55 protein-coding genes and 1 pseudogene (1 of these 56 only partly in view) are annotated in these 55,878 nt (G+C 69.1%); 13 read left to right on the forward strand and 43 right to left on the reverse strand.

Features of this window, described 5'->3' with window-relative positions:
- Positions 1–254: 254 nt before the first annotated feature.
- From KIP79_RS23360 to KIP79_RS23395, 8 genes are all read right to left on the reverse strand, one after another.
- Positions 255–623 carry a DUF8711 family protein gene (locus KIP79_RS23360; RefSeq protein WP_214107040.1) on the reverse strand — a complete coding sequence of 123 codons (369 nt, stop codon included), beginning with the start codon at positions 621–623 and terminating at the stop codon, positions 255–257.
- Positions 624–697: 74 nt separating this feature from the next.
- Positions 698–1,006, reverse strand: coding sequence for a DUF202 domain-containing protein (locus tag KIP79_RS23365; RefSeq protein WP_214107041.1), 309 nt, complete (start codon positions 1,004–1,006; stop codon positions 698–700).
- The gene (locus KIP79_RS23370) at positions 1,003–1,338 is read right to left on the reverse strand and encodes a YidH family protein (RefSeq protein ID WP_214107042.1); all 336 of its coding nucleotides are present in this window, start codon (positions 1,336–1,338) and stop codon (positions 1,003–1,005) included. Before KIP79_RS23370 ends, KIP79_RS23365 begins: the two co-directional genes overlap by 4 nt.
- Positions 1,339–1,376: 38 nt before the next feature.
- A complete protein-coding gene (locus tag KIP79_RS23375; protein ID WP_214107043.1) occupies positions 1,377–1,760 on the reverse strand; it encodes a DUF8711 family protein in 384 nt (127 codons plus the stop codon).
- A gap of 10 nt (positions 1,761–1,770) precedes the next feature.
- Positions 1,771–2,622 carry a glycosyltransferase family 2 protein gene (locus KIP79_RS23380; protein WP_214107044.1) on the reverse strand — a complete coding sequence of 284 codons (852 nt, stop codon included), beginning with the start codon at positions 2,620–2,622 and terminating at the stop codon, positions 1,771–1,773.
- 62 nt (positions 2,623–2,684) lie between these two features.
- Positions 2,685–2,942, reverse strand: coding sequence for a ubiquitin carboxyl-terminal hydrolase 14 (locus tag KIP79_RS23385; RefSeq protein ID WP_214107045.1), 258 nt, complete (start codon positions 2,940–2,942; stop codon positions 2,685–2,687).
- Between the two features lie 120 nt (positions 2,943–3,062).
- Positions 3,063–4,652, reverse strand: a complete 1,590-nt coding sequence (locus KIP79_RS23390; protein WP_214107046.1) for a Na+/H+ antiporter — start codon at positions 4,650–4,652, stop codon at positions 3,063–3,065.
- 44 nt (positions 4,653–4,696) lie between these two features.
- A complete protein-coding gene (locus KIP79_RS23395) occupies positions 4,697–5,626 on the reverse strand; it encodes a hypothetical protein (RefSeq protein WP_214107047.1) in 930 nt (309 codons plus the stop codon).
- 253 nt (positions 5,627–5,879) lie between these two features.
- Between KIP79_RS23395 and KIP79_RS23400 the strand changes: the two genes are divergently transcribed.
- A complete protein-coding gene (locus tag KIP79_RS23400; RefSeq protein WP_372453653.1) occupies positions 5,880–7,886 on the forward strand; it encodes an ATP-dependent DNA helicase in 2,007 nt (668 codons plus the stop codon).
- 24 nt (positions 7,887–7,910) lie between these two features.
- Here the strand turns inward: KIP79_RS23400 and KIP79_RS23405 are convergent, their stop codons facing one another.
- The 11 genes from KIP79_RS23405 to KIP79_RS23455 all read right to left on the reverse strand — a co-directional run bounded on the left by KIP79_RS23405 (position 7,911) and on the right by KIP79_RS23455 (position 17,188).
- Positions 7,911–8,675 carry an SGNH/GDSL hydrolase family protein gene (locus tag KIP79_RS23405; protein ID WP_214107049.1) on the reverse strand — a complete coding sequence of 255 codons (765 nt, stop codon included), beginning with the start codon at positions 8,673–8,675 and terminating at the stop codon, positions 7,911–7,913.
- A 34-nt stretch (positions 8,676–8,709) separates the two neighbouring features.
- Positions 8,710–9,144 (reverse strand): type II 3-dehydroquinate dehydratase, encoded by a 435-nt coding sequence (gene aroQ / locus KIP79_RS23410; RefSeq protein WP_214107050.1) that lies wholly within the window; start codon positions 9,142–9,144, stop codon positions 8,710–8,712.
- A 9-nt stretch (positions 9,145–9,153) separates the two neighbouring features.
- Complete coding sequence (gene aroB / locus KIP79_RS23415) at positions 9,154–10,230, reverse strand: 3-dehydroquinate synthase (protein WP_214107051.1); 1,077 nt, start codon at positions 10,228–10,230, stop codon at positions 9,154–9,156.
- On the reverse strand, positions 10,227–10,751 hold the full coding sequence (locus tag KIP79_RS23420; RefSeq protein ID WP_214107052.1) for a shikimate kinase: 525 nt from the start codon (positions 10,749–10,751) through the stop codon (positions 10,227–10,229). The genes aroB and KIP79_RS23420 overlap by 4 nt, the downstream gene beginning before the upstream one ends.
- 10 nt (positions 10,752–10,761) lie before the next feature.
- Positions 10,762–11,940, reverse strand: coding sequence for a chorismate synthase (gene aroC, locus KIP79_RS23425; protein ID WP_214107053.1), 1,179 nt, complete (start codon positions 11,938–11,940; stop codon positions 10,762–10,764).
- Positions 11,941–12,012: 72 nt separating this feature from the next.
- A complete protein-coding gene (locus tag KIP79_RS49595) occupies positions 12,013–12,666 on the reverse strand; it encodes a prepilin peptidase (protein ID WP_214107054.1) in 654 nt (217 codons plus the stop codon).
- Positions 12,667–12,693: 27 nt separating this feature from the next.
- Entirely contained in the window at positions 12,694–13,239 is a 546-nt protein-coding gene (locus KIP79_RS23435; RefSeq protein WP_214107055.1) for an SseB family protein, read from the reverse strand.
- Positions 13,240–13,285: 46 nt separating this feature from the next.
- A complete protein-coding gene (bar, locus tag KIP79_RS23440; RefSeq protein ID WP_214107056.1) occupies positions 13,286–14,383 on the reverse strand; it encodes a barbiturase in 1,098 nt (365 codons plus the stop codon).
- A complete protein-coding gene (locus KIP79_RS23445; RefSeq protein WP_308169850.1) occupies positions 14,384–15,298 on the reverse strand; it encodes a carbamate kinase in 915 nt (304 codons plus the stop codon).
- Positions 15,299–15,374: 76 nt separating this feature from the next.
- The gene (locus KIP79_RS23450; protein ID WP_214107057.1) at positions 15,375–16,442 is read right to left on the reverse strand and encodes a C45 family autoproteolytic acyltransferase/hydrolase; all 1,068 of its coding nucleotides are present in this window, start codon (positions 16,440–16,442) and stop codon (positions 15,375–15,377) included.
- Positions 16,443–16,507: 65 nt separating this feature from the next.
- Complete coding sequence (locus tag KIP79_RS23455) at positions 16,508–17,188, reverse strand: hypothetical protein (protein ID WP_214107058.1); 681 nt, start codon at positions 17,186–17,188, stop codon at positions 16,508–16,510.
- Between the two features lie 180 nt (positions 17,189–17,368).
- Here KIP79_RS23455 and KIP79_RS23460 point away from each other — a divergent pair, with 180 nt between their 5' ends.
- Positions 17,369–18,157: an SAM-dependent methyltransferase gene (locus tag KIP79_RS23460; protein WP_214107059.1), complete on the forward strand. Its 789-nt coding sequence runs from the start codon at positions 17,369–17,371 to the stop codon at positions 18,155–18,157.
- A 14-nt stretch (positions 18,158–18,171) separates the two neighbouring features.
- Here the strand turns inward: KIP79_RS23460 and KIP79_RS23465 are convergent, their stop codons facing one another.
- Positions 18,172–19,212: a hypothetical protein gene (locus KIP79_RS23465; protein WP_214107060.1), complete on the reverse strand. Its 1,041-nt coding sequence runs from the start codon at positions 19,210–19,212 to the stop codon at positions 18,172–18,174.
- Between the two features lie 134 nt (positions 19,213–19,346).
- On the opposite strand from KIP79_RS23465, the gene KIP79_RS23470 reads away from it, so the two are divergent.
- Positions 19,347–20,093 carry a class I SAM-dependent methyltransferase gene (locus tag KIP79_RS23470; protein WP_214107061.1) on the forward strand — a complete coding sequence of 249 codons (747 nt, stop codon included), beginning with the start codon at positions 19,347–19,349 and terminating at the stop codon, positions 20,091–20,093.
- Between the two features lie 116 nt (positions 20,094–20,209).
- On the opposite strand, the gene KIP79_RS23475 is transcribed toward KIP79_RS23470, so the two are convergent.
- The gene (locus KIP79_RS23475; RefSeq protein WP_214107062.1) at positions 20,210–20,536 is read right to left on the reverse strand and encodes a nucleoside triphosphate pyrophosphohydrolase; all 327 of its coding nucleotides are present in this window, start codon (positions 20,534–20,536) and stop codon (positions 20,210–20,212) included.
- Between the two features lie 308 nt (positions 20,537–20,844).
- Here KIP79_RS23475 and KIP79_RS50145 point away from each other — a divergent pair.
- The 3 genes and pseudogenes from KIP79_RS50145 to KIP79_RS23490 all read left to right on the forward strand — a co-directional run.
- Positions 20,845–20,952: pseudogene (locus tag KIP79_RS50145) on the forward strand (zinc-binding dehydrogenase); the annotation flags it as partial.
- Between the two features lie 59 nt (positions 20,953–21,011).
- The gene (locus KIP79_RS23485; RefSeq protein WP_214107063.1) at positions 21,012–22,166 is read left to right on the forward strand and encodes a CaiB/BaiF CoA transferase family protein; all 1,155 of its coding nucleotides are present in this window, start codon (positions 21,012–21,014) and stop codon (positions 22,164–22,166) included.
- Entirely contained in the window at positions 22,163–23,647 is a 1,485-nt protein-coding gene (locus tag KIP79_RS23490) for a carboxyl transferase domain-containing protein (RefSeq protein ID WP_214107064.1), read from the forward strand. Before KIP79_RS23485 ends, KIP79_RS23490 begins: the two co-directional genes overlap by 4 nt.
- 1 nt (position 23,648) lies before the next feature.
- On the opposite strand, the gene KIP79_RS23495 is transcribed toward KIP79_RS23490, so the two are convergent.
- Genes KIP79_RS23495 through KIP79_RS23510 form a run of 4 tightly spaced genes read right to left on the reverse strand, consistent with a single transcriptional unit; the run spans position 23,649 to position 26,133 of the window.
- Positions 23,649–24,059 carry a hypothetical protein gene (locus KIP79_RS23495; RefSeq protein WP_214107065.1) on the reverse strand — a complete coding sequence of 137 codons (411 nt, stop codon included), beginning with the start codon at positions 24,057–24,059 and terminating at the stop codon, positions 23,649–23,651.
- Positions 24,056–24,514 carry a hypothetical protein gene (locus KIP79_RS23500; protein ID WP_250213706.1) on the reverse strand — a complete coding sequence of 153 codons (459 nt, stop codon included), beginning with the start codon at positions 24,512–24,514 and terminating at the stop codon, positions 24,056–24,058. The genes KIP79_RS23495 and KIP79_RS23500 overlap by 4 nt, the downstream gene beginning before the upstream one ends.
- A 10-nt stretch (positions 24,515–24,524) precedes the next feature.
- Positions 24,525–25,304, reverse strand: a complete 780-nt coding sequence (locus tag KIP79_RS23505) for a carbon-nitrogen hydrolase family protein (RefSeq protein ID WP_214107066.1) — start codon at positions 25,302–25,304, stop codon at positions 24,525–24,527.
- Positions 25,246–26,133 carry a DUF418 domain-containing protein gene (locus KIP79_RS23510; RefSeq protein WP_308169851.1) on the reverse strand — a complete coding sequence of 296 codons (888 nt, stop codon included), beginning with the start codon at positions 26,131–26,133 and terminating at the stop codon, positions 25,246–25,248. Before KIP79_RS23510 ends, KIP79_RS23505 begins: the two co-directional genes overlap by 59 nt.
- Positions 26,134–26,172: 39 nt before the next feature.
- Here KIP79_RS23510 and KIP79_RS23515 point away from each other — a divergent pair, with 39 nt between their 5' ends.
- Positions 26,173–27,312, forward strand: coding sequence for a pyridoxal phosphate-dependent aminotransferase (locus tag KIP79_RS23515; protein ID WP_214107067.1), 1,140 nt, complete (start codon positions 26,173–26,175; stop codon positions 27,310–27,312).
- Between the two features lie 173 nt (positions 27,313–27,485).
- Here KIP79_RS23515 and KIP79_RS49600 read toward each other — a convergent pair whose 3' ends face one another.
- From KIP79_RS49600 to KIP79_RS23530, 3 genes are all read right to left on the reverse strand, one after another.
- Positions 27,486–28,286 carry a methyltransferase domain-containing protein gene (locus KIP79_RS49600; protein ID WP_308169852.1) on the reverse strand — a complete coding sequence of 267 codons (801 nt, stop codon included), beginning with the start codon at positions 28,284–28,286 and terminating at the stop codon, positions 27,486–27,488.
- Positions 28,287–28,873: 587 nt separating this feature from the next.
- Positions 28,874–29,308 carry a hypothetical protein gene (locus KIP79_RS23525; protein WP_214107068.1) on the reverse strand — a complete coding sequence of 145 codons (435 nt, stop codon included), beginning with the start codon at positions 29,306–29,308 and terminating at the stop codon, positions 28,874–28,876.
- Between the two features lie 19 nt (positions 29,309–29,327).
- Positions 29,328–34,412, reverse strand: coding sequence for a LamG-like jellyroll fold domain-containing protein (locus KIP79_RS23530; protein WP_214107069.1), 5,085 nt, complete (start codon positions 34,410–34,412; stop codon positions 29,328–29,330).
- Positions 34,413–34,861: 449 nt separating this feature from the next.
- On the opposite strand from KIP79_RS23530, the gene KIP79_RS23535 reads away from it, so the two are divergent.
- Entirely contained in the window at positions 34,862–36,082 is a 1,221-nt protein-coding gene (locus tag KIP79_RS23535) for an MFS transporter (RefSeq protein ID WP_214107070.1), read from the forward strand.
- 7 nt (positions 36,083–36,089) lie between these two features.
- Here the strand turns inward: KIP79_RS23535 and KIP79_RS23540 are convergent, their stop codons facing one another.
- The 11 genes from KIP79_RS23540 to KIP79_RS23590 all read right to left on the reverse strand — a co-directional run bounded on the left by KIP79_RS23540 (position 36,090) and on the right by KIP79_RS23590 (position 48,213).
- Positions 36,090–36,488, reverse strand: coding sequence for an HAD family hydrolase (locus KIP79_RS23540; RefSeq protein WP_214107071.1), 399 nt, complete (start codon positions 36,486–36,488; stop codon positions 36,090–36,092).
- Positions 36,489–36,579: 91 nt separating this feature from the next.
- Positions 36,580–37,437 carry an SAM-dependent methyltransferase gene (locus tag KIP79_RS23545; RefSeq protein WP_214107072.1) on the reverse strand — a complete coding sequence of 286 codons (858 nt, stop codon included), beginning with the start codon at positions 37,435–37,437 and terminating at the stop codon, positions 36,580–36,582.
- Positions 37,438–37,569: 132 nt separating this feature from the next.
- Positions 37,570–39,384 (reverse strand): hydantoinase B/oxoprolinase family protein, encoded by a 1,815-nt coding sequence (locus KIP79_RS23550; RefSeq protein ID WP_214107073.1) that lies wholly within the window; start codon positions 39,382–39,384, stop codon positions 37,570–37,572.
- On the reverse strand, positions 39,371–41,422 hold the full coding sequence (locus KIP79_RS23555; RefSeq protein WP_214107074.1) for a hydantoinase/oxoprolinase family protein: 2,052 nt from the start codon (positions 41,420–41,422) through the stop codon (positions 39,371–39,373). Before KIP79_RS23555 ends, KIP79_RS23550 begins: the two co-directional genes overlap by 14 nt.
- A gap of 82 nt (positions 41,423–41,504) precedes the next feature.
- Positions 41,505–41,897, reverse strand: coding sequence for a hypothetical protein (locus KIP79_RS23560; RefSeq protein WP_214107075.1), 393 nt, complete (start codon positions 41,895–41,897; stop codon positions 41,505–41,507).
- Positions 41,898–41,968: 71 nt separating this feature from the next.
- The gene (locus KIP79_RS23565; RefSeq protein ID WP_214107076.1) at positions 41,969–42,865 is read right to left on the reverse strand and encodes a hypothetical protein; all 897 of its coding nucleotides are present in this window, start codon (positions 42,863–42,865) and stop codon (positions 41,969–41,971) included.
- A gap of 70 nt (positions 42,866–42,935) precedes the next feature.
- Positions 42,936–43,667: an SRPBCC family protein gene (locus KIP79_RS23570; protein WP_214107077.1), complete on the reverse strand. Its 732-nt coding sequence runs from the start codon at positions 43,665–43,667 to the stop codon at positions 42,936–42,938.
- Positions 43,668–43,773: 106 nt separating this feature from the next.
- Entirely contained in the window at positions 43,774–44,505 is a 732-nt protein-coding gene (locus tag KIP79_RS23575; RefSeq protein ID WP_214107078.1) for an XdhC family protein, read from the reverse strand.
- A complete protein-coding gene (locus tag KIP79_RS23580) occupies positions 44,502–46,871 on the reverse strand; it encodes an aerobic carbon-monoxide dehydrogenase large subunit (RefSeq protein WP_250213707.1) in 2,370 nt (789 codons plus the stop codon). The genes KIP79_RS23575 and KIP79_RS23580 overlap by 4 nt, the downstream gene beginning before the upstream one ends.
- Positions 46,868–47,338 (reverse strand): (2Fe-2S)-binding protein, encoded by a 471-nt coding sequence (locus tag KIP79_RS23585; protein ID WP_214107079.1) that lies wholly within the window; start codon positions 47,336–47,338, stop codon positions 46,868–46,870. The genes KIP79_RS23580 and KIP79_RS23585 overlap by 4 nt, the downstream gene beginning before the upstream one ends.
- On the reverse strand, positions 47,335–48,213 hold the full coding sequence (locus KIP79_RS23590; RefSeq protein WP_214107080.1) for an FAD binding domain-containing protein: 879 nt from the start codon (positions 48,211–48,213) through the stop codon (positions 47,335–47,337). The genes KIP79_RS23585 and KIP79_RS23590 overlap by 4 nt, the downstream gene beginning before the upstream one ends.
- A gap of 110 nt (positions 48,214–48,323) precedes the next feature.
- Between KIP79_RS23590 and KIP79_RS23595 the strand changes: the two genes are divergently transcribed.
- Positions 48,324–49,235 (forward strand): LysR family transcriptional regulator, encoded by a 912-nt coding sequence (locus tag KIP79_RS23595; RefSeq protein WP_214107081.1) that lies wholly within the window; start codon positions 48,324–48,326, stop codon positions 49,233–49,235.
- Between the two features lie 92 nt (positions 49,236–49,327).
- Positions 49,328–50,068, forward strand: coding sequence for a Crp/Fnr family transcriptional regulator (locus tag KIP79_RS23600; protein WP_308169853.1), 741 nt, complete (start codon positions 49,328–49,330; stop codon positions 50,066–50,068).
- Here the strand turns inward: KIP79_RS23600 and KIP79_RS23605 are convergent.
- Positions 50,050–50,481: a DUF1707 SHOCT-like domain-containing protein gene (locus KIP79_RS23605; protein ID WP_214107083.1), complete on the reverse strand. Its 432-nt coding sequence runs from the start codon at positions 50,479–50,481 to the stop codon at positions 50,050–50,052. The two genes, KIP79_RS23600 and KIP79_RS23605, sit on opposite strands and share 19 nt — an antisense overlap.
- Before the next feature lie 493 nt (positions 50,482–50,974).
- Here KIP79_RS23605 and KIP79_RS23610 point away from each other — a divergent pair, with 493 nt between their 5' ends.
- Entirely contained in the window at positions 50,975–51,940 is a 966-nt protein-coding gene (locus KIP79_RS23610) for a DUF4931 domain-containing protein (RefSeq protein WP_214107084.1), read from the forward strand.
- A gap of 4 nt (positions 51,941–51,944) precedes the next feature.
- The gene (locus tag KIP79_RS23615) at positions 51,945–52,889 is read left to right on the forward strand and encodes a sulfotransferase family protein (RefSeq protein WP_250213708.1); all 945 of its coding nucleotides are present in this window, start codon (positions 51,945–51,947) and stop codon (positions 52,887–52,889) included.
- 10 nt (positions 52,890–52,899) lie between these two features.
- On the opposite strand, the gene KIP79_RS23620 is transcribed toward KIP79_RS23615, so the two are convergent.
- The 3 genes from KIP79_RS23620 to KIP79_RS23630 all read right to left on the reverse strand — a co-directional run bounded on the left by KIP79_RS23620 (position 52,900) and on the right by KIP79_RS23630 (position 55,408).
- Positions 52,900–54,117, reverse strand: coding sequence for a hypothetical protein (locus tag KIP79_RS23620; RefSeq protein WP_214107086.1), 1,218 nt, complete (start codon positions 54,115–54,117; stop codon positions 52,900–52,902).
- 52 nt (positions 54,118–54,169) lie between these two features.
- A complete protein-coding gene (locus KIP79_RS23625) occupies positions 54,170–54,754 on the reverse strand; it encodes an HIT family protein (RefSeq protein ID WP_214107087.1) in 585 nt (194 codons plus the stop codon).
- 63 nt (positions 54,755–54,817) lie between these two features.
- A complete protein-coding gene (locus KIP79_RS23630) occupies positions 54,818–55,408 on the reverse strand; it encodes an NUDIX domain-containing protein (RefSeq protein ID WP_256447437.1) in 591 nt (196 codons plus the stop codon).
- Between the two features lie 315 nt (positions 55,409–55,723).
- On the opposite strand from KIP79_RS23630, the gene KIP79_RS23635 reads away from it, so the two are divergent.
- On the forward strand, positions 55,724–55,878 hold the 5' portion of the coding sequence (locus KIP79_RS23635; RefSeq protein ID WP_214107089.1) for a class I SAM-dependent methyltransferase. The gene runs 442 nt beyond the window's last position; 155 of the gene's 597 nt are visible here — the first part of the coding sequence; its start codon is at positions 55,724–55,726; the stop codon falls past the right edge of the window.

Raw genomic sequence — 55,878 nt, forward strand, 5'->3', positions numbered from 1 at the left:
GAATGGGTTCCCGGGGAACCCCCACCCACCCACCCGTATGACCCTCCGGGTCCGGGCCCGGCTCCGCCGGAACGGCCAGCCACCGTTGCGGCACACGAAATCGTTACCGTGGGGCGCTGATGGCCGCCGCGCGTACGCCGTGCCCGCGGAGCCGGTCGGTGGCCTCGGCGAACTCCCCCACCGACCTTCGGTCGGGGACCCAGGCTCCGTCGGGCGGGTGGCTTGCCCACCCGTGAAGCGTGCTTGCCGCTGAGCTACTGGCAGACCTTGGCGACCTGCTCGATGGTGTCCGTGCCGGTCTTGATGGCGGTCTGGGTGGCCTCGATGGACTTCTTGCCCTTGCCGATCTCGATCGCCTTCAGGCGGTCGGCGAAGTCCTGGACGGCCTGCTTGATGGTGGCGTCGCTGATCGCGGTGGCCTTGCTCTCGGCCTCGGTGACGGCGGCGGCGACCTCGGCCTCCAGTTCCTTGGGCTTCTCGGCCAGGGCGCTGAACTTCGAGAGGTGCCCGCCGATCATGACCGGCACCTCGGAGCACTCCTTGGGGAGCTGCGCGGGGGTGGCCTGGGCGCCGCAGCCGGAGAGCACCAGGACCGACAGCGCGAGCTTGGCGAGGGTACGCATGCGCGGCACCCTAGCGACCGGGGCGTCAACCCTCACGTTCGCGGCGCATCACCGCAGGACGGGCCCTGAAATATTCAGCGGAGCAGGAAGGCGGCCGATCCGCCCACCACGGCGAGGGTGCCCAGCCAGGCGATCAGCGCGTCCGTCCGGTGGTCCAGCGGGAGCCCCTCGGCCACCGCCTGGCGCACCCGCAGGTCCCGCAGGCCGGTCCGGGCCAGCAGCACCGCCCCGGCCAGCGCGCCCAGCCCGAGCAGCACCGCGCCGACCGGCCCGCCGCCACCGCGGAGCCCGGTGCCGCCGACACCCAGCGCGATGGTGGCCAGTATCGCCCCGGTGCGCACCCAGGCCAGCCGGGTGCGTTCCCGGGCCAGGCCGTCGCTCATCTGCTGGTCACGATCAGCACCAGCGCCAGCACGGCCACGGTGGCCACGCCGTACCCGAACAGGGGGGCCAGCCGGGGCGGCGGGAGTGGTTCGGCGCGGCGCAGGGCGAGTTGCACCCGGCGCCAGCGGGGGTAGGCGAGCAGCGCGGCGAACGCGGCGAGCACCACCAGCATGACCGCCAGCGTGGTCCGCACCCAGCCGGTGAACAACTGCTCGGGCACCGCCGCCATCGCGACCCCGCCGGCGCAGAGCGCCAGCGAGGTGCTCAGCCAGGTCAGGTAGGTCCGCTCATTGGCGAGCGTGAACCGGGGGTCAGGCTCGTTCCCTTCCATAGAAAAATAGGATATTTCACCACAATTCCCCTAGGGAATCAGGCGCATGCCTTGGTGAGGGTGTCCGCCCAGGCGAGCGAGTCGGTGGCCAGCTTCTGGAGCGCGTCCACCGCGTCGTTGGCGTCCTTGACGTTGAGGCCGGACAGCTTGTCCGCCACCCCTTCCGCGGCCTCCCTGAGCGTGGTGTCGGCCGCCTGGTCGGCCAGATTCTGGAGCTTCCGCGCCCCTTCGTTGAGCGTCTTCTCCACCTCCGCCGGGTTGTCGACCAGGCTGGTGACCTTGGAGACGGTCTCGGTGACGATGCCCACGGCCTCCACGCACTGCTGGGTCTTCTGGGCGGTGTCCTGGGCGTCGCCGACCAGCCCACATCCCGTCATCAACACCGCTACCAGGGAGATCGCAGAAAGGGGGAGAGCTCGCATGCCCGTGACTCTAATGCACGGAACGAAACAACAGGCGTACCACCTGGAGCCGGTAGGGTTCGGCCCGCCACCACCGCCACAGATGCGGCCGCGCGTCCCGGCCCCGCCCGTGCCGGACCAGCAGCTCCCCGTAGGCGCGGTCGAAGTCCAGCCCGCGCCGGAGCACCTGCGGATGGGTGGCGCTGTGGTGCCGCCACACGTCGTAGGAGCCGAGCATGATGCGGTCGGTGTCCTCGGAGAGCTGACCCTCGGCCAGCCGGTACTCGGCCGGTGAGTCCGGATTGTGCACCGCGCGGTGGCCGGCCTTCACGAACCGCCACATGAACTCCTGGTCGTCCCCCACCCGGAACCGCTCGTCGAACCCGAGCTCGCGGGCCACCGAGGCGCGGATCAACGTGAAGCTGGGCTGCATCCACGACCCCGCGCACATCGCCTCGATCGAGTCGGGGAACACGAAGTCCGGAATCATCGACATGGTGTGCCAGCGCCCGCCGGCGCCCTGCCTGCGGCCGTCGCACATCACCAGGTCGGCGCCGGGATGGGCGGCCAGCACGGCCAACTGGCTCTCCAGATAGCTGGGCTCCCACCAGTCGTCGCTGTCCAGCAGCGCGATCCAGGTCCCCGCCGCGGCGGCGAGCCCGGTGTTGCGCGCGGCGGGCGGCCCGCCGTTGGGCCGGGTCAGGTAGCGCACCCGCTCCCCGTACCGGCGGCGGATCTCCGCCTCGGTGCCGTCGGTGGACCCGTCGTCCACCACGATCACCTCACGGTCGGTCACGTACTGCCGGAGCGCCGACTCGATCGCGTTCGGCAGCACCCTTTTTCTGTTGTACGTCGTGATGACGACGGAGACCACGGGAGCCACGCGATCATTATCGAGAGAGCGCTTACTCGTGTCTATTGGCCTGCCTTCAGCTCGGGCTCTCGTTAGCCCATAACGTTATCCGCATAGCACCATCGCCACGTTTCGCCGGGCTCGAAGGAACTGATCACGGGGTGACCGGTCTCCTTGTAATGGGCGGTGGCGTGCCGCATCGGCGAGGAGTCGCAGCAGCCGATGTGCCCGCAGCTCAGGCACCGCCGCAGGTGAACCCAGCGTGTCCCCATCTCAAGGCACTCGGCGCACCCCTCGGACGTCAACGCCGGCGGATCTCCCGCCGTCTCCAGATGTTCACAGGTCCACATAATCCGATGCTACGTCGGACCGCAATCAGCCATCCCACGGCATCCTTCTTCCCTAGTCGTATGTGGGGTTTGCCCGGCCGCGGCCGGGCCGGCCCGCCGGAGGCGGGCCCAATGTCACAGCTAGTCGCGTTCGAGGATGGCCTCTTCGAAGTCGAGTTCGGCCATCACCCGGCGGAGCACCTCGTCGTCGATGCGGCGCTGGTCGCGCATGCGTACGAAGACCTCGCGCTCGGCGGCCAGCATCTCCCGGCGCAACCGCCGGTAGACGGTGGCGGGCGTCTCCTCGCCCGCGGGGCCGGTGCCGCCGCCGAGTCGCTCCCAGGCGTGCAGGGCGCTGCGCTCGGCGCGGGTGCGCAGCTGCTCCACCACCGGCTCGTGCACCTCCAGCACGCCCTCGGCCACCAGCTCGTCCAGCCGGGCCAGGCCCGCGGCGACCGCGGCCTGCTGGGCGGCGGCCTCGGACAGGTTGTCCTCGTACCGCTCCCGCTCGTTGGACACGCCCAGCTTCCTGATCAGCCACGGGAAGGACAGGCCCTGCACCACCAGGGTGCCGATCACCACCGCGAAGGTGAGGAAGAGCAGCAGGTTCCGCTCCGGCAGCCCGGCCACCGGCAGCGCGAAGGCCGCCGCCAGGGACACCACGCCGCGCATGCCCGCCCAGCTGACCACGGCCACGTGCTGCCAGGGCACCTTGGCCTCCCTGGCCCGCCACCGCCGGGACACCACCCTGGGCAGGTAGATGGTGGCCACCATCCAGATCGCCCGGGCCAGCACCGCCACCAGGAACAGCGCCACCGCATAACCCGCCACCTGCCAGGGGCTCTCCCCCTCCAGGCCGCGCACCAGGACCAGCAGTTGCAGGCCGATCAGCGCGAACACGATGGACTCCAGCACGAAGTCCATCACCTGCCAGACCGCCCGGGAGAGCAGCCGGGTACCGTAGCCGGTGCTGCTCATCAGGTGTCCCAGGTACACGCCGACGATCACCACCGAGATCACCCCTGAGGCGTGCACCACCTCGGCCGCCATATAGGCCACGTACGGCACCAGCAGCGAGAACGCGTTGGCGACCAGGGCGTCGCGGATCCTGAGCAGCGCCCGCCCCGCCAGGTAGGCGATGACCATGCCGATCACCAGGCCGACGCCGGCCGCGTACAGGAACTGCCCGGCCGTGGAGAGCAGGGTGGCGCCGGTGCCGACGATCACGCCCACCGCGACCCGGTAGGCGGTCAGCGCGGTGGCGTCGTTGAAGAGGCTCTCGCCGATCAGCACGGTCATCACCCGCCGGGGCAGCCCCAGCCGCCGGCCGACGGCCACCGCCGCCACCGCGTCCGGCGGGGCCACGATCGCGCCGAGCGCCAGCGCGGCGGGCAGCCCCAGGCTGGGAATCAGTGCGTACGCGGTGAGCCCGATGGTGACCGTGCTGAACAGCACCAAGCCGACCGCGAGCAGGAACACCGGGCGTCGCACGTCTCGCAGCCGCAGGTAGGAGCTGTCCAGCGCGGCCGAGTAGAGCAGCGGGGGCAGGAAGACCAGCAGTACGATCTCGGGGCTCAGCCGGTAGTCCGGGACACCGGGGATGACCGAGACGACCAGACCGGCCAGCACCAGCAGCAGTGGTGCGCTCCAGTCCATCTTCCGGGCCAGCCCGGCGACGGCCAGCGCGCCCACGGGCAGGAGCAGCAGTTGCAGCGCCGAGGAAGCGTCCATCAGACGGTCATCGTAACCGTCCCGTAGGCCTGCTCAGACCCCGCTCACCACTCGCGCTGGTCGTCCCGGTCCGGCGGCCGCAGGCGCTCGCCGGTGGCGTACATCTGCTCGTTCTGGAGGTAGGGCCGGGGGCCGAGGCCGAGCGGGTCGTTGGGGTCCACGGCGGCCGGCTGCGGCGGGTACTGCTGCTGCTGGTAGTGCTGCTGGCCGGGGTACTGCGGCTCGGGCTGCTGCTGGTAGCGGTAGTCCTGCTGCTGGTACTGCGGCTCGCCCTGGTAGGACGGGTACTGCTGCCCGCCCTGGTACGGCGGCTCCGGCTGGGGCTCCGGATCGAACTGGTAGGCCGGGCGGCCGGGGATCGGCGAGGGGAACTGGTAGACCGGCTCGGCCGGAACCTGCTCGTACGGCTGCGGGATCTCCCGGGGGGCCTCGCGCTCCCTGGGCACCGGGATGTGCTCGCGCGGCCCGGAGTCCACGGCCACCAGCCGGTCCCGGTTCTCCCGGCCCGGGGCGGCGGGGTTGCCGCGGGCGACTAAGACGTCGTTGGGGCCGAGCGCGGCGGCCGGGGCGACGGGCTGCGGCTGCGGGTAGGCGGGTTCCTGGTAGGGGACTTCCTGGTAGCCCTGGTCCGGGTAGCCCTGGTCCTGGGGACGGACGTACTGGCCGGTGCCGGGGTAGTCCCCGTACTCGGCCAGGTTCGGCTGGGGGAACGGGCCGGTGCCGTCCACCGGGACGTGCTGGCCCGGCTGGCCGGGGTCGACGCCGCCGCCCGCCTCCGCGTACCCGACATCCAGGGTCTCCAGGAGTCGGCCGACGTCGGTCATGGGCATCCGGAAACTGGCCGTGCACATCTCGCCGCGCCAGAGGCTGAGCACGAGGGTTCCCTCGTGCCAGGTGACCCGGAGTACCCGGTCCTGACCTCGGGCGTCAAAGAAAACCTCGCCGAACGACGGCAGCGGGACAACTTCCGACATGACAGACATGGTGCCTTTACCTGCCCTTATCCGTCCACTCGACCTCTAGAAACACTACAAAAACGCCTATCCCACCTATGACGGACCCCCCACTTTTGGGGCGGGTAGATCGTCTTTGACCTAGCAGCCCGTGGGGCCAGTGTGCCACGGCAAGGCGATCGCGGGCCCGCGAACTCCGGGATGTGGCGCCTCGGTCACAGTCCGATAACAGGGCGGGCGACGAATGTCGGTGCCGGGCGGTACGGTTCTTCCCGTGCCAGAACCCGGAACCGATCTCGACCTGCCCCCCGTGGAGGACCTGCTCGCCACCGCCGTCCGCGAGCTCGGCGGCGCCGAGCGCCCCGGCCAGGTGAGCATGGCCACAGCGGTGCACGACGCGCTGGCCAAGGGCGAGCACCTGGCCGTGCAGGCCGGCACCGGAACCGGGAAGTCGCTGGCCTACCTGGTGCCCGCCATCCGCCACGCGGCGGACACCAGGACCGCGGTGGTGGTCTCCACCGCGACCATCGCGCTCCAGCGCCAGCTGGTCGACCGCGACCTGCCCCGGCTGGCCGAGGCGCTGGACGGCGTGCTGCCGCACAAGCCGGAGTTCGCCATCCTCAAGGGCCGCCGCAACTACCTGTGCCGCCACAAGGCCACCGTGGGCATGCCGGAGGACGAGGCCGACCAGCTCTTCGACCCGCGCGAGGTGAGCGCCACCGGGCGCATGGTCCAGCGCATCCAGGAGTGGGCCGAGGAGACCGAGACCGGCGACCGCGACGAGCTGGTGCCCGGGGTCAGCGAGCAGGCCTGGCGGCAGTTCTCGGTGAGCGCCAGGGAGTGCCTGGGCGCCCAGCGCTGCCCGAGCGGCGCCGAGTGCTTCGCCGAGCTGGCCAGGGAGCGGGCGGGCCAGGTGGACGTGGTGGTCACCAACCACGCGCTGCTGGCCATCGACGCCATGGAGGAGTTCGCGCTGCTGCCCGAGCACGAGGTGGTGGTCGTGGACGAGGCCCACGAGCTGGTCGACCGGGTCACCACGGTGGTCACCGACGAGCTCTCCGACGCCGTGGTGGCCACGGCGGCGCGCCGGGCCGGGCGGGTGATCGAGCAGCACGTCGCCGACCGGCTCCAGGAGGCGGCCGAGGACCTGCAGGCCCTGCTGGCGGCGGCCCCGCCCGGGCGGGTCGACGAGCTGCCGCAGTCCCTGGGCATGACGCTGGCGCTGGTCCGGGACTCCGCCCACGCCTGCCTCACCGCGATGGGGCCGCGCAACGCCGACCGCGGCGCCGACAAGGACAACCCCGAGCAGGCCGCGCTGCGCCGGGCGGCGTTCACCTCGCTGGACGAGGTGCACGACACGGCCGTGCGCATGCTGGACGCGTTCGGCGCCGAGAGCGAGGTGGACCGGGCCGAGGTGGTCTGGCTGGAGGAGGGCCACGGCCGGGTGGCGCCCACGCTCAAGGTCGCGCCGCTCTCGGTCGGCGGCATGCTCGGCGAGAAGCTGTTCGGCGAGCGCACGGTCATCCTCACCTCGGCCACGCTGGCGCTGGGCGGCACCTTCGACGGCATGGCCGCGCAGTGGGGTCTGGACCGCGACCGGAAGAGCAAGAAGGGCAAGTGGACCGGGCTTGACGTGGGCTCGCCGTTCGACCACGCCCGCAACGGCATCCTCTACGTGGCCAGGCACCTGCCCCCGCAGGGGCGGGACGGGCTGCCGGAGGCGTACCTGGAGGAGATCTCCGAGCTGGTGGAGGCGGCCGGGGGGCGCACGCTCGGGCTGTTCTCCTCGATGCGGGCGGCCAAGGCGGCCACCGAGGCGCTCCGCGACAAGCTGGCGGTGCCGCTGCTCTGCCAGGGGGACGACTCCACCGCGCAGCTGGTGAAGAAGTTCGCGGAGGATCCCGAGACCTGCCTGTTCGGGACGCTGTCGCTCTGGCAGGGGGTGGACGTGCCAGGCCCGTCGCTGACCCTGGTGATCATCGACCGGATTCCGTTCCCCCGGCCGGACGACCCGCTCACCTCGGCCCGGCAGCGCCACGTGGCGGCCAAGGGCGGCAACGGCTTCATGGCCGTCGCGGCCACCCATGCCGCGCTGCTGCTGGCCCAGGGCGCCGGGCGGCTGCTCCGGTCGATGGCCGACCGTGGGGTGATCGCCGTGCTCGATCCCCGGCTGGCCACCGCCCGTTACAGCGGCTTCCTGCTCGGCTCGCTGCCGCCGTACTGGCGGACCACCGACCCGGCCACCGTGCGGGCGGCCCTGCGGCGGCTGACCGCCGACTGACCGGATCCCCGGAGAGCGCTCTCATCAGTCGGGGAAATCGGTCAGCTCCGGGCGTTTGGCGGTCACGTTGTCCCCGGAGGAGGTGCCCCGCAACCGGCGGCCGATCCAGGGGCCCAGGTGCTCGCGGAGCCAGCGGGTGTCCTCCTGGCGTTTCACCTGGGGGTCCACCCGCTCCCTGGGCGGCCAGGTCTTGCGCCAGTCGTCCTCGCCGGGCATGCCGAGCACGTCCAGCACCCGGGCGGCGACCAGGCGGTGCCCCTCCTCGTTCATGTGCAGCCGGTCGGCGCTCCAGGCCCGCCAGTCACGCAGGCCCTGCATCGACCACTGGTCCACCACCAGGCAGCCGCAGAGGTCGGCGATCGAACGCAGGTGCAGGAAGTAGGTGGCGAACTTGCCCCTGGCCCGGCGCATGATCGGGGTGTCCCGCGGGTCCACGCCGGTGAACAGCAGTACGTCGGCGCCGGTGCCGCGCAGCTCACGCACGGCCGCCGCGACCTTCTTGGCCATGCGGTCGGGGTCGCTGCCCGGCCGGAGCAGGTCGTTGCCGCCCGCGCAGAAGCTGATCAGGTCGGGCCGCATGGCCAGCGCCACCGGCACCTGGTCGGCCACGATCTGGTCGATCAGCTTCCCGCGCACGGCCAGGTTGGCGTACCGGAAGCCCGGCTCCCGGGCGGCCAGCTGCTCGGCCACCCGGTCCGCCCAGCCCCGGAACCGCCCGTCGGGGCCGGGATCGTTGAGCCCCTCGGTGAAGCTGTCACCCAGCGCGACGAATGACCGGTAGCGCGTCATGGCCGCCAATCCAACCCGCCTAACCTGGGAGTGCTCATTCGGCCGACTGGGCGATCGCGCGGAGCGCCAGCACGTACGACTGAAGTCCGAAGCCCGCGATGGTGCCGGTGGCCACCGCCGCCACCACCGAGGTGTGCCGGAACTCCTCGCGCGCGCTCGGGTTGGAGATGTGCACCTCCACCAGGGGCGCGGTGCGCTGCGCGATGGCGTCGCGGAGCGCGTAGGAGTAGTGGGTGAACGCGGCGGGGTTGAGCACCACCGGGATCCTGCCGTCGGCGGCCTCGTGGATCCAGCCGACCATTTCGGCCTCGTCGTCGGTCTGCCGGACCTCGACCGCCAGCCCCAGCTCCTCCCCCGTCTTCCGGCACAGGTCGGCCAGGTCCGCGAAGGTCTGCGCGCCGTAGACGTCCGGCTCGCGGCTGCCCAGCCGCGCCAGGTTGGGCCCATTGAGCACGAGCACCGCCCGCATGGTCACTCCCTAAACAGAGATCTGGAAGAAGGCCGCCTCAAGCAGCTCTTCCGGGGGGTCTTCCAGCCGGGACACCTGGGCGATGTCGTCCAGCACCACGAAACGGAGCTTGGCGCCGCGGGCCTTCTTGTCGATGCGCATGTGGTCGCGCAGGCGCGGCCAGGCGTCCCGCCGGTAGCCGGTGGGCAGGCCGACGGCGGTCAGGATGGCGCGGGTGCGGTCCACCACGGCGTCGGGGGCGCGGCCGGCCAGCCGGGAGAGCTCGGCGGCGTAGACCAGGCCGATGGCCACGGCCTCGCCGTGCCGGATGCGGTAGTCCTCGGCCCGCTCGATGGCGTGCGCCAGCGTGTGGCCGTAGTTGAGGATCTCCCGCAGGCCGCTCTCCTTCAGGTCGGCGCCGACCACGTCGGCCTTGACCTGGATCTTCCGCTCGATCAGCGCCCGGGTGTGCTCGCCCTCCGGGGTGCGGGCACCGGCCGGGTCGTCCTCGATCAGCATGAGGATGGTGGGGTCGGCGATGAAACCACCCTTGATGATCTCGGCGAGCCCGGCCACGTAGTCCTCGCGCGGCACCCCGGCCAGCGTGTTCAGCTCGCAGAGCACGCCCTTGGGCGGGTGGAAGGAGCCGACCAGGTTCTTGCCCTCGGGGGTGTTGATCCCGGTCTTGCCGCCCACCGCCGCGTCCACCATGGCCAGCAGGGTGGTGGGCACCTGGACCACCTGGACGCCGCGCAGCCAGGTGGCCGCCGCGAAGCCCGCCAGGTCGGTGGTGGCGCCGCCGCCGACGCCGACCACGGCGTCCGAGCGGGTCATCCCGTACCGCCCGAAGGCCGACCAGAGCTCGGCGGCCACCTCGGCGGTCTTGGCCCGCTCCCCGTCGGGGACGGGCAGGCCGAGCACCTCGTACCCGGCCTTCTCCAGTTCGGCGCAGACCGGGCGGGAGAGCTCAGGCAGCGGGGCGGGGTAGATCACGGCGACCGTGCGCACCCCGTCGGCGAACAGGCCGGGCAGCTCGCCGAGCACGTCGGTGCCGACCACCACCTCGTACGGCGACTCGCCGCGCACCTGGATCCGGGAGGCGCTCATCGGGGGCCGCCCAGGGCCAGGGCGATCTCCTCGGCGACCTCCTCGGGCTCCCGGTCGTCGGTCGCGACCGCGAGGGTGGCCAGGTTCTCGTAGATCGGGCGGCGCTCCTCCATCAGCCGGCGCAGCTGGCTGCGCGGGTTGAGCACCAGCAGCGGGCGGGCGGTGGCCAGCCCGACCCTGCGCACCGCCTGGTCCAGGCCGACCTGGAGGTAGACGACGGTGTGCTCGGCCAGCAGCTGCTGGGTGGCCGGGTTGAGGATGGCCCCGCCGCCGACCGAGAGCACGCCTCCGTGCCCGGCCAGCGCCTCCCGGACGGCGACGGCCTCCAGCTCGCGGAAGCGCTCCTCGCCGTCCTCCACGAAGACGTCGCTGACAGACTTGCCCGCCACCGTCTCGACGTCGGCGTCGGTGTCCCGGAACGGGAGGTCGAGCCGCTCGGCCAGGAGCTGGCCGACGGTGGACTTGCCGGAACCCGGCGGGCCGATGAGCACGGCCGTCGGGCCGCTCCGAACCGAATCCATGATCGTGCCTTTACTTGATGACCATTGAGGAGAGGTAGCCGGCCAGGTTGCGGGCCACCTCCTCGACCGAGTCGCCGCCGAACTTCTCCACCGCCGCGTCGGCCAGCACCAGGGCGACCATGGCCTCGGCCACGATGGCCGCCGCCGGGACCGCGCAGACGTCGGAGCGCTCGTGGTGGGCCTTGGCGGCCTCGCCGGTGAGCACGTCGATGGTGGCCAGCGCCCTGGGCACGGTGGAGATCGGCTTCATCGCGGCGCTGACCCGCAGCGGCTCGCCGTTGCTCATGCCGCCCTCGACGCCACCGGCCCGGTTGGTGATGCGGCGCACCCCGTCGCGGGTGTTCTCGATCTCGTCGTGCGCCCGGGAGCCCGGACGGCGGGCGGTCTCGAAGCCGTCGCCGACCCCCACGCCCTTGATCGCCTGGATGCCCATCAGGGCCCCGGCCAGCCGGGCGTCAAGCCGCCGGTCCCAGTGGGTGTAGCTGCCCAGGCCGGGCGGCAGGCCGTAGGCTACCACCTCGACCACGCCGCCGAGGGTGTCGCCGTCCTTGTGCGCCTTGTCGATCTCCGCCACCATGGCGGCGCTCCCTGCGGGGTCGAAGCAGCGCACGGGGTCGGCGTCGATGGCCGCCAGGTCGCCCGGGCCCGGCAGTTCGGTGGCGGGGCTGGCGGCCGAGCCGATGGAGAGCACGTGGCTGATGATCTCGACGCCGAGGGCCTGCTTGAGGAAGTTCTTGGCCACCTGGCCGAGGGCCACCCTGGCGGCGGTCTCCCGGGCGCTGGCCCGGTCCAGCACGGGGCGGGCGTCGTCGAAGCCGTACTTCTGCATGCCGGCCAGGTCGGCGTGGCCGGGGCGGGGGCGGGAGCGCGGGGCGTTGCGGGCCACGCCCTCCAGCAGCTCGGGGTCGACCGGGTCGGCCGCCATGACCTGTTCCCACTTGGGCCACTCGGTGTTGCCGATGCGGATGGCGACCGGGGAGCCGAGGGTGCGGCCGTGGCGCACGCCGCCGACTACGGAGAGCTCGTCCTGCTCGAACTTCATCCGGGCCCCGCGGCCGTAGCCGAGCCGGCGCCGGCGCAGGGCCTCGGCCAGTTCGGCCGTGGTCACCTCCACCCCGGCGGGCAGCCCTTCGAGGATCGCGACGAGTTCGGGGCCATGGGACTCCCCGGCGGTCAACCAGCGCAACATGACACCAAGTCTTCCACGGGTACCACAGTGCGACCGCCACACGTCCCATCAGTCAAGACAGTGGAACTTTCCCTACTTCCAGATGAGCACGGCCAGCAGGGCTCCTGTGATCATGAAAGGGCCGAACGGGAAGGCGGTCCGGCGTGTCGCCCTTTTCGTCGCCAGCAGGCCGAGGGCGTACAGGGCGCCCAGCAGTTGTCCGCCCACTCCGGCCAGCACCGCCGTGTTCACGCCGACCGCGCCCGAGAGCAGGCCGAGCAGCACGCCCAGCTTGACGTCCCCCAGCCCCACTCCGGCCGGACTGGCCAGCCAGAGCAGCAGGTAGACCCCGCCGGTCGCCAGCCCGCAGGCCAGTCCCATGGGCAACTGGCCGGTCGGCGCCAGCAGCCCGGCCACCACCAGGTACGACGGCAGGGTGACCACGTCCGGCAACCGGAAGGTCCGCCAGTCGACCAGGGTCAGCACGGCCCCGGCGGCCACCCCGTACAGCAGGGCCGGCAGCAGCGGGCTCCCCCAGAACCGCCAGCCCACCAGCCCGAAGACGACCCCGGTGACCAGCTCCGCCAGGTACGGCCTGCGCGGCACGGGCGCCGCCGTGCGGAAGGCCAGGACCGCCTCCTGCCGGGCGTCCTGGGTCTCCTCACCGAACCCCGCGGCCAGCGCCCGCGCGTAACTCCCGGCGACACCCCCGGCCAGTACGAGCCCCCCCAGCCCAATCCAGAACACCCGGTGACCGTAACCTCTGCCCGGCCCTCACGAACGGCGAAGCCGGAAGTGCGGCCATCGCCTGCGTTTGGAGTCCACCTTCAGCACGGTCACGTCGGGTCCGGACAGCTCCGCCAGCGAGGCGGGGTCGGCGATGGCGGCCAGGGCGCGCAGCATGGTGCCCTCGACGGTGAACGGGACAGGACCGGCCACGTCGATCACCACGGCGGCGGCGTTCTCGTGCAGGGCGGCCTGGCAGACCTGAGGGGTGCGCGACTGGATGGGGCGGGCGTCCGGTCGCCAGCGGGCGAGGGCCTCGCTGCCCGTGAACGCCAGCACGGCCTCCCGGCCGTCCCTGCCGACCAGCTTGGGCAGGGCCATCTCGCTCTCCTTCTCCTGACGCAGCCCGTGCGCGCCGACCTCGGACTCGGTCAGCAGGGCCACCACAGGGACCAGCAGGCGGGCGGTGCTCAGGGCGGAGAGCACCTCTGCGGCGGAAGCCGTACCGGCCTGGTAGGCGGTCAGAGCGGCGGCCACGGCCGGGTCGGGGCTGCCGTCGTCGGCGGGAAGGAGCGGATTCGGGATGCTGGGCACGTCTGGCGAGGATACCCGGGGGGGCGGTCGGCCCCCCCGGGACGGGTCAGCCGAGATCGGCGATGGCGATCACCGGGCCGCCGCCGCTGGGGCCCTGGTGGACGGCGGCGACGCTGACGAAGACCGCCGGGTCGCCGGTGACGCTGGCCGCCACGCCGCCCACGGTGGCCTTGATCTGGCGGTGCCAGTGCACGTCGGAGTCGTCCAGCATGATGTTGCGCCGCCCGCGCACCTGTCCGGTGGGGTCGGCCTCGCACTTCATGAACAGGTTGACCAGGCGGTCGCCCAGGTCGCTGGGGTGCGGGCGGTCGGGCAGGTCGATGCCGCTGTCCCGGATGGCGGCCCAGATGCCGTCGGCGTCCAGCGCGTCCCGCATCACCGAGTGCCCGGCGCGGTACCTGCCGCCGATGCCGCGCACGTTGCCGACCACCACGATCTGGGCCCGGTCCAGTTCGACCCCGCTGGAGCAGGAGGCGACCGAGGAGTAGAGCGAGAGGTCCTTGTGGATCTGCTCGGCGCTCGGCATCTCGATCTCGCCGAGGGCGACCGCGATGCCCAGCGCGGTGGTGGAGTTGGAGATGTCCATGGAGAGGCCGGTCTCCTCGGTGATCACCTCGTGGCCGCGCGACTTGGCGTCGTTGATGGTGGCCAGCGTGAGCAGCGGCGTCTTGGTCTGCACGTAGTGCACGTCGGCCGGGTCGTCGATACCGGCGATCTTCATGGCCTCGCGGACCCCGGCGGCCACCTTCTCCACCATGGCCGGGCGCCCGATGTCCTCCGGCAGGATGACCTCGCTCATCGCGATGCCCACGCTCAGCCGCGGCTCGTCGGTCGGTACGGCCTTGGCCGGGTCAATGGTGGCGAAGACGGTGGCATGCGGGCTGAGCACCCCGTCGGTCCCCCCGGACCAGACCAGCGGCACGCTCTCCGGCGAGGGATGCCCCTTGGCCGCCAGCACCTCGCGGAAGGCCCGGTCGGCCAAAATCCGGGTGTAGTCGTTCACCCCGCCGTTGCCCTCGGTCTTGCCGATCACAGCGAGCACCCGGGCGGCCTCGATCACCCCGTCGTCGATGAGCCTGGCCAGCCCCGACGCGTCGGTGACGCTCTCGATGGCGACCTTGCGCACCTCAATAGGATCCGGCATCTAACTCTCCGTTACCCTCGTCCCAATATTTCCTGACAAAGCGTCTTTTATGTGTTCAAGGGAGGTGATGACGGAGCAGCGTCCGCCGTCCTCCACGAAGCGCAGGGCCGCCTCGACCTTGGGCCCCATGCTGCCGCTGCCGAAGTGCCCAGCCGTCTGGAGCTTCCGCAACTCCGCCACGGTGACCGCCTCGATCGGGCGGGCTTGTGGCGTGCCGTACCCGATGACGGCGTTGGGCACGTCGGTGGCGATCACCAGCACTCTGGCCCCCACCGCCCGGGCCAGCACAGCCGCCGCCAGGTCCTTGTCGATGACCGCCTCCACCCCGCCGAGCCGCCCGTCCGCTCCCCTGGCCACCGGCACTCCCCCGCCGCCGGCGGCGACGATCGTGTAGCCGGCCTCCATCAGCGTCACGGCCGTGCCCGCGTCCAGGATCTCGATCGGCCGGGGCGAGGGCACCACCCGGCGCCAGCCCCGCTCGAACTTCCGCCAGGTCTGGCCGAGCCGCTCAAACTTGCGGGCCTCCTCCTCGGAGAAGTACTGCCCGATTGGTTTGACCGGATCGGCGAACGCCGGGTCGTCGACGTCCACCAGCGTGCGGGTGACCACCGTGGCGGCCGGGATGGGGTCCAGCGCGTTCATGATGAGCGTGCCCAGGGTGCCCTGGGTCTGCGCGCCACACCAGTCCAGCGGCACCGGCGGCACCACGTGCGCGGTGAGCTGGTTCTTCAGCAGGATGTTGCCCACCTGCGGCCCGTTGCCGTGGGTGAGCACCACCTGGTGTCCCTCCCTGATCAGGGCGGAGACATGCGTCATGGCCAGTTCGATGGCCCGCGTCTGGTCGGCGGGAGACGCGCTCCCATCCGGAGCGGTCATCGCGTTCCCGCCGAGCGCGATCAGTACGCGTTCACCCACAGTGCGAAACTAGCCGGGCCCCCCAGCCCTGGCATGGGCGACTCTCGCCCACCAGAGCCATTTCCGTCGGCATATTTCACCAAGTACGGCCCCCGCAGGGCCCTCCGGCCGTGGCGACCAGGTCCCGGTTGGGCAGGTCCAGCTCCACGGTGGCCAGCGTGATGTGGTCGTCGTCCTGCCCCGGCGCCTTGTGGTGGCAGACGCCTCCGGCGTGCCGGGACATCACCTCTTTGACCTTCTCCGTGCTGGGCTCGGCGGTGTGCCCGCGCAGCCCCCGCCGGAGCAGGTCGCGCCGGATCAGCGTGCCGGGATGCTGACGGGGAAAAGGGTCGTGCGGCACCACCCTGGGGTCCAGGAAGTGGTTGGTGTGCACGAGCATGCCGTCGTCCTCGGGGGTGGTCCACCCCGGGCCGCCCGGGTGAAGCTCGGCGGAGATCGCCGTCTTCCCGTCCTCGCCGTAGGAGACCAGGTTGAGCGAGGAGGAGGCCGAGACGGGGGCGTGGGCCAGCAGATACGCCGCCGAGGTGACGGTGTCGCACTCGTCCAGCACCCGGCGGGCGGCCACGTGCACCGGCAGGCCGATGCCGTCCTCCCCGTCGTCGTCGTGGTGGAGCCGGGTGAACAGCAGGCCGAGCCCGGACCCGTTGACGCCGATCTTGCCGACCACGCCGTACTCGGTGAGCGTCTTGGTGACCCGGCCGTCGGCGTGCGGGATCGTCCACACCAGCCAGCCGTCGGCCATCTCCCGCATCCAGTCCCAGGTCTGCACGGCCACCGGCGGGCTCTGTTCGTCCTCGCCGAGCAGCACCACGGCCGAGCACTCGCTCGCCGGCGGCCCGTCCAGCAGGGCGAGGATCTCGGTGCGGGCGTTGATGGCGGCGATGTCGGTGACCGGGAGGCGCGCCCCCTCCGCGATGCCGGAGATCTCCTCGGCCAGTTCCGGGGCCCACGCCTCGATGGCCTTCAGACCGCGGGTGCCGAGGTCGTCGATGTCCACGTGGAGGCCGCCGCGCTGGTGAAACACCTGACGGTAGAGGTCCACGGTGCGGGCCACCTGTACGGCGTGGGCCCGGCCGAATTCGTGGCCGCGATCGAAGGGGTCGTTGACTGAGGAGGTGTAGGCGCGGATCACGATATTCAGCATCTCATTTCGTGACACCCCGAACTCGCTCCGAAATGTGATCCTCATCACGTCGTCTGAGCAGTGGCTCAGGCGTCGACTGCGATCCAGGTGGCGTGACTGGCGGCTACCAAGCGTCCGGACGGCTCGTAGATCCCCGCTGAGCCGTACAGTTTGCGGCGTTCTGTACCTTCTGACCTGGCCACGATGGTGTAGGTAGTTCCCGGGAAGAGTGATCCGTACACCCGGGCGGTGAGGCGGCCGAGCAGCGCGACGCGGCCGGCGACCAGGTGCACCCAGCCGGTCGGGCAGTCCAGGGCGCCCCAGACGTGGGTGAGCGGGAGGGTGGCCGACCACTCGGCCAGCGCGGGGTGGGCGTACCAGAGCGCGGCCAGCTCGCCGGGGCGGTCGGTCGGGACGGGATGCACCCGCAGACCGTCGCCGGGCTCGCGGTGACCGCAGACGAAGCAGCCGGGGAAGGGGTGGCTCCGCTCGCCGGGGAAGGCGCCGCGGATCCGGCCGGGGTCGATCATCGGGGGCGGCTCCAGCACGGTGTCCACGGGGCGGGCCTCGACCAGCAGCTGGTCGCCGTCGTAGACGTGGACCGCAGAAGGGTGCTTCTCCAGGCGGACCTCGGTGTCCAGGGGGGTGGCGGCGCGCAGCGTCACCTCGACGGTGGTGCCCGGCGGGAGGTAGCTGGCCGCGTGCCCGGCGATCCAGCCGCCGTTGGCCCGTCCGTCCGGCCCGCGGAACTGGTCGGAAATCTTCATTGCTCCAGGGTGCCGGATGTCACTTAACACGTACTTCACGATGGCTTGCCGGCCCTTCGTCGCGCGATCCCGCCCGTTTACCGAAAAGCCCCGATTTTTCGGGATTGAGAGCGCTCCCACACAGCCGGACATTGGCTAGGATCTCGAAAAATATCGTCCAGAACCGGGAGCCGTCCTGACATGAATGCTCCGAAGATCGACACTTCGGTGCCGCATCCGGCTCGCGTGTACGACTACTGGCTGGGCGGGAAGGACAACTACGCCGCCGACCGCAAGGTCGCCGAGGCCGTGATCGCGTCCACCCCCGGGGTGGTGCTGGGGGCCAGGGAGAACCGGGCCTTCCTCGGCCGGGCGGTGCGGTACCTGAGCGAGCAGGGCGTCAGCCAGTTCCTGGACATCGGCACCGGCATCCCCACCGCGGGCAACACGCACGAGATCGCCCAGTCGATCAACCCGGCCGCGCGGGTGGCGTACGTGGACAACGACACCATCGTGATGGTGCACGCCCGGGCCCTGCTGAACAGCACCCCCGAGGGCAGGACCACCTACATCGAGGCCGACCTCCGCGAGCCGGAATCCATCCTCGCCCACCCGGACGTGCTGCACGTGCTGGACTTCTCCCAGCCGATCGGCGTGATCATCGTCGGCACGCTCATGCACATCCGGAACGAGGACGACCCGTGGGGCGCGGTCAAGCAGTTCACCGACGCCACCTGCCCCGGCAGCTACCTCGCCATCACCCACCTGACCGCCGACTTCGCCCCCGAGGCGATGGGCGCCCTGGCCCGCAGCTACAACACCGGCCCCCTTCAGATGACCAACCGCACCGCCGAGGAGGTCAACCGCTTCTTCGACGGCTTCGAACTCGTCGAACCGGGCCTGGTCTGGGCGTCCCGCTGGCACCCCGACAAGCCCATCCCCGCCGACGCGGTCCCTGGGGCGTACGGCGCGGTGGGCCGCAAGCTCTGACGCACCGACGGTCATCAGAACGGGTAACCGTACGGGCGTTCCCGCACGTGATCGTAAATCGCGCGCAACCACGGCCGACGAACCTCCGGCAGCCGTGCCAACGTGTGGAGGAACGTGCCCCCGCTGGCCCGGAAGGAACGATTCGGCAGCAGCGGTGGGGGGTCGTCACGATAGACCCCGTCGGGTAGCCCTCCAGAGACAGGGACAAGCTGCCGGCCGGGGTTGAAGGCCAGATATGTCCACACATCGGCGGCCAGCGGCACCGTCGTCCCCGGACCGTGCGGCCAGACCTCGCCAGTCTGCGGATGCCGCGGGACCAAAGAGATGTCCGCGACCGGGGCGGGCAGGTCCGGTCCAGCCAGTCCCAGGGTCTTTCCCAGCGCCCCCGGAGGGAGCAGGGCATCGAGCACGGGGCGGAACACGTCGGCGAGAAGACCGGCGGGTACGACAACCCGCCTACCATCCGAGGCGGCCAGCACATGGGCCGACGCCACCGCGACCGCAGCCTCCCATACCGCGCTCCACCACCCCTCCGGCTCAACCGGCGGTGTTTCCGGCAGTTCCTCCCAGCTGAGCACTCGGCGAGCGGGTCCCTCGACCGCGTCGACACGACATACGGCGCGTGGGTCCAGCCACACCACCTGCCAGTACGTGCAATCGTCGATGCGCGTGGCCACGTCGCGCCCGCACTGCGCACAGGCCAGGTTCGGACCGGTTCCGCCGTCCAGACCGAGACAATAGCCCTCACATCGCTCGGGAATCAGAACGGTTCCGCGAACGTCGCCCGGTGCGACCGCGACGGCTCCCGCCGGCCCGTGCGACAGGGCGTGGACCGGCGCGTACACACCACGGGCCTCGGCGTCCTCCGCCCTGATCTCCTCCCACGGCCGCCGCGGAGGGCCGAAATGCTCCGGATTGACGGCGTATGTGCCAGGCTCCATGAGCGCGGGAAGCAGCTCATGACCATACCTCTGATGGGTATGGACGGGAAGCGCGACCTGCGACAAAGGGGCGGTCAGCACGGCACCACAGCCCGCACACGCGAACACGGCCATGCAGCCCTCCCGTCCTCACTGTTTCGGATGATCCTGCCGCAGGTTCACTCGTGGGGCACCTGGCGGTGCGATCCATACAGCGGGCGCTCGAAACCCAGATGCATGTGGCTGGGGCGACTGGCATTGTCGGGCCTATGTCTAGGTTCGAGGACCTGGTTGCCGAGGGCGAAGCCGTACCGGTTGAGGGGTGGGACTTTTCGTGGTTTGAGGGACGTGCCAGTGAGGAGCGGCCCTCATGGGGGTATTCGAAACTGCTCGCCCAGCGGATGGCGGAGGCAAAGGCCGGGCTTGATCTGCAGACCGGGGGCGGTGAGGTGCTGGCGGGGATTCCCACGGCACCGCCGAGACTCGCGGCGACCGAATCGTGGGAGCCCAATCTGGAGATCGCCCGGCGGGCGCTGGCCAAGTTCAACGCCGAGGTGATCCAGGCCGGGGACATGGACGACCTGCCCTTCGCCAACGCCACCTTCGACCTGGTGACCAGCCGCCATCCGGTGGCGACCCGCTGGGACGAGATCCACCGGGTACTGCGCCCGGGCGGCACCTACCTGTCCCAGCAGGTGGGTCCCGCCTCGGTCCGGGAGCTGACCGACCTGCTGATGGGCCCACAACCAGTCAATCCGTCCCGCAGCCCGATGACCTTGGTCGCCGCCGCCGAAGCCGCAGGCCTCGAGATCGTCGACCTACGCCAGCAAGCCCTCCGCATGGAGTTCCACGACATAGCCGCAGTAATCCACTTCCTCCGCAAGGTCATCTGGATCGTCCCCGGCTTCACCGTCCCCACCTACCGCGCCCAACTCACCACCCTGCACACCTTCATCGAACGCCACGGCCCCTTCGTCGCCCACTCCCACCGCATCCTCATCGAGGCCCGCCACTGATGCTCTGTTCCGACAGACGCCGCCCACCCGCTCAACCTGCTGTGGCAGGCATTCGCCGACGAGATCGCCTCCGGAGCTCCGCATGCATTGTGAACTGAGCAACCGGGCGCCGGGGGTCAGGCCGGAGACGGTGGGGGCCTGTTGCCCGACCAGATGATCCGACCGGCGAATCCGCCCCGCTCCTCGGCCTTGGCCGCGCGTAGCTTCTCCAACCTTTCACGGTCGACACCCACCAGGGCGGCGAGCGCATAAACAACCTCAAGAACGTCGGCGAGTTCTTCGGGGTCGTGATCGGAAGCGAGGAACTCTCCAACCTCTTCTCGCAGCTTGTGGCGAAGCTGGGCTGCGTACTCGCCGCTGTCGGCGACACGGACGATCGGATCCATTCCCGTGGCGCGGATGATCTGCGGGATCTTGTCGCGGACCAGCTTGCTCTGGCTCATCGAAGAACTCCCGGCCGTCTGCGGACGCTACGACCGGCGGGCACCATCCGCCGATCCCGGCAGCCTAGACCCTCCTGGCTCACCAGAACCATGGAACACGCAGGTTCCGGCAATTCCGGTAGCTGTTCCGGCGTGACTCACCCCAGCATGGCGCCAACAATGACCGAAACCACACCGCATGCCAGGCAAGGTTATAGATCCAGATCTCGCACAGAACCGGCCGATCCCGAGTCCATTGCCGGGCATGTGGCTATCGACTTCAAGGCGTTCGGCATCAACCATGCTGAAATGCACAGGCGCAGGGGAGGCTCAGGGCCAAGCCGGCGCGTGTGTTCGGTTTCGATGAGGTACGCGAGGCGCACCGCGTGATGGAGGCCGATCAGGCCAAGGGCAAAATGGTCGTCGTCAACACCTGAACCGCGGGCACACGGGTAGGGCTGTTGGCCGTACGACCAGGAAGCGGGAGTGGTGAGACGTGCAGGGACCCCTGGATGACGTCGTCGTGCTGGATCTGTCGCGGGCGCTGGCCGGGCCGCATGCGGCTCAGATGCTGGGTGATCTGGGGGCGGATGTGATCAAGCTGGAGCATCCGGAGGGGGACGAGTCTCGGGGGTGGGGGCCGCCGTTCGTGGGGCCGTCGGGGGAGATCTCGACGTACTTCCTGGCGGCCAACCGGAACAAGCGCTCGATCACGGTGGACATGAAGACCGATGAGGGACGGGAGCTGGTCGAGCGGCTGGTCCGGCAGAGTGACGTGCTGATCGAGAACTTCCGCACCGGGGTGCTGGCGCGGCTGGGGTTCGGGGTGGAGCGGTTGCATGAGCTCAACCCCCGGCTGATCATTCTGTCCATCACGGGGTTCGGGCATGACGGGCCGGAGGGCGGTCGGCCCGGGTACGACCAGATCGCGCAGGGCGAGGCGGGGCTGATGTCGCTGACCGGGACCCCGGCGGAGCCGTACCGGGTGGGGGCGTCGATCGCGGATCTGCTGGCCGGGATCCACGGGGCGTACGGGGTGGTGGCCGCACTCTACGAGCGGGCCAGGACGGGGAAGGGCACCGTGGTGCGGACCTCGTTGCTGGCCTCCGTGGTGGGGGTGCACTCCTACCACGGCACGGCGTGGACGGTGGGCGGGAAAGTGCCCACCGCGAACGGGAACCATCACGCCTCGATCGCACCGTATGGGGCTTTCCACTGTGCGGACGGCATGCTCCAGATCGCCGCCGCAAACGACGCCCAATGGCGAAAAGTCGCCACGCTGCTGGGCATCGACCCGAATATCCCGAAATATGCGACCAACAGGGAGAGATTCGCGCATCGGGATGAGCTGATCCCTGAGATGGAGAAGGCGCTGGTCGCGCACGATCGGGCGTACTGGCTGGCCAGGCTGGCGGACCTGGGCGTCCCCGCGGGGGCCATCCGGAGCATCGACGAGGTGTACGCCTGGGACCAGGTCCGCTCCCAGGGACTCCTGGTCGAGGTCGACCATCCCGTCCTCGGCAGGATCGAACTCCCCGGCCCTCCGCTCCGCTTCGACGACGCCCCGGCCGCCCAGCACACCCCGCCCCCCGGCCTCGGAGAACACACCGCCGACGTGCTCCACTGGCTGGAGGAGCGGGAGGGCCGGTGACCAACCGACCGGACGCGCGAGGACTGATCGCGGACGTGCTCGACCCCGGCTCGTGGACCTCCTGGGACGAGCGTCCGGCCGACGCCGCCCCGCCGGGCTCGTCCTATGCCGAGGAACTGGCCGCCGCCCGGGCCAAGACCGGCTACGACGAGTCGGTGATCACCGGTGTGGGGCTCCTGGACGGACGCCGGGTGGCGGTGGTGGCGGGCGAGTTCTCCTTCCTGGCGGGCTCGATCGGCGTGGCCGCCGCCGAGCGCCTGGTGCGGGCGGTCGAGCGCGCCACCGCGGAAGGGCTGCCCCTGCTGGCCGCCCCCGCCAGCGGCGGCACCCGCATGCAGGAGGGCGCGCTGGCCTTCGTGCAGATGGTCAAGATCAGTGCCGCGGTGGCCGCGCACCGGGCGGCGGGGCTGCCGTATGTGGTGTATCTGCGGCATCCGACCACGGGCGGGGTGTTCGCGTCCTGGGGGTCGCTGGGGCACGTGACCGCCGCGGAACCGGGCGCGATGATCGGCTTCCTGGGTCCGCGCGTCTTCCAGTCCCTGTACGGGTATCCGTTCCCGGAAGGCGTACAGGTGGCGGAGAACCTGTTCGCGCACGGGCTGGTGGACGCCGTGGTCTCGGCCACCGAGGCCCGGGAGGTGGCCATCCGCGCCCTATCGGTGCTGTGCGCCCCCAGAAATAACCCGATATTTCCGGAACTGTCCGAGCCGGTGGAGGCGACCGCGCGCCCCGGGGCCTGGGAAGCGATCATGAGTTCCCGCCGCGACGACCGCCCCGGCGTGCGCACCCTGCTCAGACTCGCCGCCACCGACGTCACCCCGCTGCACGGCACCGGCGCCGGCGAGAACGACCCCGGCCTGCTGCTCGCGCTGGCCCGCTTCGGCGCCGCCCCCGCCATCGTGCTCGGCCAGGACCGCCGCTGCACCCGCCCGCTCGGCCCGGCCGGGCTCCGGGTGGCCCGCCGGGGCATGGCCCTGGCGGCCGAGCTGGGCCTGCCCCTGGTCACCGTGATCGACACCGGCGGCGCGGCCCTGTCCAAGGAAGCCGAGGAGGGCGGCCTGGCCGGGGAGATCGCCCGCTCGCTGGCCGACCTGGTCATGCTCGACGCGCCCACGGTCTGCCTGCTGCTGGGCGAAGGCGCGGGCGGCGCCGCGCTGGCCCTGCTCCCAGCCGACAGGGTGGTCTGCGCCCAGCACGCCTGGCTCTCCCCGCTGCCTCCCGAGGGCGCCTCCGCGATCCTCTACCGCACGGTCGACTTCGCTCCGGAGATCGCCCAGGCGCAGGGCGTACGGGCGACGGACCTGCGCAAGAACGGCATCGTCGACCGCGTCATCCCGGAACTCCCGGACGCCGCCTACGAGCACGAGGCGTTCTGCGCACGGGTCGCGAAAACCCTGGAGTACGAGATCGCGCACCTGCTGGGCAGGGACCACGGCGAGCGCCGGGCCGCCCGGCTGGCCCGCTACCGGAACCTCGGCTGAATCAGCCGTCGGTGGGGATGGGGATGCGCTCGACCCGGATCGAGTGCACCTCTTCCCGCGGGACGACCACCTCGTACGCGCCGTGGTCCACCAGCCAGTAGCCGAGCGCCTCGGCCTTGGTCCCGTTGTGCCCGGTGTAGGCGATGTGCAGGCCGCCGCTCTCGTCCTCGTCCAGGACCAGGCAGGGCTCCCCGCCGAACGCGCCCACGGTCCTGACCAGGGTCAGCCGGTCCAGGTCCTTGAGGTTGACGGCCAGCCGCCAGTACCCGCGGCCGCGTTCGAAGCCCTCCACCTGCGTCTCGCTGAAGAGCACCACGTCGTCCCCGCCGGGCCCGATCGACGCGGGGTACGTCCGCTCCCGGTACCGGGCGAGAAAACCGAGGGCGACCGGTTCGATGGTCTGCTCGCTCATGCCGCCGGCCGCCAGGACAGGCCGTCGTAGGCGGCGAACGGCCGCTCCCCGGCCTTGGTGACGTGCACGATCTCGGCGCCCGCCGGGATCGGCATGGGCATCGTGTGGAACTGCGGCACCACGTGCTCCCGTGAGGCGGTGAAGCCGTTCCCGGCGAACGGCGGTGCATCGTTCCAGTCACCGCCCATGTGCGGACCGTAAGGAACGACGTAGGTGTCGATGTCGCGGGCCACCCAGCGCATCAGGTAGAGCTCGGGCACGGCGGCCGTCAGCTCCGAGCCATCGAAGGACAGGTCCAGCGCGTCCACCAGAGCACGCGGGCTGGTCAGCCGCGCGCAGTCCTGGACACGGTAGACGTACCCGGAGATGATCGTCCGCTTGCCCTCCAGGAACGGCACGAGCAGACGCGGAGGGATCACCTTCTGCATCCGCGTGCTCTGCCCAGGCTCAGTCATGACGACAAGTTTACGATCCGGTGATACCAAGTCTGCGATGTTCCAGGGACGGAAGAGTCGCCCGCACGCGTTCGGTCCGTTCCTGGTCGATCCTTCCGGTCTGTACGCCGGGGGCGGGCCCAAGATCGGTCACGACCACTCCCATCGGGTCCACCAGCAGGCTCCGGCCCACGCCGTACCCGTCCGTTCCCGGGGCCATGCCGACCGCCACCGTCCAGATCGTGTTCTCGATCGCGCGAGCCCGGACCAGGGTCATCCAGTGCTCCTCCTTGAACGGGCCCTGGGCCCAGGCGGCGATCACCGCCAGCGTGTCGGCGCCCTGGTCCACCAGGGCTCGGGCCAGCTCGGGGAAGCGCAGGTCGTAGCAGGTGACCAGGCCCACCCGCAGGCCGGCCAGGTCCACCACGACCGGGTGGTCGCCCGGTGCCACCAGGTCGGATTCGCGGGCGCCGAAGGAGTCGAAGAGGTGGATCTTCCGGTAGGTGGCGGCGAGTTCGCCGTCCGCGTCGATCGCCACCGCCGTGTTGTAGACCCGGCCGTCCACGGGTTCGAAGGTGCCGGCGATGAGTGCGGTGCCGTACGCACGGGCGTATTCGCGGAGTGTGTCGACGAACGGGCCGTCCAAGGGTTCGGCCAGCTCGGTGATGTTCCGGCCGAACCGGGTCAGCGTGCATTCCGGGAAGACCGCGAGGTCGGCGTCGCCGGCGGCGTCCAGGGCGGCGCGGACCGTCTCAAGGTTGGTCTTGGGGTCGCGGTCGATCGGGATCTGGCAGAGCGCTACGCGTGTCACCTACCGTAGTCTGCCCGTTCGGCACCAATTCCCACCATGTCAGGCATCTCCAGATCCATTCCAGTGGGCCGTACCGGAACCGGGTCAGCCACCACCGCGCGAACACCCACTGCACGACCAGCGTGCTCGCCGCGACGAGAACGATCTCGGCGGCGGTCTCCGGGCGGGTGGCCAGAATGATCGCCGTACTGGACAGGTAGCAGGTCAGCGCCAGCCTGCCGAGCGGTTCCAGGAAACGGGGGCTGAGCAGCAGGAACCCGCTGGCGTAGGCCGCCGCCCCCGCCAGGCCCGCGCCCAGATAGTTGATGCCCGTCCAGCCGAGGACCACCGCCAGCAGCGCACTCACCGCGAAGAACGCCAGATTCGGCCGGATGGCGTCGAAGGACACCGCCGCCAGCCCGAGCAGGAACAGCCCCGCGATCAACGTCCACGGGTCGCCGGAGACCAGCGCGGCGCCGGTCACCGCCATGCCCAGCCCCAGCTGAACCGCCCTCGGCAGCGAACTCGCCGGAACCAGGACCACCGCCCCCAGCACCGCGTACGGCAGCAGCACCTCCCCCGGATTGACCCACCAGTGCGCCGCTCCGAACAGCGCCAGCACAGCCAGTCGCCGGAGCATCACCAGCCGGGACGTGTGCGCCCTCAGAAACAGCGCGAAGCTCATCCCGAACAGGAACGAGAACATCGGATAGAAGCGCCCCTGGAACAGCTGCGCCATCACCCAGTCGATCTCGGGTGGACGCGGCGAGTGCTGCCAGGTGTTGACCAGGGTGATCCCACAGATCGCGAAACCACGCAACGCGTCGAGCTCACGGATCCTGGGGGGCACCTTTCCCAGAGTAGGTTGGTGCTCGTGCTAGTGGGACGTATGAGGGAATTCGGTACGACGGTCTTCGCCGAGATGACGGCGCTGGCCGTACGGACCGGGGCGATCAACCTGGGTCAGGGCTTCCCGGACGAGGACGGCCCGGCGGCCATGCTCGACCGCGCGGTCGCCGCCATCCGGGGCGGCCTCAACCAGTACCCGCCCGGCCCCGGCGTCCCGGAACTCCGCCAGGCCGTCGCCGACCACCAGAAGCTCAGGTACGGCCTGGCCTACGACCCCGACACCGAGATCCTGGTCACCGTGGGCGCCACCGAGGCGATCACGGCCAGCGTGCTGGCGCTCTGCGAGCCGGGCGCCGAGGTGATCGTCTTCGAGCCGTACTACGACTCCTACCCGGCCGCCATCGCGATGGCGGGCGCGACCCGTCGCGCGGTGCCCCTCCGCGTGGACGCCGGACGCTTCACCTTCGACCCCGCCGAACTCGCCGCCGCCGTCACCCCGAAGACCGGCGCGATCATCGTGAACTCCCCGCACAACCCGACCGGGACCGTCTTCACGCCCCAGGAACTGGCGGCCATCGCCGCGCTCTGCCGCGAGCACGACCTGATCGCGATTACGGACGAGGTCTACGAGCACCTCACCTACGACGGCGTCCGCCACACCCCGCTGGCCACCCTGCCCGGCATGCGGGAGCGCACCGTCACCGTCTCCTCGGCGGGCAAGACCTTCTCCGCCACCGGCTGGAAGGTCGGCTGGATCTGCGCCACCCCCGAACTGATCACCGCCGTCCAGACCGTCAAACAGTTCCTCACCTTCACCTGCAGCGCCCCCTACCAACTGGCCGTCGCCCACGCCCTCCGCCACGAACTGGACTGGGTGGCCACCCTCCGGGACACCCTCCAGGGCAAGCGCGACCGGCTCATGACCGGCCTGGCCGCCGCCGGCTTCGAGGTCCTCAAGCCATCAGGCACCTACTTCGTACAAACCGACATCCGCCCCCTCGGCCACACCGACGGCCTGGAGTTCACCCGCCGCCTCCCCGAACTGGCCGGGGTCGTCGCCATCCCCACCCAGGTGTTCTACGACCACCAGGACGACGCCCGCCGCTACGTCAGATTCGCCTTCTGCAAGAAGGACGAGGTAATCGACAAAGCCGTCGCCCGCCTCCGCGCGCTCGGATAATCTCTGCCGCCTTCCAGTACCAGGGGAAAGCCCGCGATGATCAGGCTGGTCAGAGCCGGGAGCTAGTTCCGCATCGCACCACGGACGGAACCTGCCCCTCAAGTGGCTGGGCAAGGATTCAAGATCGGCCACCAAACGTAACCAGATTCAAGGCAAATGTAACCAGAAGCTGGTTACATTTGCCTGCGGCCCAAGATCTCAACGAGTTGGTCGCCCACCTGCGCTCCACCGGGGGCGAACTGCCGAGGTAGAAGGACGACGAGGCGCGTCTGGAATCCACCGGACCGAGTTGCCTGGGACGGTGTCCACGGCAGCACGATCGCGCCGCCCGGCCGGGTCTGTTCCACCCAGGCCATCGGCACCTCCTGGACCGAACAGGTCACGTGGACCAGGTCGTACGGACTGGTCTCCGGGTGGCCGTCGGCGCCATCGCCCGCGACAACCAGCGGCTCCCTGCCCGCGCGTTCGAGGGACCCACGAGCCCGCTCGACGAGTTCCTTGTCCACCTCCACACTGACCACCTGGTCGGCAGAAAGCCGCCAGGACAACATCGCGGCCATCCACCCGGTTCCCGTGCCGATCTCCAGCACCCGGTGATGGTCGGCGAGATCGGCCAGGACAAGAAAGCGCAGAGCGACCAGCGGAGCCGACAACGAGCAGGTCGCGACCCCTGCCGGGTCGGTCACGTCCGTAAGGCCACCGTCCCGCTGCGTCACAATCGTCGAGTCCGAATAGACGGCGTCCCACCAGTCAAGCGCCGCTTCACCCCGGTCAATCACCCTGACTCCACCCGCTGCGGACACGGGTACGGCGTACGCCCGAGCGGGCACGAAGAAATGGCGCGGCACCTCCCGCAGACCGGCCAGCCAGACCCGCTGCCGCCAGTCCCCCGGATCAATCACCCGGGCGGCCGTCAGCGAACCGACCAGCCGATCCACCCGATCGTGAAACCGCACCGCCGCCCACACATCCACGCGCCAGCCTCCCACTCATCGTCGGTAACGCCCGGACCACACCCCGGATTGCAGTTTGGCTCGCAGGGGTTGCACCGTCCGTCATTGTCCGGCCCACAGGCGGTAATGCCGGGCACCAGTTGGCGGATCTCACCGGCGCAATATTGGATTGATCCGCGAGAAAGTCGGCCGGCCAGTGATTCGCTGGTGCTCGTAGGGATCGTCGGAGTACCAACTGGTGGCCAGCCGTACACCTGACCGCTCATCAGCACACAGGTCTCGCCAGTTTCGCACTCATCGTCCTTCTCCGGCCCCGTTATCCGGAGTTCGGTCACCGAGATCCAGTTCTGGAAGGAGCCGTACTTCCCGAACTCGGATCCGGTTACGAGTTGACATGCGCGAAGACGAGCCCGACGAAATCTCCGGGAACAAGACGTTCACCCAGATTCATGTAGAGTCCACTGTTCTCCGTTCCCCCCCGCCGTGCTGAGCCAAGATATCTACTTCAGCTTGGTGAGGTGATCGGCCCACAGAAGCGTGTAACCGTCCTTGTGGATGAAGAAGAGTGGCCGTGACCCCTGGGGAGGGGTCACGGCCATCGGTCTCGGTCAGCCGCTCCCGAAACCGGTCACGAGCCACCGGTCCCCTACCCAGCGCACCCCGAAGCTCTCGTGGAAGCTCTCGTGGAAGTGCTCACTGGGATCGGATCCACCTCCTACCTCACACAGCTCCATGGAGACCCACATCCTCATGCACGGTCCTCCGGATGGGCAGGCACTCGGTGTGTACGGCTCCTCAACCTCGATGTCGCTCGCTGAAATCCAGCTCCGGAACGGGTTGACGGGGGCGCCGAACTCCGAATCGAAGTCGGTCTCCGGCACCATGATGGCCCGGACTGTCTCCTTGTCCTTACCGAGGACGGCCGCGATATATGTAAGCACCACCGCCTTCGGGTGAGCCGAGGCCGGCGGAATCGGCACCTCGCGCCTGACGACCTCCCCGCACCCGCATCCGGCGAGCGACAGGACCAGTGGCAGCAGCATGAGCGCGCACCGCATACGACTACCAGTTGACACGGCCGAACACCAAGCCACTGAATTCTTCGATCCCCATGAAAAAGCGCTCGCCCAGGTTCATGTAAGGCCCGGTTCCGCTCCCTTGGTCTCCGCCGTGTTGCGCAAAGTAGATCTGCGTGACGGTGACGGGAGGGTTAACCTTCAGCTTGGTGACTATACCCATGTGACTGAACTCGTTGGTCTTTCTGTTCCAGAAGTAGACTACGTCTCCCGGTCTCACCTTGGACAGGTCCGAAATCGTCCCGTTGTAGCGTCCGGAGATCGCGATCCGCTCGTTTCCGTAAAAATGCCGGAAGTTGTTGCTGGCCGCTGAGAACGTGAAGGAATCATCCTTCCACTTGTATTCCCACCATGAATCGTCTGATCTCTTGTCGAGATACGACAGCCATGGGTAGGCATGGATCTGGCGGAACCGGCCGCCACGGGCGAGAGCCTTGGACACGAAGTTGGCGCAGTCGTTGACATACTCCCAACCGTTCCTGTTCGCCGGACCGACATTCGTCACCGCCCAGGTTGCCGCCGCGCGCCGCCGGTCGGGCGGAGGTACAGCCAATGCGAACCTCGCAGACTCGTCCGGGGGGATGGACTCATCCACTGGCGGCAGCTCGTCCACCGGATTCGGCGCCACGCCGCCTGGCCACGCGTTGATCTCCGACACGGAGGTCGCGACTATGCCGTCCACCGCCGAGGCGTCATGCTCACCACTGAGCTTGAACTGCCCGGTACCACCCACGTCCGTAGTAAAGACGAAGTCCTCGGTGTCCTTCCATACGTTCTCGGTCGTGTCCTCCCCTTGGTCGTAGAGGGTGGTCCCGGCGATGGCCGAGCGCACCACGATTGTGGAGTCGCTCAGCTTCGACACCAAGGTGTCGGTGAGCTCGATGTCGCCGGTAGCCCGGTCCTCGGCACCTGCCGTGACCAGGTCATGCTGTCTGGCATACAACATGGGCTCGATTCGGGACGCGTCGTCGGCGTTCTCGATCGCCTCCCCGGTGTTCTCGGTGCGTCCATCGAGCAGGCTCTGCTTGGCCTCGACGTAATCGGCGACCGCGTTCTGGTACGCGGCCGTCCCGCCGGGTACCGCCTGCGGGCCGATGTCCGCCGACACCTTCCACGGGCCAACGCCGTAGGGGGTCCGCGTGCGCACCTGGAAGCGGTAAGCGGCGCCGTTGGTGAGCCCGCCGACGATGACGGTGGCCTCCTCCGTGGTCAGCGACCGGAGGACGGTGTTGTTCTGGTCGAGCACCTCCAGGTCGAAGTTGGTGATCTCGGTGTCGGCGCCGAGATCGTCCGGGCGGGCCCACCGGAGCAGCGCGCCGCCGTCGCCCTGCCGGACGTCGATCCGGGGGATGATCCCGGGCGGCCCGGCCGGACGGAAGGTGACAAGCAGCGACGTAGGACGCGCGGCCCCGGCCCCGCCGAGTTCAACCGATGGCACGGTCTCGCTGGACAGCACCACCAGACCGGGGTCGATAAAGGTCTCGTCTGGTATCTCGTGCCGCCAGCCGATGGCATTCGCGGTGACGTCGATCTCTGGCCAGCCCACCTGCACCTGCTGCTGTGACTGCGGCACCAGGTCCGCTACCAGCGCGGACCCTGTCGGTGTCTCCTCCAGTTCGCTCTTCTTGACGTGGGCCGCTATCACCTGGCTGTTCGGGCAGGAGCCGGCGCAGGTCGCGCCGCCGAGATCGAGCACAGCGGAGAGGATCGTGGCACCGGGCGGAAGCGTACTCATGCTCGCCTTGATCAGAGAGACCTTGCGCGCCGCGCCGGAACCACCCACCTGCACCGGGGAGGTGATGAACGGACAGGTCGTGCCGCCGCACGCGGTGGCGGCTGCCGGAGCCGAGCGGATCGTCAGTGCGGCACCGGTCAGGGTGAGTTGCTGGGTGGCCGGTGTGTTCGGTTCGGGAACCGCCGCGCCGAAGGCCAGCGGTGCGGTCTTCGGCGTGCAGATTTCCGCCAGGCAGGCGTCCATCCGCCAGTAGTAGGAGCCGTCTTCGACGATCAGGCCGTCCGGCACTCGTGCGATCAGGCGGGCGCCTCCGGAGACCTCGCCTTCGGCGAGCGGGACAGGACCGAGTGGGGTGCCGTCCGACTTGTACAGATAGAAACGGCCCTTGACGGGGCCGCCGGACGGGCGAGAGACGACGCCGGACAAGGTCGGGTTGAGCGGCTCCGCCGTGCCGGTAGCCAGGTCGGTCGGCAGGTGCGGGGCGTCAGTAGTGATCCGGTAGAAGGGTGTTTCGTTGCAGATTCTCGGTGTGACCCCGGTCAGGCAGACCTTGATCTTGAATTTGAAGCTGTCCGGGCTGCCGAGGTTGAACTCGCTTCTGATCACCTGTCCCGACAGGGCGCTGGAGATCGGCGGGAAGAGCTGCGCGGAGGTCATGGCCGCGACCTCATTGGAGGAAGGGCCGGCCTGCCCGGCGTTGTCGATGGCGACGATGCGGTAGTAGTACTGGCCCTGGGGCATGCCGCTGTTGCTGTAGGTCAGGGTGTTGACCGTGGCGATGCGGGTGGCGGGGGTGGGGGTGAAGTTCGCCGTCTTCGAGCGGTGCACCTGGTAGGTGACCGCGCCGCGGTCGTCGGTCGCCGCACCCCAGGTCAGGTCCACGGTGTCGGGTCCGGCCACCGCGGTCAACGTGCCGGGGGCCGACGGTGGATTGTCCGCCGGTGGCTGGGATCCCACCGGGGTGTTCATGTCGGACTGGATCTGCCCCTGGGTCAGCACAGCGTTGTAGATCCGTACCTCGTCGATCAGGCCCTTGAAGTACTCGCCATAGATGCTGTTGCCGCCGATGCGCAGGGGAAGCGTGCTGGTGACCAGGTTGCCGCTGGTCGTGGCCTGCGCCGCCAGGACGCCGTTGACATAGGTCTTGATGGTCGTGCCGTCATAGGTGCCCGCGATGTGACTCCAGGAGGTGGTGGACAGCGCCGCAGTCGCGCCTGCGGCGTCGGCGGTCGATCCGACCTGGACGTACGTCAGGGGGCCTACCGGGCCGGAGGGGCCGGAGCTGACGCTTGAATACAGGGCGTAATTGGTGTCGGTCGTCCCCTCCTTGGCCACGACGGAGCGCCATCCGCTGGTGCTGGACGGCTTGACCCAGGCCTCGACCGTCATCTTGTTGGTCAGCCGCAGGGAGGCGGCGTCGTTGACGGTCACCCAGTTGGAGGTGCCGTTGAACGTCAGCGCCTGGCCGTACTTGCCCGCCGCCCAAGTGGTGCCACTGGCCGTGCCCGTGTTGCCCGAGCCAGAGGCGTCGGCGATGGTCGTGCCGCTGCCCTCGTTCATGCCATACGCCGCGACCAGGCCGGGGATCGGCGTGCTGGTGGGGGACGGCGACGGGCTGGGTGTCGGGCTGGGGCTCGGTGACGGTGCCGTGGTCGGGACGGGGATCGGCGTGGTCGGGTCGGCGATCGACACCAGGTAGTCGAGTTTCTTGCCGTCGATGGAGGTGGACCAGTAGTTGATTTTGACGTCGCTGGTGCGGGAGATCGCGTCGTTGCCGACGATCGAGTCGATTGACTCACCGGTGACGGTCGGGATCTCCGGGGGCAGCAGGTACGTCACGCTGAGCATGGCGGGGCTCTTGCCGGACTCCACCGAGTCGAACGACCAGTACTGGGTGACCCGTGGGTTGGGGTCGTCCGGCCAGGTCGAGCGCGGGTCCTCGTTCGACTTCAGTTCGACCCCGTGGTTGGGCGTCCCGGCCGCCCAGGCCTTGGCCATCGCGGTCACGTCGATAGTGTTGGTGATGATCCCCGAATTACAGGACGGCTGGGTGGTCACCGCGCCGGTGCCGGTCGTCGGCGGGCGGTTGGTCCAGGAAAGGCCTGTGGTGCTCCACGCCGAGGTGATGGGTGAGGCCGTGATGACCGCGTCGGTGCACGGCCCTGTGTAGTAGCCGACCAGGCGGATGTTCGCCGAGTCGATGTACTTGCCGAGGTACTCACCGGAGTCCTGGAACTTCACGTACCCGCGGACGAACTGCGGGAAGATCTTGTTGGTGTAGGTGCACACGGTGCCCTGGCAGCGGCGCTCCTGCGCCCAGTACGTCCCGGTGCCCACGTGAAAGACCTCGCCGGTGGAGTTGGCCGTGTTGTTCACGTGTTCCACCCAGGCGTCGGTGGTCGCGGTCAGCGAGACGACCGGGTCTACAGTGACCGGGTAGGTGGTGTTCTCGTCTGCCAGGAAGGCCGGGTCCGGCCGGACCACCAACTCCTGAGCGCCGCCCTTGCCCCGGGCGAGCTTCAGGTCGATACGGCCGCGATGGGCGATGCCGGTCTTCGGGTCGGTGGTGGTGGCCTCCTGGACGTACGGCGTGGCGGCGGAGGCCACCGTCTTGCCCTTGCGGTCGGTAAGCTTCAGACCGCCGCCCTCGACCGTGACCAGGTCCAGGCCCTTGGTGGTCACGGGAAACCGGTACTCCACCGGCCCCGACGGCCGCCGCCGGAGGATGACGTCATGCCGGAAACCGCCAGCCAGCGCGGTGACCACGACGTCCGCGCCAGGGCCTGCCGCGTCCGGGTAGATGGCCTTGTTGCCGTCGAGTCTTGGCTGAGGGAGCTGGTCCTGCCAGTCGAGGGCGAAAAGCTGCCCGTCACGCTCCAGCGACGCCAGGAACGGGCTACCGCCCCCGCCCAGTTCGACCTCGGCGACGGCCACCTTCGGGCGGACCCGGTCGCCGTCGGCCACCAGGGTCGTGTCCACCCAGCGGAACGAGCCGTCCGCCTGCTTCACCCGCGCCTGCCCCGGGAATGTCTGGGTGGTGAGCTTTCCGTCCGGGTACGCCCAGGTCCAGCTGGATTCTGTGCCGACCGCCGCTACTTCGACGGGTTTGTTCTGCTCTTTCGCGGAGGCGATGCCCTGCCGCAGTGCGAGGTCGGGGTCCTCCGGTTTGGGGAATTGCGTAACCGGCGCCCGCGGCTGATCCGGAACCGGCGTCGCTGTTACTTCCTCCGCCGATACCGGAGATGCGGTGAGTAACGATGCAATGACTCCCGCGACCAATAATAGTCGTAGTTTGACGGACATTTTCACATGCGCCCCGTTCGTGTTGATGATCATGTCCGGGAGCTTTCATACCATCGGGTGATAACTCACTTCAATGCCAAAGAGGAAATAACGCGATGAATTCACAATTCGCAGCTGAGAGTACCCGGATGATCACGTTCGGATCATCCGTCCCGCCCTGCGCACAGCCCCGTGGTGATATTTGAGGCGGGAATAATCCCGCGTTCCGGACCAGCAGCAATGGCCGTGACGGCATAGCCCTCGGCGGCAACGCTTCCCGGAGAGGCTCGTCCTCTCCCGCCGGTACGCTTCGGGCACCCGCGGTGCCCTGGGAGCGTTGGTCACAGTTCTAGGTGACTACCTCGTGGAGTTCACGAACTCCTCCTCCAAGATGAGGGCAAGGTTGGGAGCCCCCACAAGTGGACCGACGGCACTGTTGACATCCCTGTAATCACCTGTTTTGCTGGCGAATTGCGCGATCGTCCGAGCCCGATGGGGAGAGCGTGTCTCTTTGGAAGAACCGAAACTTTCGCTTATTTCTTTCGATTCAGACCCTTTCCTCGATCGGGGATTCCTTTTCCTATGTGGCGATCCCGCTGCTGGTGCTGCATTCGACGGGATCAGTCGTGCAGATGGGGCTGGTCACCGGGCTGGTGGGGGTCGCGTCGATCGTCACCGGTGTGTTCGCCGGATACATCGCCGACCGGGTGCACCGGCGCGCCCTGCTGATCGCCTGTGATCTGGCCCGTTGCGGCCTGTACGGCCTCATCTCGGTGGTGTGGCTGTTCTCGCCCCAGGTGTGGCTTCTCTATGTGGCCGTTCCGCTCGCCGGGGCCTTCGCGATGCAGTTCCAGGTCACCCACGTCACCATGGTCCCCAGCCTCGTGGAGCAGGATCAGATCACCAAGGCCAACGGCCACCTCTACGCGAGTTATGCGGTCGCCAGTGTCGCCGGGCCCATGCTGGCCGGTGTGCTTTCAGGCGCGTTCGGGCCGTCGGCCGCCCTCGCCGTGGACGCGGCCAGCTTCGCCGTCTCGGCCGCCGGCGTGCTGCTGATCAAGATTCGCCCGACGCCGGAGGAGCCGGCAGGCAGCCGCCCCGCCCTGGTCCAGGACTTCCTGGCCGGGGTCGGCTTCCTGTGGAAGCAGCCCGTGCTGCGCTCGCTCACGGTGTTGCTGACGCTGCTGATCTTCATCACCTACGGCATGACCGACCTCATCGTCTACTACCTCAAGCATGAGCTCAGTCAGCCGGACAGCGCGGTCGGTTATGTCCTGGCCGCCGGAACCGTGGGCACGCTCATCGCCTCGGCCACGGTCGATCGCACTCGTAAGCGCCTGGGGTTCGGCGTGTCCTGGATCGGCGCGTGGACGCTGTGCGGAGTCGCCATCGCGTGTCTCGGCATGTCCACCGGCGCCCCGCTGGTCGCCGTGTTCGCCTCCGTCCAGCTCTTCTGCACCGGCATCGCCGGCATCTGCTCCATGTCGTTCCGGCAGGAGGTGACCCCCAGCCATCTGCTCGGCCGCGTCACCTCGGCGTTCTGGACCCTGCACTCGACGCTCGGCCCGTTCGGCGCCGCCGTGCTCACCGGGGCGGCAGCGGGTTACGGTGTCACGCCGGTTCTCCTGGTCGCGGGCACCGTATGCGTGCTCATCGCGCTGTCGGCGATGCTGACGCCGATCCGGCTGGCCGGACCGCAGAAGCTTGCCGGTGAAGCGACATAAGGCTCTTTCAGCACGGAACCAGCTCGCCCACGTCCCGAATCAGCATTACTCCGAAAGGCAGGATTTCCCCTGGTCCGAGTCCGGTTGGCCGGATGCACGCCGCTTGGATGCCGTGGGCGAGCGCGCCCCTGACGTCGTGTCCGACGTACAGGATGAGCTCGGGATGACAGCCCGCGGCGGCCACGATCAGCCGGTGGAAGATCAGGCTGTCCGGGGACACGCCCAGTTGGGCCGACGGGAGGACGACCGCGAACAGGTCTTCGATTCCGGCCGCCCGGAGTTCGGCCCGCAGGTCCTGGCCGGGCTCGGTGGCGCAGGCCAGGACCAGGCGGAATCCGGCCTGGGACAGCTTTCGCAGGGTCTCGGGGGCGGCCAGGTGGTCGAAGACCAGGCAGCCGCCGGTCATGGGGCCGCGGCGGCGGGGTGTGCACCCACCCGGATCGGCACGATCCGCCGCCGCTGTCCCTGACCCCACGACCTGACCTGGCGGGGCGCGCTCACCCCGTGCACAGGCCGAGGCTCTCGTGCTCCTTCACCCCCACGCCGCCGAAGATCGGTACGTCGGGGTCGAACCGGAACACGTTGTTGTCCGGACGCCACTCCTTGAGCCGGACCACCCCCGGCGGAACCAGCCGCAGCCCGTCGAAGAAGGCGGTGACCTCCTCCTCCGACCGCAGCACCGCCGGTGAACTCGCCCGCTCGTACGCCTTGACCGCCGCGTCCAGCTGCGCCACGGCTTCGACGTGCGAGAGCACCAGGCAGGAGCCCGGCACGAGGGAGTCCATCAGCTTCCGCACCGCCTCGTACGGCTCCTCCTCGTCGGTCACGAAGTGCAGCACCGCCACCAGGAGGACGGCCACCGGCCGGGTCAGGTCGAGGTGGGTGCGGAGTTCCTGGTCGTCCAGGACGGCCAGCGGGTCCCGGACGTCGCCCGCGATGGCCTTGGTCTGCGGGTCCCTGGCGAGCAGGGCACGGGCGTGGACGAGCACCACGGGGTCGTTGTCCACGTAGACCACCCGGGATTCCGGGTTGGCCCGCTGGGCCACCTGGTGCACGTTCTCGCGGGTGGGCAGGCCCGCGCCGATGTCGATGAACTGGGCGATGCCGAGTTCCGTGGCCGCGTGCCGGACGGCCCGGCCGAGGAACCTGCGGTTGGCCCAGGCGATGTCCCTCGTCTGGGGGACGCGCCGGATGACCTCCTCCGCGCACTCCCGGTCGGCGAGGGTGTTGTCTTTGCCGCCCAGGTAGTAGTCGTACATGCGCGCCACGTTGGGCGTCTTCACGTCGATCGTGTAGGGCTGGTCGGGGCGCCGATGGGGGCGTAGGTCAGGGTTTGGCGGCTCGAACGGGGTCATAGGCCAAGACTAGAAAACCGGTATTACTTGTATCTACCGGTGTGCTCATGTAGGAGATCGCAGATACCGATCATGAGGCGGAGAGATTTCCCTGCCAGAGGGAGATTTCTCCGCCTCCGTAAAAGATCCACGTCAGCGGAGGTCCACCTCCGCGTGGGTTTGGCCGCCCGACAGCTTCGGGTAGCCGGGGCCGCGGTCGAAGAAGGCCTCCGTGGTGGGGAGGGTGGCGCGGAGGTCGGTGGTGGCGGGTTCGTTGACGGTGAGGTCGGGGTGGAGGATGACGCCGTAGTCGGTGCGGGCGGCTTCGAGGGAGACCTTGCCGTCGCGGACGTCGGCGGCGACGGACAGGGGGTCGCGGTCGTAGGGGGAACCCCAGCCGCCGCCGCCCGTGGTGCGGATGCGGATGATCTCGTCGGCGCGGACGGGGAAGTCGTCGACCAGGCCGTCCATCTCGACGCCGTTGACGGTGACCACGAAGGGACGGCCGGCGCGGCCGCCGGCGACGCCCCAGCAGCTGAGGATGGAGCGGTCGGCGATGGACATGAAGGAGGCGTCGCGGAGCATGCGGAGGTGCTTGTCGTAGCCGAGGCCACCGCGGTACTCGCCCGGGCCGCCGCTGTCCACCGCCAGGCCCAGGCGTTCGACCCGGAACGGCCAGCGGGCCTCGGCGAACTCGACGGGGATGTTGCGGGAGTCGGGGACCACGTGGATGGTGTCCTCGCCGTCGGCGTACCAGCGGCCGCCGGAGCCGCCGCCGAGGACCTCGCGCATCAGGTAGTCGTTGCCGGCCGCGTCGTGGCCGTAGACGCCGGTGTAGCGGATGGTCTCCTGGTCGGCGGGCATGCGGCCGCCGGTGGCCTTGGCCAGGACCCCGGCGAGCACGCCGAGCAGGCGCAGGATGACGAAGGTGCGGGCGTTGGTGGGGGCCGGGAAGATGGGCGTGAGCAGGGTGCCCTTCTCCGGGAAGACCATCTTGATGAGCGGGACCACGCCCTCGTTGACGTCGAGTTCGGCCATGCGCTCGGGGGTGTCGGCGAGGTTGCGCAGGATGGGGGCCAGCCACTTCTTCAGGAACACCCCGTCGGCGTAGTCGCCGGCGTGGTTGATCGGGCCCTTGGCCTGCGGTGAGGTGCCGGTGAAGTCGATGACCAGCGGCTCGGGGGCGGAGTGATCCACGGTGAGGGTGATGCGCTGGGCGTGCAGGCGGGGTTCGTCCACGCCGTCGTGCTCGGCGTAGTCCTCCCAGACGTGGACGCCTTCCGGGATCTTGGCCAGCAGCTCGCGCCGGTAGGTCTCGGTGGTCTTGGAGATGATCGCGTCGAAGCAGGCGTCCACGGCCGCCCTGCCGTACCGGTCGAAGAGCTCGCCGAGGCGGCGGGCGCCCATCAGGCAGGCGGAGCACTCGGCGTCCAGGTCGCCGGCCAGGGAGTCGGGCATGCGCGAGTTGCGGGTCATGATGCGGAGCGCGGCCTCGTTGGGCACGCCCTGGTCCCAGAGCTTGATCGGGGGGACCATCAGGCCCTCCTCGAAGACGCTGCGGGCGCCGGAGGGCATCGAGCCGGGGCAGGCGCCCCCGATGTCGTCGTGGTGGCCGAACGCCTGCACGAAGGCGACCACCTCGCCGCCGTGGAAGACGGGCACGGTGACGCACAGGTCGGGCAGGTGGCCGATGCCGCCTTCCGACAGGTAGACGTCGTTGTGGAAGAACACGTCGCCGGGGCGCATGGTGTCGATCGGGAAGTCCCGGACGATGGGCTGGACCAGCGCCGAGTAGGAGCGGCCGGTGAGCTTGCGGAGGCGGGCGTCGTGGATGCCGGCCCGGAAGTCGTGCGCGTCCCTGATCATCGGGGAGCGGGCGGTCCGCGCGATGGCGGTCTCCACCTCCATCTCCACCGAGGCCAGCGTGCCTTCGACGATCTCGATCAGGATCGGGTCAGCCGAACTCACGTCGGACCTCCAGGTTGCCGTAGTCGTCCATGGTGGCCGTGAAGCCGGGGTGGATGGGCAGGGTGGAGCCGTACTCCTCGATCACGGCGGGGCCGGTCACCACGGCGCCGGCGCCGAGTTCGCGGCGGCGGTAGATGACGGTGCGGGCCCAGTTCTCGAAGAAGACGTCCCTGGTGCAGATGGGGCTGGGCTCCTCCGGCTGGTACGGCCGGCGCGCCACGGTCGGCCGGGTGATCGGCCCGATGCCGGAGATCCGCAGGTTGACCCATTCGACGGCGTGCCGGGGGTCGTCGCGGTAGCCGTACCCGTAGAGCTTCTGGTGGGCCTCGTGGAAGCGGTCGAGTACGGCGTCCCGCCAGGCGGGGGTGATCGGGCCGTCGGGGGCGGGCACCCGCACCTCGTAGGCCTGGCCGTAGTAGCGCAGGTCGGCGCTGCGCGCGTACACGTGGCGGGTGAAGCCCTCGCGGTCCAGCGCCTCGGCGGCCTGGGCCTCCAGTTCGGCGAGGATGGCGGCCACGGCCTCCAGGGCGGGGTCGCGGGTCACGTGGGTGCGCACGTAGTCGTTCTTCACGTCGACGGTGAGCAGCCCGAAGGCCGAGACGTTGCCCGGGTCGGGCGGGATGATCGCGGCGCGCAGGCCGAGCACGTCGATCAGGCGGCAGGCCAGCAGCGGCCCGGAGCCGCCGAACGCGACCAGCGGGAAGTCCCGCACGTCCAGGCCGCGCTTGACGGTGATCTGGCGGATCGCGTTGGACTGGTTGAAGGCGCTGATCTCCAGGATGCCGGTGGCGCAGCGTTCCGGGGTGAGGCCCAGCTTGGCGGCGAGGGCCTCGATGCCGGCCCTGGCCGCCGCCGCGTCCAGCGGGATCTCGCCGCCCAGCAGGTGCGGCGGCACCCGGCCGAGGAAGACGTGCGCGTCGGTGACGGTGACCTCGGTGCCGCCCTTGCCGTAGCAGATCGGGCCGGGGTCGGCGCCGGCCGAGCGGGGGCCGACCTTGAGGGTGCCCTCGGGGGAGATCCAGGCGATCGAGCCGCCCCCGGCGCCCACCGTGACGATGTCGATCATGGGGATCTTGCAGGGGTAGCGGCCGATGCTGCCCTCGGTGGTCTGCGAGGGCTCGCCGTCCACGACCACGGCGACGTCGGTGGAGGTGCCGCCGCCGTCCAGGGTGATCACCGACGGGTGGCCCGCCGTGCCGGCGATGAGGGCGGCGCCGAGCGCGCCCGCCGCGGGCCCGGAGAGCACGGTGGTGATCGGCTGGTGGACCACCTCGGTGGCGGAGAGCACGCCGCCGTTGCTCTTCATGACCGAGAAGGAGCGGCCGAGCCGCTCCGACAGGTTGTCGATGTACGCCCGCATGATCGGTTTCACGGCGGCGTCCACCAGCGTGGTGACCGAGCGCTCGTACTCGCGGTACTCGCGGAGCACGTCGCTGGAGAGGGAGACCACCGCGCCCGGGTGCTCGCGGGCCAGCACCTCGCGCATGCGCCGCTCGTGCTCGGGGTTGGCGTAGGAGTGCAGGAAGCAGACGCCGATCGCGGTGATCCCGCTGTCGCGGAACCAGCGGGCGACGGCGACGGCCTGCTCCTCGTCGAAGGGCCGCACCTGCGCGCCCTGGTGGTCCAGGCGTCCGCCGACCGTTTTCACCCGGTGGACCGGCACGATCCGGGGTGGTTTCACCCAGAAGTAGGAGTTCCCGTAGCCGTCCGGGACGCTCTGGCGGGCGATCTCCAGGATGAACTCGAAGCCCTCGGTGGTCACGAAGCCCAGGTGGGCGGTGCCGTCCGGGCGGTCCTCCAGCAGCTGGTTGGTGGCGACCGTGGTCCCGTGCACCAGCGCCGAGACGGCGGCCAGGTCATCCGCGGGTACGCTCCCGTGGAGCTCAAGAACCTTGTGCACCCCTGCCAGAAATCCATCGGCCGGGTTGGCAGGAGTAGAAGGTGTCTTGGTCGTGACGATCTGGCCGGAGGCCTCGTCCACCAGGACCACGTCGGTGAACGTCCCCCCGGTGTCGACTCCGATACGGACGCTGTGCATGCTCCAGTTTCTACCGACGAGCCATGACCTCTGAAATCAGCGGACTCTGCCGAAGAATCCGGAAATCGTCGTCAGAGGCTGCTTAGGAGGGTCGGGTGGGCCAGCCCACGTGGCGGCCGACGCCCATGACGTGGTCGATGTTCTGCGGGCCGACATAGGCGGCCATCCGGGTGGCGCGGTCGTTGGCGCGGCGCAGTTCGGCCTCGGCCTTGTCCTTGCCGGACTGCCCGGCCTGTACGCCGAAGTAGGCCCCGATGATGGTGCCCACCACGCCGGAGAGCCCGGCGAAGAGCATGCCGGCGTCCCCGGTGCTGATCACCGCCACGGCGAACCCGATCAGGATCACCACCAGCCCGGCGAGCACCACGAGGAACCCGTACCGCCAGCGGGCGGCGTCGGCCTCGGCGGCCACGCGGTAGTCGGCCACCATCATGGCGTCCAGGTCGGCCGGGGTTTCTGTCGGCGTGGAGGACATGCGAGCTCCCAAGGTGAGACGTGAACAGGGAGCAAATCTGCCATTGAAGCCCAGGTCATGCCAATAGGGGGTCAGCGGGTGAGATCGTCCAGGCGGTGGGTCAGCTGGGCGTACTCGGCGTCGATGAGCGCGGAGACCGCGCGCCACCAGGCGAACCACTCGGCGCTCCGCCACATCCAGTCGACCCGCTCGACGGCGGCCACCACCTCGCCCCGGGTGGTCCAGGCGGGGCCGACCTGGGCGGCGAGTGCGCCGTGCTGGAGTGCCCAGTCGCGCAGCAGGTCGGCGGCGTGCGGGTCGACCGGCTCGTCGTACGGGCTGGGCCGCTCGCCGGGCAGCGGATGCGGGCCGAGACCGGCGGCGACGCCCCAGCTCCACTGGGCCTCGGCGGGGCGGGAGTAGCGCAGCGAGGCGAAGTCCAGGTTGGAGCCCAGGTTCTCGTCCCTGCGCGCGACGACCACGGCGTCCAGGCGGCCCCCGGCGTCGAAGGAGACCACCAGGCGGTGGCCCGCGCGGGCGCCGCCCGGCAGGTCGATGCGGTCCTCGGCCTGCCAGGAGTTGAGGTCGGCGAAGCCGACCGGCGGGCCCCAGAGCGTGTCGGCCACGTCGTCGGCGATCCAGGCGGCGAGCATCTCCAGCACGGTCAGGTCCCCCCAGGGGTCCAGCGGGACCGCCTTGACCAGGACCTCCTCCGGTGGGGGCAGGGTGCCGCCCCGGCTCACCGTCCACCAGCCGCCGCCCAGCTCGCCGGTGCCCACGAACAGGGCGGCGATGGCGGCCAGTTCGGCGGCACGCCGGGTCAGCGGGGCGCCGCGGGCCAGTTCGGCCGCCCTTCTGGTGCGTTCCCTGCCCAGCACGGCTTGCGCCTCCCTGAGCAGGGTGGCCGCCGTTGGTCGCTCCTCGCCCAGCAGATCGAGTACGAGCCGCCGGGCCTCCGATCGGGCATCCTCTGCGTGCGCCTCCCGCATAAGCCACAACTTACGCAAAAAGATCGCCCAGGGCGAGAGCCCTGAGGGTGACCGCCAGGAGACTCGATCATCACCGCCGGGAGCGGCCCAGCAGCCAGCCGATCACCGCGCTGCCGAGCGCGATGGCCGCGCCCATGCCGAAGGCGGCCAGCAGCGACCAGGAGGGCGCGGCGGGCTTGGGCGGCGGTGCCGGACGGGTGAAGACCTGGCCGGGCTGCGCGGCAGGGGCCGCGGGCGACAGCGGAGCTTCGGAGAACACCGGAGCCTCGGGGAACGCCGGGGCTTCGGGGAACGCCGGGGCTTCGGCGAAGATCGGGACCTCGGCGAGTGCCGGGACGGGACCGGCGGTCTCGACCAGGACCGGGCCGGCGAGCAGGTGTTCCTCGACGGCGGAGAAGAACTCCCCCGCGGTCTTGCGGGCCACCGAGTTGAGCATGCGCTGGCCGACCCCGCCGATCATGCCGCCGACCACGGCGTCGGCGTCGTAGTCCACCCGGGTGCCGCCCTCGACCTCGCTGAGCCGGATCTGCACGGTGGCGTCCACCGTGCCGGGCGCGCCCTGGCCCCGGGCTCGCAGCACGAAGCTCTCCGGCTCCTCGGGCTCGGCGAGGGCGACCTCGCCCTGGTAGACGCCCCGGATGGAGGCCACCCCGGCGTGCACGGTCATCCGGTAGATGTCACCGCCGACCGCCTCCAGGCGCTCACATCCGGGGATGGTCCGGACGAGCACCCCGGGATCCTGCAACGCGGTCCACAACCGGGCACGGTCCACTCCGAGCAGAGCGCTGCCGATGACCTTCATGGCTCCCACCTCCGATGCCGAGCACACTAGAGAATCTAGAGGAGCGACGATAACGGCAAGATCTGCCCCCACCGGTCAAGACGGGCTTGCAGATTTTCACATGCTTTCAGGCGCGGACGGCGAGCATCTCGGCGTAGACGGTGAGCGCGATCTCGGCGGGCGTGCGGGCCTTCAGGTCGAGCCCGGCCGGGGTGTGCACGCGCTCGCCGCCCTCGATCCCGGCCAGCACCGCGTTCCCCCGCCGCCGGCTGGCCACCAACCCGATGTAAGGGATATTTCCGGAAATGGCGTGTTGGAGGACGGGGGTTTCCGCGATCCCGTGTGAGGCCACGATCACGGCGGCGGTGTCCGGGGCCAGGGTGACCTGGGGGTCCTCGGTGCGCTCGATCTCGTAGCCGAGGGCGGTGCCCAGGGTGTGCAGGGCGTGGGCGATCGGGCCCTGGCCGTACACCAGGACGAGCATGGGCGGGATCACCGCCTCCAGGAAGATCTCCAGGGTCCCGCCGGACAGGCAGGGTTGCCCGACCGCCACCAGCCCCTCCTCCTCGTACGGCTCCGCCGCCTCGGGGGTGATGCGCAGCAGCGTGGAGCGGCCCTCGGCGAGCGAGCGCAGGCTCTGGGTGCGGACGGTGGCCAGCGCGCAGTGCCCCCCGACGAACCCCTCGATGGTCCCGTCGGGGAACACCAGCGCCCGGTCCCCGGCCTTGGCGCTGGTCGGCCGGGCCGCCCGTACCACGGTCGCCACCACGTACGGCTGACGCCGCGCGCGCAACGCCTGCTCCCGGCCCGGCGGGGGGCCGCCGGGGCGCCGGGAGGGCATGCCGAGGAACTCACTCATGTGATGGCCAGGTCGGTCCGGATCGGGTCGCCCTGGATGGCCCGCCAGACGGCGGCCGGGGTGAGCGGCATGTCGGCGTGGCGCACGCCGTACGGGGCGAGGGCGTCGATCACCGCGTTGACCACGGCGGCCGGCGAGCCCACGGTGGCCGACTCGCCGACGCCCTTGGCGCCGATGGGGTGGTGCGGGGAGGGGGTGACGGTCTCGCCGAGCTCCCAGGACGGGCACTCCAGGGCGGTCGGCAGCAGGTAGTCCATGAAGGAGGCGCCGAGGTGGTTGCCCTCCTCGTCGAAGGCCATCAGCTGCATGAGCGCCATGCCGACCCCGTCGGCGAGGCCGCCGTGCACCTGGCCTTCGACGATCATCGGGTTGATCCGGTTCCCGCAGTCGTCCACGGCGACGAAGCGGCGGACCTTGACCTGGCCGGTGCCGGGGTCCACGTCCACCACGCAGATGTAGGCGCCGAAGGGGTAGGTGAGGTTGGGCGGGTTGTAGACGCAGGTGGCGTCCAGGTGGCCCTCCACGCCGTCGGGGAGTTCCAGGTTGGAGTGGGCGGCCAGGGCGATCTCCTGGATGGTCCTGCTCGCCCCGGTGCCCGCCACCGTCCAGGCGCCGCCGGACTCGCCGACCGACCATTCCAGGTCCTGCGGGGAGGCTTCCAGCATGGCCGAGGCCACCTGGCGGGCGCGTTCCCTGACCTTGCGGGCGACCATCGCGGTGGCGGCGCCGGAGACGGGCGTGCTGCGGGAGCCGTACGTGCCGAGCCCGAACGGGGTCTGGTCGGTGTCGCCGTGCACCACCTCCACGTCGTCCGGAGAGATGCCGAGTTCGGCGGCGACGATCTGGGCGAAGGTGGTCTCGTGGCCCTGGCCCTGGGTCTGGCAGGAGACCCGGAGCACGGCCTTGCCGGTCGGGTGCACCCGGAGCTCGGCGCCGTCGGCCATGCCGAGGCCGAGGATGTCCATGTGCTTGCGCGGCCCCGCGCCGACGGCCTCGGTGAAGAAGCTGATGCCGATGCCCATCGGCTCGCCGCGTGCCCTTTTCTCGGCCTGCTCGCGGCGGAGGGCGTCGTAACCGGCCATGTCCATGGCCAGCTGGAGGGTCTTCTGGTAGTCCCCGGAGTCGTACTCCCAGCCGGTGGGGGTGGTGTAGGGGAACTGCTCGGGGCGGAGCAGGTTCTTCATGCGCAGTTCCGCGGGATCGGCGCCCAGTTCCGCGGCCAGTACGTCGATCATGCGTTCGACCAGGTAGACGGCCTCGGTGATGCGGAAGGAGCAGGCGTAGGCGACGCCGCCCGGTGCCTTGTTGGTGTAGACGCCGGTGACCTCGCAGTGCGCGGCCTGGATGTCGTAGGAGCCGGTGAAGACGTGGAAGAACCCGGCCGGGAACTTGCTGGGCTGGGCGGTGCCGTTGAAGGCGCCGTGGTCGGCCAGGACCTTGACGCGGATGGCCTGGATGCGGCCGTCGCGGGTGGCGGCCACCTCGCCGCGCATGTGGTAGTCGCGGGCGAAGGCGGTGCTCATCAGGTTCTCGGACCGGTCCTCCATCCACTTGACCGGCCTGCCGGTGACGATCGACCCGACAATCGCGCAGACATATCCTGGATATATCCCGACTTTTCCGCCGAAGCCGCCGCCGATGTCGGGGCTGATGACGCGGATCTTGTGTTCGGGGAGGCCGGCCACCATCGCGTACAGGGTGCGGTGGGCGTGCGGGGCCTGGGTGGGGCACCAGACGGTCAGCTTGCCGGTGACCTTGTCGAAGTCGGCCACCGCGCCGCAGGTCTCCAGCGGCGCGGGGTGCACCCGCGGGTAGAGCATGTCCTGGCTCACCGTGACTTCGGCCCGGGCGAAGACGGCGTCGGCGGCGGCCCGGTCCCCGGCCTCCCAGTCGAAGATCCGGTTGTCGGTACGGCCCTCCTGGTCGTCCCGGATGACGGGGGCGCCCTCGTCCAGCGCCGTCCTAGCGTCGATCACCGGATCCAGCGGCTCGTAGTCGACGTCGATGAGCTCCAGGGCGTCGCGCGCCGAGTACCGGTCCTCGGCCACCACGAAGGCGACCTCCTGGCCCTGGAACCTGACCTTGTCGGTGGCCAGCACCGCCTGGGTGTCGGCCGAGAGCGTGGGCATCCAGTCCAGGTTGAGCCCGGCCAGGGTGGCGCCGGTGATGACCGCCCGGACCTTGGGGTGCGCCTCGGCGGCGGCGGTGTCCACGGAGCGGATCCAGGCGTGCGCGTGCGGGCTGCGCAGGACGGCCCCGTAGAGCATGCCGGGCAGCTGCACGTCGTCCACGTAGCCGCCGCGGCCCCGGATGAACCGGGCGTCCTCCTTGCGGTGCATGCGGCCGAAGCCCATCGGGGTGCTCATGCCTTCGCCTCCTGGTTCTCCGCCGCCCAGCGGACCGAGCGCACGATGTTCTCGTAGCCGGTGCACCGGCAGAGCTGCCCCGAGATGGCCTCCCGGATCTCGCCCTCGTCCGGGTCGGGGTTGCGGTCGAGCAGCCAGCGGGCGGTCATCAGCATGCCGGGGGTGCAGAACCCGCACTGCAGTCCGTGGCACTGCACGAAGCCCTGCTGCACGGGGTCGAGCTCGCCGTCCTTCTCCAGGCCCTCCACCGTGGTCACCTCGTGCCCGTCGGCCATCACCGCCAGCACGGTGCACGACTTGACCGGCACGCCGTCCAACTGCACCACGCACACCCCGCAGTTGGAGGTGTCGCAGCCCCAGTGGGTGCCGGTCAGGCCGAGCTCGTCGCGGAGGAAGTGCACCAGCAGCAGGCGCGGTTCCACGTCGCGCACGTGGGTCTGGCCGTTCACGGTGACGCTGATCCTCATGACTGGCTCCCGTCGGCTCGGGCGGCGGCGCGGCTCAGCGCCCGGAAGGTGAGTTCTCCGGCCAGGTGGCGTTTGTAGTCGACCGGGCCGCGCTGGTCGGCCTGCGGCTCGCAGCTTTCGGCGGCGATCCTGCCCGCCTCGCGCAGGACCGCCTCGCCCGGTTCCTTTCCGATCAGGTACGCCTCGGCCTCGGGCGCGGTGAAGTGCTCGGCGCCCACGGCGGTCAGCCCCAGCCCCGCCTCGGCGATCACCCCGCCGGGCCCCAGCCGCAGGTAGGCCCCGGCGGCGGCCACCGGCCAGTCCCCCACCCTGCGCTCCACCTTGACGTACGCGCTGCCCGCCCCCGGCCTGATGGGCACCCGGAGCTCGGTCAGGATCTCCCCGGGTTCGACCACCGTCTCGTACGGCCCGACGTGGAAGTCCCGGATGGACACGGTACGGCTGCCGCCCGGCCCCGCGATCACGGCATCGGCCCGGACGGCCGCGAACGCCGCCGAGAGATCCTCGGACGGGTCGGCCTGGCAGAGCGACCCGCCGACGGTGCCCCGGTTCCGCACCACGGGATCCGCGATCACCCGCTCCGCTTCATGAAATATCGGGAAATATCGGCCTACGTCGGGGTCGGCGAGGAGGGCGGCGTGCCGTACCAGGGCGCCGATCACCAGCGTGTCCCCCGCCACCGCGAGGTGGCTCAGCTCCGCCAGCCCGTTGATGTCGATCAGGGCGTCCGGCTGGGCCAGCCGGAGCTTCATCATCGGGATCAGGCTGTGCCCGCCCGCCACCAGCCGGGCCTCGGGTCCGTACCGCTCCAGCAACTCCAGCGCGTGCCCCACGCTCTCGGCCCGCTCGAACTCGAAACTGGCGGGAACCTGCATGCCAACCTCCTCGTCGACTGCGCTACCCCCACCTCACCCCGCCCGGTGCCACCGCAACAATGCGGAAATAAGGGGTTCATTAATGACCGAGAGCGGTCTAGAAAGAACAGGTGACCCTGACCCAGCTCAGCGCCTTCGTGTTCGTGGGCAGGCTCGGCTCGGTCAAGGCGGCGGCCAAGGCGCTCGGGGTCAGCGAACCGGCCATCTCGCAGGCGCTGGGCGCCCTCCGGGTGCACATGGGCGACCCGCTGGTGGTGCGCTCCGGGGACCGGATGACCCTCACCGAGGGGGGCAGGCGGCTCTTCTCCATCGCCGCCCAGATGGTCGCGCTCGGCGCCGAGGCGGAGTCCGCCGTCCGCACGGTCCGCGCCGACCGCCTGCACCTGGTGGCCACCGGCGCCATCGCCGAGTTCGTGGCCTCCTCCCTCACCGACGTCTTCGGCCGCCGCCGCGCGATGGAGACCACCTGCGGCGAGGCCGTCACCGAGGAGATCCCGCTCCTGCTCACCAGCCGGGTGGCCGACGTGGCCCTCGGCCCCAGGGTCACCGGCGAACGCCTGACCAGTCAGCCCGTGCTCCGCTGCCGTCTGCTCGCGGTCGGCTCCCCCACCGGCTCCCGGGACACCTGGCTGGTCGACCCGTCCATCGAGGATCCGGCCAGCGACGTCAGCCACCTGCTCCGCCGCCTGCGCGTCCCGGAGTCCCGCATCCGCGTCTTCCCCAGCCAGGCGGCCACCTGGGACGCCGCCACGGCCGGCGACGGCATCGCCCCCGCCATCGGCCACCTGGCCACCCGCCACCTCCGCCGCGGCGACCTCACCGTCGTCGAAACCCCGGCCACCCCCGTCGATCTGACCTGGTACGCCACCGCCCTGGACCCCACCAGCCGCTCCCCCTTGGCCGGGACCTTCCTGGACTTCCTCAGCACCCCGACCGCCACCCAGCTGATGCACTCCCCCGGGGCCGGGGTCCCGCGCGCCCGGTTCCGCCCGGCCGTACACGTGTCCATCTGGAGCAAGTGACGCGCGGCGGCGGGCGAAGCAATCGTTGTATGGGATCCGTCCGGACCTGCCGATGCACACTCGGGTGGAGCCGAGGCCGAGGAGGTTCCGCTGTGAACGTCGACCTTTCCGCCGGGTCCCCGCGCGACGGCGTGGCCTGGCCGGCGGGGACGCTGCTGGCCCGGCTCGGGGCGCGGGCGCGGGCGGATCTGCTGGATCTGGGTTCGCCGCGCGCGTTCGGTCCTGGCCGGGTGCTGATCCGGCAGGGCGAGCCGGGCATGCACGTCTACCTGCTCACCTCCGTACGGGCCGGGGCGTCGGCCTGCGTGAAGGTGAGCGCGCGGCTGGCCAACGGCGCGGAGAGCCTGCTGGACATCACGGTGTCGGGGGACGTGGTGGGCGAGATGACCCTGCTGCGCGGGGTCGCCCGCACGGCCACGGTGACCACCTGCTCACCCGTCCGCGCACGGGTGATCTCCGGCGGGGAGTTCCTGGGCTTCCTGGCCCGGCACGAGGAGGCCTGGCCCGCCGTGGGCGGCATGGTGGCCGATCGGCTGGTCTGGGCCAACGACCGCCGCCTGGAGTTCGCCGGGTACCCCGTCCTGGCGCGGCTGGCCCGCGCGCTCAGCGTGCTGACCGCCCGGCACGGGTACCGCACCAGCGCGGGCCACGACCTGGGCGTCCGGCTCTCCCACGACGAGCTGGGAAAACTGATCGGAGCCGGCCGGGACGCGATCGGCAAGGCGGTGGCCCGCCTCCGGGACGAGGGCCTCATCTCGGTCCGCTACCGGCGGATCACCGTCCTGGCCCTGCCCGCGCTCTCCGCCTACGCGGATCACCACATGAGCAGGTAGACCGTCCCGGCGATGACCGTGACCAGGCAGGCGAGGGCGAGCAGTCGGGCGGCAGGGGTGGCGTGAGTGAGCCAGTGCGACACGGTCACCCCGAGCAGGGCGACTCCGTAGACAAGGATGACCAACGGCAGGAACAGGTATAAGGCGATCTTCAGGGAGCGCTCGACATCGGCCTCCGAGGGCCCACGCCGGATCTTGCCGGCGGAATGGTCCTCGCCGGACGTCAGGGCCATCCCCGGGATCGGGGGCAGGTCGGTGACCAGCCTCTCCAGGTCGCGGCGCGTTCTGGCCCCGTCGGAGGCGGCGATGCGGGCCGCCAGGTCAGCCCATTCCAGTCGTCCCGCCACGAAGTGCTCCTGGAGGATGGCGCGCACCTGGTCCCGCTCGGCAGGCGAAACACGCTTGTTGTCCAAGATTGACCTTTCCCCGCACCAGATCGCCCAACGTACAGCAAGTACAACGGCGATCTACACCTCCGGGTCGCGGGCGGATCGAGCCCCCAGGCGGCCCGGTCCGCGTGCCGTTCACCGTCTGGCTGAGGGCGGGTGGTCTCCGACAATGGGTGGAGTAGCGCTCCCTAAACGAGTTGGAAAGATGCTCGGACGAGCCGGGACGTGATCGGCAAGGCGGATCGCCCGGCTCCGGAACGACAGCACATCACCGTCTGGCTACCGGCAGATCGTCGTCCTCGCACTCGTACGCAGCCCGGAACTCTAGGAACTCCAACCATCACCGTACTGGAATTCACGGGAACCCTATTGCTCGGACTCTGCCCGCTCACGGTTCCAGCCCTACGGACGACACGGCAGCAGGCGGGAAGCAACGCATCTACAACTCCCGAATGAGCACTAGGCATGTGCCGACCGAGAAAATAGAATGTCGATCGCAGCGGCGAAAGGTGGTCCGATGAGGAGCTCGGCCCGCGCGATATGGAGCCCGGTCGAGGACGAGTGGACAATAATTCTGCCGAATCGGCTCGATGTGCGAGCACAAATAGACCGGACCAAAAAGGATGAACCAGGAATCCACTGCCCATTCTGTCCAGGATCTGCAGAACTCCCCCGAGACTACGAGGTCGTAACGCTCCCAAGCAAGCATCCCGTGGTCACCTCGAAGGGCCCAGCCTACGCAGATGGCCCCTATGGTGACCACCAGGTTCTGCTCTACACATCAAATCATTACGGACGACTGGTCGATCAAAGCGTTCGCGTCATACACGAGATGTTGTCCCTGGTCGGTAAACGAACCAAGGAGATGATGCGGGACTCTCGTATTCGAGCCGTCTACGCGTTCGAATCACACGGCGACGAGTTCGGGCCCACGGTAGCCCACCCCCATGGTCAGATCGTCGGTCTTGATTTCACCCCTCGAAGGATGTGGATCGACGACTCCGGCTGCCCCATCTGCTCCTGGCCCGATGCGGAACACCTGCTCATCCAGGATTCCTCCCTGGCGAGACTCCAGATATCCCCATGGGCCCGCCTCCCCTTTGAAATGGCCGTGACACCTGTCCGCCATGTCGGATACCTGAGCGAACTACGGAACGAAGAACGCGAAGCACTCGCCTTCGAGATCAAAACAGCCCTGCTCCTCTGCTCGCGTGCGACCGGGGAAATGCCACCGTATCTACTGAACATCATGCAGTCGACAAAAGATGCAGATGCCGCCCAGCACCTGCGCATCGAAATAGTTCCGTTGCACAAGCCCGACGGCACTCTGAAAAGGCCGGGCGCGATGGAACTTGGCGCGGGCATTTATCTCAACCCATTGGAACCCGCCCGTGCCGCCAACATCTTGAGGAAAAGTCTCCATCATGATCGTAAGCAGAATACAGATGATCGGCACCCAACGCTCGGGGTCGAATCTCCTTAGGCTCATGCTCGGCAGGCTCGATGGGGTGGCCGCACCACCCTCAGTTCACAAACTCAAAGAGTTTCAGAAGCTCCTGCCTCGATACACAAAACACGGTGAGCTGGACCGCCGCGATCTCGCCATGGACATGACCCGCCTGATCGACCTCAATGTCCTTTCCTGGCCGGAAGGCGCCTACTCGCCCCGCAGGATAGTGGACGCTATGCGGCATGACAGCCTGGCCGGCGCGGTGATCGCCTGCTACGACTGTTGCACGGAAACACTCTCACGCGAAGTATGGGTGAATAAATGCCTGGAGAACCTATATTACTTCGACCAAATTGTCAGGGCCAGCCCCACAGTCAAAGTCATACATATAGTACGCGACCCTAGAGACGTTGCGCTATCCTTCCGAAAAGCTCCGATAGGACCAAAACATCCATGCATCGCTGGGTTTAACTGGAAGCGAGACCAAGTCCAGGCAGAGGCTCTTCGCCAGGGGCACCCTGAAATCCACTGGTCGACCATCCGCTATGAGGACCTGGTGCGGTATCCCCACGACACCATGCGTGGTCTGTGCCAGCAACTCGGGCTTGATTTTCAGGAGTCGATCTTCGACTTCCACCGGAGCTCAGAAGCACTGATCGCGTCAAGGCTCTCGCCGATCTGGGTCAATCTGGCGAAACCATTATCGAGTTCCCACGTGGGCGCCCACACAGCCGCCTCCGTCAGAGACTTTGTCAAACAAGTGGAAGAAGTCACAGCCGACCTTATGACTACCTATGGATATCAGCCGCTCTACGTTGGCAGCGCAATGAGTCGACCCGAAGAGATGCTGGCCGAAGCCGAAGCACGGAACCGTGAACTGCAGAACATTCACCTGCGAAGTCTCGATCCCGAAGTCGAGAAGGAACACGGCCGCCGACTTGAATTTCTCGCCGAACTTAAGCGGTTGACACCAGACCACTGAGCCGATCCCGCTAGCGGAGACGACGCGTGGTCCATGCCATAAGGGCGATGACACCCCCGGCCACAAAGTTCGCGGCCAGGTCACCGATCGAAAAGTCGTCGGATCGCATCCAGATCAACGTTGCTGCGGCGACCACCGTGACCGCACCCGCCCAGAGCGTCCCCTGAATCACGCGATGGCGCTTTCTCACGACTCCCAGGGCTGAGATCAGGGTGCTTCCCCAAGTCAGATCGCCACGCCCGACCACATTCCCGTGACTTCCAATTATCGACAGCATTCCATAGATGTAACCGTAGGTGCGAGTCGACACGTATGGACCGGAATCCGGGTAGCGAAATCCTTCGCCGAGGACACCACTAACGATCTGGTTGAGAGCAGCCTGCGTACTCGAGGCGAGGTAGCGCCTTATTGGCCGCACCAACCAGGCGTCGGCGATCAGATGGATCTGCCAGGGAACTCGGACAAAGTCCCGATCGTGATCCCCCAGAAGATCGATACTCGATTCTCTGGGCTCGGCGAGTTTGTCCTTGAGCCTCAGCCACAGGTAGTCGAAGACCAGGACGGCCTCGCTTCGCTGGATGAGACTCGTCTCAATGAGAACCTGAAGCACGAACGTACTGACATAGACCTCGTCGACCGTACCGCCACTCGACCTGGCCCTGGCCAGCAGGCGGCCTCGAAGCTCTTCGTGGATACTGGCGGAAACGGGAAAGCCGTTGGCGCTCAGCGCCCTCAGCACGTGGGCGGTGGCCAACTCACTGATGACGGCCCCCGAGTTCAGTGTGACGCCCCAGCCGCTGCTGCCGACAACCAGCCCAGTCATAATCCGCTCGGCGATCTCATATCGCAATTGATCACAGGACGCCAGGCCGGTGGAAACGAAACTCAGCGCGTAGAGGATTTCTGCCTGTTTTACAGTGTTCTGCTGTTCCTGAAGTAATCGTTTTTCGAGGGTGCCCAGCCGCGGCTTGTCCCTCTCGATCGCCCGCTCGACCGCCGGCCGCTGCGCCAGATATTTGACCAGCCCCACAGCGACCTCCCTGGACCGGTCGTCGTCACGGGCTTCCGCCGCCAGCACCCGCAGCGCGGCAGCCGTCCCGTGCAGTCCCCGGTGCGGGCGATCCGGAAAGTCGAAATACTGGCTTGATGCGAATAATCCGGGAGGAAGGTGTTGAATCCTTACTCCCACCGTGCAGTCATGCTGGAATTTGTTCCGTATCACCTCCATGCATTCACGGAGGCGCCCCTTATCGACAGTCATCTAGTTCATGGCCCCATATCTATGAACCGACCAAGGTGTCATAGGTTATGCGCATATTTTGCCAAAATGGGGCAGCGGCATAATCCCATGCTTGCTGTTCCCCGAGTTGAGCTGCCACCTGACGGCGAAAGAACTGAGACGTCCCCGGGTCAGGTGCGACCAGAATGGAGCCGTGCCGCGAGCACATCAGATATGGCCGCTCAGCATCGTAGTGCGCCAGGAAGTCACGGAGAGTCGCGAATAACTGATAGGGTGGCGCCAGCGAAAGCGTCACCCTATCCCCGACGGCCCACAGATGCAGGTGGGCGTGTTCGATGCATGACGACCCGGGCATGGAGCGGGGACCACCACTGTGCTCGAAGAAGATCACCGGGCCAAAGTGCGTCTCAAGGGCCCGGGTGACCTCGTCAACGAATCCCAGGAGCTCTTCACGCCTGTCTTTGTCCAACCGGGTAAGGGATGAAACATGCTCTGCAGTACATATCAAGACGTACCCTGGAGCGACCGCGCCCGTGCCGATAATGGCAAAGTCACCATGCGGATTCACCCGAACGGGCCGGTCGTACCAGGGGACATCGTCCGCCTGTGCAGCGACCTTGCACATGAAACAACTCATGCGAACGTCCCGTCTCCGTTTTCGAATATGATCGCGTAGCGGGCTGAGCGGCTATACTTCCTGAATGCTCGACGCGGAGGACTTCTTCGGGCCTCCCGATCGCCGCGGCCGTTTCCCCGCTGAGATTCCGGCAGTGCGACGCGACAGTCCGGACAGACTGCCAAACCATACCCGTAGCCGTCTTACTGGATGTACGTGCTGGCTTTTCTCCCAGTTGCTGAAGAAGATCTCAGCGGCGGGGCGGAGGGAGGGGATGAGATCCAGACTCAGCAGTTTTTCGATGGGAATCCATTTCGCCAGGTCAAGGTGATCGCTCTCGTCGCGCCCGTCCGTACTAATCTGGAACGATGTTGGGCTGCATTTTCGCGCTAACGCCACGACTTGGGTTCCCTGATCGGGCGGCTCTCCAGGGCCGTGCATGACCCATTGCCATACATGAAACGGCTTTCCGGGATTTACACCAATGCCGGTTTCTTCAAATACTTCACGTTTGATATGGTCGTCGATGTCTTCGCCGAACAGCATGCGACCGCCGGGCACCTCCCACCGTAGTGGGTTATGGGGGTCCTCGCTCGACTTCCGGACCATAAGTATATGGTCGCCTCGCACAATAAAAGCCTTTTGGGCGAATTGTTGCACCATTGCAAGGAACCCTTCCCACCGTTCTTAACGGCCCGACTGGTCTGGCACGCTAGAGTAGCGAACAATCTCCTTGCCCACTCGGATTATGGCATGGTGCCTAACGATTCGCCAGCACGTCGCAGCACCTGGTCACTGATCCTCTAGCGTGTGCCACTACTCCCCATCACGACGCTTTCGCTGGACGGAAATAATCTTCCCACTTTCGCCCATGCCACGCCGCCGGTGATACCTACCTGTCTGTACCTTTTTATGTTCATGTTGCCTAAGGACCGCGAGAGAGCGGGCGGCTCTTTAGGCATGGCTATCATTGGCTGCATGCGTGAGGGTACGACTGGATACGGTCCTGACGCGGCTCAGCTCGCTGATCGATACGAGAAGCTCCGATACGAGGATGTCCATCGTGACGTGCTCCACCTCGTGCCGGAAGACCTCAGTCGTGTGCTCGACATAGGAGCAGGTTCGGGCCGTGA

This window comes from Acrocarpospora catenulata, from assembly GCF_018476525.1.
Taxonomy (GTDB): domain Bacteria; phylum Actinomycetota; class Actinomycetes; order Streptosporangiales; family Streptosporangiaceae; genus Acrocarpospora; species Acrocarpospora catenulata.

Coding starts and splice junctions, on each gene's coding strand:
- KIP79_RS23360 (WP_214107040.1), bottom strand. CDS start 623: ATGCGTACCCTCGCCAAGCTCGCGCTGTCGGTCCTGGTGCTCTCCGGC.
- KIP79_RS23365 (WP_214107041.1), bottom strand. CDS start 1,006: ATGAGCGACGGCCTGGCCCGGGAACGCACCCGGCTGGCCTGGGTGCGC.
- KIP79_RS23370 (WP_214107042.1), bottom strand. CDS start 1,338: ATGGAAGGGAACGAGCCTGACCCCCGGTTCACGCTCGCCAATGAGCGG.
- KIP79_RS23375 (WP_214107043.1), bottom strand. CDS start 1,760: ATGCGAGCTCTCCCCCTTTCTGCGATCTCCCTGGTAGCGGTGTTGATG.
- KIP79_RS23385 (WP_214107045.1), bottom strand. CDS start 2,942: ATGTGGACCTGTGAACATCTGGAGACGGCGGGAGATCCGCCGGCGTTG.
- KIP79_RS23390 (WP_214107046.1), bottom strand. CDS start 4,652: ATGGACGCTTCCTCGGCGCTGCAACTGCTGCTCCTGCCCGTGGGCGCG.
- KIP79_RS23395 (WP_214107047.1), bottom strand. CDS start 5,626: ATGTCGGAAGTTGTCCCGCTGCCGTCGTTCGGCGAGGTTTTCTTTGAC.
- KIP79_RS23405 (WP_214107049.1), bottom strand. CDS start 8,675: ATGACGCGCTACCGGTCATTCGTCGCGCTGGGTGACAGCTTCACCGAG.
- aroQ (WP_214107050.1), bottom strand. CDS start 9,144: ATGCGGGCGGTGCTCGTGCTCAATGGGCCCAACCTGGCGCGGCTGGGC.
- aroB (WP_214107051.1), bottom strand. CDS start 10,230: ATGAGCGCCTCCCGGATCCAGGTGCGCGGCGAGTCGCCGTACGAGGTG.
- KIP79_RS23420 (WP_214107052.1), bottom strand. CDS start 10,751: ATGGATTCGGTTCGGAGCGGCCCGACGGCCGTGCTCATCGGCCCGCCG.
- aroC (WP_214107053.1), bottom strand. CDS start 11,940: ATGTTGCGCTGGTTGACCGCCGGGGAGTCCCATGGCCCCGAACTCGTC.
- bar (WP_214107056.1), bottom strand. CDS start 14,383: ATGCCGGATCCTATTGAGGTGCGCAAGGTCGCCATCGAGAGCGTCACC.
- KIP79_RS23450 (WP_214107057.1), bottom strand. CDS start 16,442: ATGCTGAATATCGTGATCCGCGCCTACACCTCCTCAGTCAACGACCCC.
- KIP79_RS23455 (WP_214107058.1), bottom strand. CDS start 17,188: ATGAAGATTTCCGACCAGTTCCGCGGGCCGGACGGACGGGCCAACGGC.
- KIP79_RS23460 (WP_214107059.1), top strand. CDS start 17,369: ATGAATGCTCCGAAGATCGACACTTCGGTGCCGCATCCGGCTCGCGTG.
- KIP79_RS23465 (WP_214107060.1), bottom strand. CDS start 19,212: ATGGCCGTGTTCGCGTGTGCGGGCTGTGGTGCCGTGCTGACCGCCCCT.
- KIP79_RS23470 (WP_214107061.1), top strand. CDS start 19,347: ATGTCTAGGTTCGAGGACCTGGTTGCCGAGGGCGAAGCCGTACCGGTT.
- KIP79_RS23475 (WP_214107062.1), bottom strand. CDS start 20,536: ATGAGCCAGAGCAAGCTGGTCCGCGACAAGATCCCGCAGATCATCCGC.
- KIP79_RS23495 (WP_214107065.1), bottom strand. CDS start 24,059: ATGAGCGAGCAGACCATCGAACCGGTCGCCCTCGGTTTTCTCGCCCGG.
- KIP79_RS23500 (WP_250213706.1), bottom strand. CDS start 24,514: ATGACTGAGCCTGGGCAGAGCACGCGGATGCAGAAGGTGATCCCTCCG.
- KIP79_RS23515 (WP_214107067.1), top strand. CDS start 26,173: ATGAGGGAATTCGGTACGACGGTCTTCGCCGAGATGACGGCGCTGGCC.
- KIP79_RS23525 (WP_214107068.1), bottom strand. CDS start 29,308: ATGCTGCTGCCACTGGTCCTGTCGCTCGCCGGATGCGGGTGCGGGGAG.
- KIP79_RS23530 (WP_214107069.1), bottom strand. CDS start 34,412: ATGATCATCAACACGAACGGGGCGCATGTGAAAATGTCCGTCAAACTA.
- KIP79_RS23540 (WP_214107071.1), bottom strand. CDS start 36,488: ATGACCGGCGGCTGCCTGGTCTTCGACCACCTGGCCGCCCCCGAGACC.
- KIP79_RS23545 (WP_214107072.1), bottom strand. CDS start 37,437: ATGACCCCGTTCGAGCCGCCAAACCCTGACCTACGCCCCCATCGGCGC.
- KIP79_RS23555 (WP_214107074.1), bottom strand. CDS start 41,422: ATGCACAGCGTCCGTATCGGAGTCGACACCGGGGGGACGTTCACCGAC.
- KIP79_RS23560 (WP_214107075.1), bottom strand. CDS start 41,897: ATGTCCTCCACGCCGACAGAAACCCCGGCCGACCTGGACGCCATGATG.
- KIP79_RS23565 (WP_214107076.1), bottom strand. CDS start 42,865: ATGCGGGAGGCGCACGCAGAGGATGCCCGATCGGAGGCCCGGCGGCTC.
- KIP79_RS23570 (WP_214107077.1), bottom strand. CDS start 43,667: ATGAAGGTCATCGGCAGCGCTCTGCTCGGAGTGGACCGTGCCCGGTTG.
- KIP79_RS23575 (WP_214107078.1), bottom strand. CDS start 44,505: ATGAGTGAGTTCCTCGGCATGCCCTCCCGGCGCCCCGGCGGCCCCCCG.
- KIP79_RS23580 (WP_250213707.1), bottom strand. CDS start 46,871: ATGAGCACCCCGATGGGCTTCGGCCGCATGCACCGCAAGGAGGACGCC.
- KIP79_RS23585 (WP_214107079.1), bottom strand. CDS start 47,338: ATGAGGATCAGCGTCACCGTGAACGGCCAGACCCACGTGCGCGACGTG.
- KIP79_RS23590 (WP_214107080.1), bottom strand. CDS start 48,213: ATGCAGGTTCCCGCCAGTTTCGAGTTCGAGCGGGCCGAGAGCGTGGGG.
- KIP79_RS23610 (WP_214107084.1), top strand. CDS start 50,975: ATGAGGAGCTCGGCCCGCGCGATATGGAGCCCGGTCGAGGACGAGTGG.
- KIP79_RS23615 (WP_250213708.1), top strand. CDS start 51,945: ATGCTCGGCAGGCTCGATGGGGTGGCCGCACCACCCTCAGTTCACAAA.
- KIP79_RS23620 (WP_214107086.1), bottom strand. CDS start 54,117: ATGGAGGTGATACGGAACAAATTCCAGCATGACTGCACGGTGGGAGTA.
- KIP79_RS23625 (WP_214107087.1), bottom strand. CDS start 54,754: ATGTGCAAGGTCGCTGCACAGGCGGACGATGTCCCCTGGTACGACCGG.
- KIP79_RS23630 (WP_256447437.1), bottom strand. CDS start 55,408: ATGGTGCAACAATTCGCCCAAAAGGCTTTTATTGTGCGAGGCGACCAT.